The following is a 57671-nucleotide window of genomic DNA, read 5'->3' on the forward strand; positions in this document are numbered from 1 at the left end:
TACCTGCTGACGGCTCAGACGGTTCGCGGCAGCCGCACCATTCCGGCCGATGAGCTGGAAAGTCTGATTCCGCAAAAACCCAACCGGCGCATACTGGGACTTCCGGTTACCCCGCCCCTCTGGTTTTATCAGCTTGGCCAGCGCCGGTACAACCGCGAAGCCGCCGTACAGGCGTTTCAGGCCAAAACTAACGAATTTGAGCAGCAAAGCCAGCAGATCAACAGCGCCGGAACCGAATCGTCGGCCGAACTACGCCGACTCAACCGCCGGTATGACCGGCAGCTCAAGCGCCTTCGCGTACGAGCCGAAGAAGGCAACTGGCTGATGCGCAACCTGGGCGAGCCACCCAGCTATTTTGCCGAAGCCGACGCCCAGACCAACACCGCGAAGATGCAGGAATACCTGAAAAACAAAGGGTTTTTCAACGCAACGGCGGCTTATCGGCTCGACACCCTGCGCCGGCGACAGATCCGGGTTCGCTATAGCGTTACGGAGAACGAACCGTTTTACCTGCGTACCATCACCTACGAAATTGCCGACCCGCGCGTCGACTCGCTGGTGCGGCAATCCCTGTCGGCCTCTCCCCTGCAAACCGGCACCCGCTTCGACTTCGATAATCTCTCTGCCGAGCGGGTCCGGATCGAGTCGCAGCTGCGCGATCAGGGCTACTATGCCTTTTCGCGGCAGTTTGTGCGCGCGACCGATGTCGATACCACCCGCCGGTTTGTTCGGGTGCCGCAGGAAGATTCAGTACAACGGGCCATCGACCTCTATATTCAGGTGCTGAACCCGCCGGGGCAGTCGGCCCATCCGGTCTACCGCATCGGCGACGTTGACGTTCAGATCAGCCCGAACGCCGACTCACCCGGCGCATCGACCCCGGGTAGTGTGGCGCTCGACACGGTTCGGCGCAATGGCGTTCTGTATCTGCTCAACGGCCGGGGCATCTCGACCCGCCTGCTCGACAGTAAAATCAGGATGCGGCCCGGGGCGCTCTACAGCCAGACTAACTACCGCGAAACCCAGCGGCAGCTCTTCCTGCTGAACCAGTTCAAATTCGTCAATCTCAACTTCACCGATACCACTAACCGACGGCTGCGAACCCTGATTACGGCCTCCCCCCTCGATAAGTACGAATACACCTTCGAGGGCGGTTTGTTTGTGCTGTACCAGACCCAGACCACCACCCCGGGCCCGTTTGCCAACCTGACCTTTCGGGTGCGCAACCTCTTCGGCGGTCTCGAAACCTTCGAAACCAGCTTCCGCTACGGCCTCGAGGCACAAACCGGTTTCTCCAATGCAGCCACCGGTTCAACGCGCGATGTTTACCGGGCACAGGAGCTGGGCGTAACTACCTCGCTCACCTTTCCGCAAATCCTGTTTCCGGGTCGCCTTCGGTTTGGATTCAGCGCCTATAATCCGCGAACGCAGGTTAGTCTGGGCTTTACCAACACCATACGGCCCGATTTCAGGCGATCACTGCTGCGGGCTACCATGGCCTACAACTGGCAAACCAGCCCTGCCAAACAGTTTAGCTTCCTGATCGCTGATGTGAACCTGATCAACGCCGGCATCGGCACCGAAGCCGACATAAGCCGCCAGTTTCAGGCACAACTTGATACAAACGCCTTTCAGGGGGGCACGCTCTATCTGAGCTTCCGGCGCTCGTTTGCCTCAGGAATCAGCTTTGCCTACACCTACAATACGAACGTTGTCGGCCAGAACCGACGGGCAAACTTCCTGCGTACGGTTGTCGAGTCAGGGGGCACAACCCTGAACCTGTTTAAGCCCGAGCAGCTGGAACGATTTTTTAGCCCAACCGATTCCACTGGTTTGCAGTACTACAAATACCTGCGTTTCAACGTCGATTACCGGTATTATATACCACTTCGCCCCCGAACCACCCTGGCGTTCCGAATCAATACCGGGCTTGTATTAGGCTACGGACCGGGCCGTACGGCTCCCTATGAGAAGCTATTTTTTGCAGGAGGTAGCAACAGCGTGAGAGCCTGGTTACCCCGCCGGTTAGGGCCGGGCAGCGAGTATCCACTTTTCTCGGCGGCTAACTCCCTAAACCCTGACCCCAGCCGGGAAGGCCAGTTTTTATACACATTCGAAAAACCCGGCGATTTTCTGCTCGAAGGATCCGCTGAGCTCCGTGGTCGGTTGTTCAAACTGTTGGCCGATATTGACGGAGCCATCTTCATAGACGCCGGTAACGTCTGGCGACTGCCGGGCATAACCAGCGGCACCGAACGGGGTGAGTTTCGGCTCAACTCGTTCATTCCGCAAATTGCCGTCGGTACGGGCGTTGGGCTACGGCTGGATTTTTCGTTCTTCATCATCCGGCTCGATGGCGGTATCAAAGTGTGGGACCCGGCCCGACAGTATATCGACACCGACGGTCAGCCGGTTGACGATCGATTTATCCTGCCCAGATTCTCACTCCGCAAACTCTCCAAAGGGCCCAACCCGCTGGTCATCAACTTCGGCATTGGGTACCCCTTTTAACCAGCAGGCTGTCTTGGTTATTAGGAGTTTTTAACAGCTTTTTCTGCCAAAATGACAGCAAGCCGGGTGTTTTCTTCGTAAATTCGCGGCTTCAGCTGGCCAAAAACACAGCAGGCCCCGCCTAAAGACCGGGTGCAGCACGCAGGCTGCCAGTTAATTAACCGATTGACTTCACATGACGCTCATCCCCGAACTGACCATATTACAACCGGCTGATAAGGAAGGCATTGACCAGCCGCGCACCTCAGAAGACGAACTCGCCGTTGGTAAAAAACGGCTGTATATCGAAAGCTACGGGTGCCAGATGAATTTCGCCGATAGCGAGATTGTAGCGGCCGTCATGCGAAACGCCGGTTTTGCCACGACCTCAACCGCCGAAGATGCCGACCTCATCTTTCTTAACACCTGCGCCATTCGCGACAATGCCGAGCAGAAGGTACGCAACCGGCTCAAGCACCTGACCGGGCTGAAACGCCAGAAACCCGAACTGCTGGTCGGTATGCTGGGCTGCATGGCCGAGCGGCTGAAAACCAAACTGCTCGAAGAAGAAAAAGTCGTTGACATCGTGGCCGGTCCCGATGCCTATCGCGATATTCCGAAGCTGGTCGAAGAAGCCGAGTCGGGTCAGAAAGCCGTAAACGTTTTCCTGTCGCGCGAAGAAACCTACGCCGACATTGCTCCGATCCGGCTCAACTCCAACGGGGTTACAGCTTTCGTATCCATCATGCGCGGCTGCGACAATATGTGCAGCTTCTGCGTGGTTCCCTTTACCCGTGGTCGTGAGCGGAGTCGCGATCCGCATAGCATCGTCCGCGAATGCCAGGATCTGTTCGATCAGGGCTACCGCGAAGTTACCCTCCTGGGCCAGAACGTCGATAGCTACAAGTGGACCGAACCAGCGGAGGAGTCGGCTCCCCAGCCCGCGTCGGCCGTAACGTTTGCGAACCTGCTCGAACGGGTAGCGCAGATCCACCCCGACCTCCGGATTCGGTTCAGCACCTCGCACCCCAAAGACATTACCGATGAGGTTCTGTACACCATGGCCCGGTACGATAACATCTGCAAGTACATTCACCTGCCCGCCCAGAGCGGCAACAGCCGGGTGCTGAAGCTGATGAACCGGACGTACGACCGCCCCTGGTACATCGGCAAGATTGACCGGATCCGCGAAATTCTGGGGCCGGACTGCGGCATCTCTACCGACATGATCTCGGGCTTCTGCACCGAAACCGAAGAAGAACATCAGGAGTCGCTGTCGCTGATGGACTATGTCCGGTACGATTACGCCTACATGTTTGCCTACTCCGAGCGCCCCGGCACGCTGGCCGCCAAAAAATACGCCGACGACATTGCCGAAGACGTGAAAAAACGGCGGCTGAACGAAATCATTGCCCGGCAGCTGGAACACTCGGCCCAACGGAACCAGCGCCACATCGGCCAGGTACAGCGGGTGCTGATCGAAGGCCCCTCGAAACGGTCAGACGCCGAGCTCTGCGGTCGAAATGATCAGAACAAAATGGTCGTTTTTCCGCGCGGTCAGTACCAGAAAGGGCAGTATATCAACGTGCTGATTACCGAATGTACATCGGCTACGCTGCGGGGCGAAGTAAGTAGTGACTAATGGATGATGAAGACTGGACAGTGAGCGCGGTATCCATTTCAGCATCCAGTCTTCATGCTACAGTAGTCATTTTTCGATACAGTTATGAATCAACAGGAAATCCAGTCGGTCAAGCAACGCTTCGGCATCATTGGCAATGCACCGGCGCTCAACTACGCCATCAACGTGGCGATGCAGGTAGCGGCCACTGACCTGACCGTATTGATAACGGGCGAAAGCGGTAGCGGTAAAGAATCGTTCTCCAAGATCATTCATAGCCTGAGCGCCCGGAAACACGGCCAGTTCATAGCGATCAACTGCGGAGCCATACCCGAAGGAACGATCGACTCCGAGCTGTTTGGTCACGAAAAAGGATCGTTCACCGGCGCCGTCGATTCGCGCAAAGGCTACTTCGAAACAACGAACGGCGGTACCATCTTCCTCGACGAAATCGGTGAGATGCCGCTGGGCACCCAGGCTCGCCTGCTGCGTGTGCTGGAAAATGGCGAGTTTATCCGCGTTGGTTCGTCAAAGACGCAGAAGACCGACGTACGGGTTGTGGCGGCTACCAACGTCAACCTGATGGACGCCGTCGACAAAGGTAAGTTTCGCGAAGACCTCTATTACCGGCTCAACACGGTTCCGATCTACGTCCCCCCCCTGCGCGAACGGGGCAGCGATATAGAACTGCTGTTCCGGAAGTTCACGACCGACTTTGCCGAACGCTACCGCATCAAGCCCCTGCAGCTGACCGAAGGCGCCAAGCAGTTGCTGATGAGCTTTCCGTTTCCGGGTAATATCCGCCAGCTGAAAAATATTGCCGAGCAGGTATCGATTCTGGAGTCGGAGCAGAACAAGCCCATCGAGGCCGATGTCCTGGGCAAATACCTGCCCCAGTCGCAGCAACCCAGCCGCACGCTGGCCCTGTTTCCGCAGAGCAACGGCGGCCCCGCGGGCGATAACTTCTCGGAACGCGAACTGCTGTACAAAGTATTGTTCGATATGCGTCGGGATATGAACGACCTGAAACGGCTCGTGCGCGACGTACTGGGTAACGAACAGGACGGCCGTCAGATTCTGCATAACCACCGCGACCTGTTCGACTCCATTCCGTCCGATGCCGACCCAACTGCCGATGGTAACGCCCCGCGCTACCTGCCGGCCCTGAATGGAGCCGCTCAGTCGGGCCTGGGTCTGCCAGACGCGCCCCGCAACCGACCGGCCGTCGATTCGTCATTCCGGCCAACGCCCCCGCCCGCCGAAACCTATGGCAGCCATCCGCCCGTTCAGATTTTCGACAATGTAGACGGCGACGTCAACGATATAACCATAGAAGACGTCACCCACGAAACCGAAGACGACGAGTCGCTTTCTCTCGAACGGCAGGAGAAAGAAATGATCCTGAAAGCGCTCCGGCGAAATAACAACAAACGCAAATACGCGGCCCAGGCCCTGGGTATCTCCGAGCGGACCCTATACCGTAAAATCAAACAGTATGAAATTGATGAAGAGTAAGTCCATGATGACGGAGTCCGCCAGTGCCAGCGAATCGACAATCGATTCGTCGATCGATCTGGCCAGGTGGCTCAAGCGGGTCCTGTTGTCGTTCAGCCTGCTTCTTTCGTCGGTCGTCATGCAATCCTGCAGTATCTATTCTTTTACGGGAACAACCCTATCGCCGGATATCAAGACCGTCACGGTCAACAATTTCACCCTGGCTACGGCGGGCGGACCGGCCAACCTGCCCCTGACGTTCAACGAAAAGCTCAAAGAGTATTATCAGCGCTACACGAACCTGAAAGTGCTGCCCAGCAACGGTGACCTGGTGCTGGAAGGCAACATTACCGGATACGACCTGCTGGCCGTAGCACCGACGGCTTCTGACCAGGCCGGCGTTAACCGACTGCAGATTACGGTGCTGGCCCGATTCTACAACAACAAAGACGAGAGTAAAAACTTTGAGCAGTCGTTCTCGTTTTACCAGGATTTTCCGCAGAACCAGACGCTTAGTCAGAACGAAAGCCGGCTGGTACCCAAAATCCTCGACCAGATTGTACTCGATATATTCAATAAAACGGCAGCCGACTGGTAAGGATGAATGATGAATTGACCAATAAAATCATTCGTTATTCATCATTCATCCTTACTTTCGCCTAGCCCGACGCCCCCCATCCGTATGCAGCCTCTTGACAAAGAAACATTCTCCTACTGGGTCACCCATCCCGACGACCTGAGCCCCACCGACTACGTACAATTACAGGAAACCCTGCAACAGTATCCCTACTGCCAGTCGCTTCATACCCTGACCGCCAAGGCAGCTTCGGTACACCTGAAGCCTCAGACCGTACCGCTCATCCGGCAGGCAGCTGCCCATGCGCTCAGCCGGAATGCCCTGCGCAAACTGATCGACAACGAATTTCAGTGGTCCGAAAATCTGCTGACCAAGCTCAATGAGCTCTCGGCCAGACACGTTCCCATCCCCGACGATTACCAGCAGGAAAGCTACGCCCTGTTTAAATCCAAGGCGGGCCTGAGCGACAGCTTTCTTAAACTGCCTCTGCTGCGTTTGCCGGGTCAACCGGTTGAGGAACCAGCCGCCACTGTACCGACGCCCGAAGACCCTACGCTGGCCGAAACCAACCTGCAGAACGAGCTGGCCCAGATTGCAGAAGCCGCACCGGCCGAGCCGACCCTGTCGGCCGCAGACATCGAGCGCCAGCGTCAACTCGACCTGATCGAGAGTTTCATCCGCAACGAGCCGCGTATCTCGCCGATCCGCACCCGGCCCGGTGAGCAGATGGAGCAGGAAGATTTGACCAAACGCAACAAACCGGTTGGTGGCGCAGGCGGCCTGGTGACAGAAAGTTTTGCGAAAATTCTGGAGAAACAGGGGAAATATGCCAAGGCCCGCGAAATCTACGAGAAGCTGATGGCAAAAAATCCGGAGAAAAAAGCGTACTTTGCGGCAAAAATCGGTGAATTAGAGAGCGCGCAGAACGCAACAGGCAACTAAGTGGGTCGTCGTTCACCGAAAACCGCATTAAACCAATTAAGAAACTCTTTACATGATAACGGCACTTATTGTCTTCATTTGCATTCTCACCGTACTGCTGATCCTGGTGGTACTGATCCAGAACTCGAAAGGGGGCGGACTGACCAGCGAAATCGGTGGCTTAGGGTCTAACCAGTTGATGGGCGTCAAGAAAACGACGGACCTCCTCGAACAGATTACCTGGGGCCTTGGTATTGGCGTCATGGTTCTCTCGCTGGCTTCCTACATTGTTGTTGACCGCAACGCAGTAGCTGGTGTCAACAGCGTTAACGTTGACCGGGCGCAAACCCAAACGCTGCCGGGAGCCGCGGCTCCAGCGCCCGCTACCCAGGGCGCGGCCCCCAGCCAGGCAGTTCCGGGCGCTGCAACGCCCGGCGCGTCGACCTCGGCCCTGACGCCCCAGAAATAACAGAGCCGGTATCGGCCCCAAAAAAAGCCCTGACGTCGTGTCAGGGCTTTTTTTGATTGAGCAAATTGATTGCAAGTGTGTATGACGGCTCAGGCCCGTCCCACCTGGGAAGCCAGTAGCTGACGCGCAATGGGCAACAGCGTTTCCTGAATGGGGTAAGTCCGCTTACTTTCCAGCATGAAAGTGGCCGGGTTCGGCAGGTGCCGATGCCGCCGGATCAGGTCTAGCTTGATGCTTTCGAAGGTGGTAGCCAGGCTCTTCCGAATCGCTTCAACGAACCGGAACTGCACCAGTCGCCCCCCCGGCTCCTGCTGCGAATACAGCGTCACCGAAAAGTAGTAAACATGCGTTTCGGGCTGGTTAGTGGCGTGGAGCAGCAGGTATCCTTCTTCGGGCCGTAGCGGCATCAGTCCTATAGGCGCCAGGGTTAGCGTAGCCACGATGTCGGCCCATCGTTGTTGCCCCTCGGTGAGGGTAGATTGTAGGCGCGGCAGGGCGAAATTCAGGGTGGCATCGATCTCGGCCATGAATTCGTCGTCCGTTACCTCAGATTTGTATTCAATTCGGGGGGGCGGGCCGGTAATACCCGTTGCTCGTTTGGGAAAGGCGGCATTAAGCGTACCTTTGCCCCTCGAAAACCGAACACCGGCTTCGTAATGGTTACGTAAGTCGGGTAAGTCAGGACAGAGCTTATCGGCCATAAAATTCTGCTGGACCGCCTGCAGATATGCCAACAAGACATACTTCTGATACTCTGCGTCAAGCCAATTGTGCGTGAACCAATCCGGTTGTAATTTTTTCATAGACGTAAACAAATCGCTTTGTCAGCGCATGAGAAAGTTAAGATAATGAGTTGGACACAAACTGCCAAATTCTGTTTGCCCAATGAGATTCTCCTGCCAAAGAGAATAGAGGTAGATCGGCGAATGGCAGACTGTCAGACAAAACCCTGAAATTTTGACAGACTAGCGTCTTGGCACAGTAATTGGCGGGCCGGAAGCAGAGCCGCCTGAGCGGTTGTGTGATGCATTACACAAACAGTTAATAACCTTAATCAACTCATTACTATGGTAGCTGAACAGGAAAGCGTTAAAGTGAACGTGAAACCGCTGGCTGACCGGGTGCTGGTAGAAGCCGCACCGGCTGAAGAAAAAACCTCGTTCGGGATCATCATCCCTGACACGGCCAAGGAAAAACCCCAGCGTGGTACGGTCGTTGCCGTTGGCGCAGGCAAAAAAGATGAGCCGCTGACGGTACAAGTTGGCGATACGGTTCTGTACGGCAAATATGCCGGTACGGAAATCACCGTTGACGGTAAAGAATACCTCATCATGCGCGAATCGGACATTTTCGCAATCCTTTAAAAACAGAATGATGCGTGATAAGGCATGAGCGCGGAGTGGCTTGCCCTGGGCACCCTTTGCTGTTCATACCGTTGTTCATCATTGATCATTCATAATTTATCATTTTACAACAATGGCTAAGAAAATTTTCTTCGATACCGAAGCCCGCGAGCGTATCAAAAAAGGCGTCGATACGTTGGCAGATGCCGTAAAAGTTACCCTCGGACCTAAAGGCCGGAACGTAATCCTTGACAAGAAATTCGGCTCTCCTGCCATCACCAAAGATGGTGTGACGGTAGCCAAAGAAATTGAGCTGAAAGACGCCATGGAAAACATGGGCGCTCAGCTGGTTAAAGAAGTAGCATCGAAAACGGCCGATTCGGCTGGTGACGGGACTACCACGGCCACGGTACTGGCGCAGGCGATCTACTCGATCGGTGCCAAGAACGTAGCGGCTGGTGCGAACCCAATGGACCTTAAGCGCGGTATCGACAAGGCGGTTATGGCCGTAACGGCTAACCTGGCTCAGCAGGCCCAGACCGTCGGCGACGATTTCGGCAAAATTCAGCAGGTGGCTACCATCTCGGCCAACCACGACGAAGAGATCGGTACGATGATCGCTGAAGCGATGAAGAAAGTAGGTAAAGAAGGCGTTATCACGGTTGAAGAAGCGCGCGGTACCGAAACGGAAGTAAAAACCGTAGAAGGTATGCAGTTCGACCGCGGTTACCTGTCGCCCTACTTCGTTACCAACACCGAGAAAATGGAAGCAGAACTGGATCGTCCGTTCATCCTGATCTCGGAGAAAAAAGTATCGTCGATGAAAGAGCTGCTGCCCGTTCTGGAGCAGGTGGCTCAGACAGGTCGTCCGCTGCTGATCATCGCCGAAGATGTAGATGGTGAAGCACTGGCTACCCTCGTTGTCAATAAAATCCGCGGTGCCCTGAAAGTGGCTGCCGTTAAAGCGCCGGGCTTCGGCGACCGTCGGAAAGCTATGCTCGAAGACATCGCTATCCTGACCGGTGGCCAGGTTATTTCGGAAGAGCGCGGTTTCAAACTGGAGAACGCTTCGATCGACTACCTGGGTCAGTGCGAAAAAGTCCTGATCGACAAAGACAACACCACCATCGTAAACGGTGTTGGTCAGAAAGAAGATATCACTGGCCGCGTCAACCAGATCAAAGCGCAGATTGAAAACACGACTTCGGATTACGATCGTGAAAAGCTTCAGGAGCGTCTGGCCAAGCTGTCGGGTGGCGTAGCTATCCTTTACATCGGTGCGGCTACCGAAGTAGAGATGAAAGAAAAGAAAGACCGCGTTGACGATGCGCTGCATGCCACCCGCGCTGCAGTAGAAGAAGGTATCGTAACCGGTGGTGGTATTGCCTTGATCCGCGCTATTTCGGCTCTGGACGGTGTAAACACCATCAACGAAGACGAGAAAACCGGGGTGAACATCATCCGTGTAGCCCTCGAATCTCCGCTGCGTACCATCGTTGCCAACGCTGGTGGTGAAGGTTCGGTGGTAGTGAACAAGGTGAAAGAAGGGGATGGCGGTTTCGGCTACAACGCTAAAAACGACACCTTCGAAGATCTGTTTGCTGCCGGCATCATCGACCCGAAGAAAGTGACCCGTCTGGCACTGGAGAACGCGGCCTCGATTGCAGGTCTGCTGCTGACGACCGAATGCGTTATTGCCGATGAGCCTGATGAAGCACCAGCTGCTGGCGGTGGAGCCGGTATGCACGGTGGCGGCATGGGCGGCATGATGTAATCATCAGTCCCATTCGTAAAAAAACCTCCTGTCTTTAGACGGGAGGTTTTTTTATGAGCTATCAGTCGCTGTCGTACCTATACACTGACATGCCCGATCCGCATTTTAGCCTGTTGGTTCATCTGCCGAAGGTGTTCTGTATGCAGCACCAGTTTGCCGGGGTTCATAGCGGCATTTGATTGCTGGAGCGCGTCAGCCTGATCCATTTCCTGTACTAGTTTCTCCAATTCGCTCTGCATAGTAATGGCTAGTGAGGTCAGTTGACTGATATGCTGGCTGGTTTGCTTCTCCTCTTCTTTGTTTAAGTCTTGTTTCACACTTTTTGATGCAAGAAGAGTTGAAATCATGTTGTAATGGACATAGAACAGAGTAACTTCTTCAAGCCAACTCACTAATACGGAGTCCATTTCAGCAATATCTGGTATAGGCAATGGTCTTTTGGCAGACTGACCTCTCATAAAATTTCTTGTTTAACTTTTTTAGGTGTATCGTCGCCAAATATTAAACAAAAACCTTGCCTAATAGTACGCAAATAGTCAAATTGATTATTCGGTAGTTCCGAAAGGTGACTTTTAGTGATTAACATTTTTTATAAGTAGTTTATACACAGCCAGCAACACCGCCAAACAGATATTCGTAATCTATTCAACTGATGTGCTTTTATGCAGCTTATCAGCGGCAAAATGTACCGAGCCAGAAAGACAGTAAAGCCCGGAAAACAACCATACAAACAGGTCCGACAACAAGGTTTACAGCCATGATCTCTCTACAACCATTCTCCAGGGACTCCATCCCGTTCGCTATTGCCCTGGAAAACCATCCTGAAAACCGGCGATTCGTGGGTCAATGGGCACATGCTCAATACGATAACGCAGTAGCTGATCCAGACTATGGGTGTTTTATAGTCTTGACCGAAGGAACCCCGATAGGTCACTGCATTCTATCGGGTTTAAAGAGTCCAGATAAAGCCATACTTCTAAAACGGCTTGTTATACAGGCTAAAGGGCAGGGATATGGACGGGCTACACTTGCCCGGCTTATGGAGCTGGTATTTGATGGATATAAGGCCAACCGCCTGTGGCTAGACGTACGGGCGTTCAATATCCGCGCTGAGGCCCTGTATCAGTCGATGGGTTTTTGTCACGAAGGAACCCTGCGCCAGGGTACACACGTAGATGAGGCCTATTATGACCTAAAACTGTACGGATTATTAAGGGAAGAATACGAGCAGCAACAAAGACTGCCGGCGGGTCACTAGTGAAATCAGTGACGGTCTGGTAGTGGGGTAGTAAAAACAAAAAAGCCAAGCGAGACACTCTCTTGGCTTTCTGATTTACTCAACGTTATGAAAAACTTTTCTTTTCGACACAATTATAGAACAAAAATAAACAAGATTGATTCTTTTTCCCAAAATAATTTTTTGACTTTTTTATAAACATCTAATAATCAATCATTAAGTCCGTTTTGGTGCAGAAAATAGCTAATAAATTCGTAAGTATATTTACTTATTCAACCACGCCGTCCCGGATCGTAATGGTTCGGTCAGCCAGAGCAGCAAGGGCCTCGTTGTGGGTGACGATAATAAAGGTCTGGCCAAATTCATTGCGCAGGCGGAAGAAAAGCTGATGCAGATCTTCGGCATTTCGGGAATCCAGGTTACCGCTGGGTTCATCAGCAAAAACTATAGCTGGCTCATTAATGAGCGCCCGCGCCACCGCCACCCGCTGCTGCTCGCCCCCTGACAACTGCGACGGAAAATGATGCTGTCGATCCTTAAGCCCCAGGGTAGCCAGTAATGACGAAGCTCGTTCACGAACGCTGCGCTCGTCTTTGCCGGCAATGAAACCAGGCAGACAAACGTTTTCGAGGGCGCTAAACTCAGGCAGCAGATTGTTAAACTGAAAAACGAAACCGATTTTCTCGTTCCGAAAACGCGCCAGCTGCCGGTCGTTTAGCGAAAAGACGTTCTGGTCTGCCAGATGCAGCTCACCGGTGTCGGGCCGGTCGAGGGTGCCCAGAATTTGCAGCAGGGTGGTTTTACCAGCGCCCGACGCTCCTACGATAGAAACAACTTCGCCAGATTCGATACTCAGGTTGATTCCTTTCAGTACGGGCAGTTCGCCATAATTCCGGCGCAGATCAGAAGCTTGAAGCAGGGGCATTAGCGAGAAGGATGACAGATGAATACCGAACCATAAACGACAATAGCGATGCGTCAATTGACATCATTCATCATTCTGCGTTCATCATTCGGCATTTAGTCTTAATTTGCCGCCAAAATTACGATTTTCAACGCTCTTGTTGCAGTTGCTATGAACATCCACGAGTATCAGGGGAAAGAAATTCTCAAAAAATACGGCGTCCGCATTCAGGAAGGCATCGTAGCCGAATCGCCCGAAAAAGCCGTTGAGGCCGCCAAGCTTATCATGGCGCAGTATGGTTCAAAGTTCGTTGTCGTGAAATCTCAGATTCACGCAGGCGGACGGGGCAAAGGCAAAGTTGTTGGCAGCGAACAGCGGGGCGTGGCCCTGGCCAAATCGGTCGACGACGTGCGTGACATTACCAAAAACCTGATTGGCAACGTACTCGTGACGCACCAGACGGGCCCCGAAGGTAAAAAGGTAAACAAGGTGCTGGTTGCGCAGGACGTTTTCTACCCGGGCGTATCGGAACCGAAAGAAATGTATCTGAGTATCCTGCTCGATCGTACCAAAGCCTGTAACGTCATCATGGCCAGCACCGAAGGCGGTATGGACATTGAAGAGGTAGCCGAAAAAACCCCCGAGAAGATCGTGAAAGAATGGATCGATCCGTCGGTTGGGTTACAGCCTTTCCAGGCGCGCAAAATCGCTTTCGGACTGGGTCTGGAAGGCGACGCGTTCAAAGACATGGTTAAGTTTGTCACCTCGCTCTATAAGGCGTACGTGGATACGGACGCTTCGATGTTTGAGATCAACCCGGTGCTGAAAACGTCAGACAATAAAATTCTGGCCGTCGACGCCAAGGTAAACCTCGATGACAACGCGCTGTATCGCCACCCCGACCTGGCCAATCTGCGCGATATCACCGAAGAAGATCCACTCGAAGTAGAAGCATCGGCCAATGACCTCAACTACGTCAAACTCGACGGCAACGTTGGCTGTATGGTGAACGGGGCAGGACTGGCTATGGCAACTATGGATATCATCAAACTATCGGGTGGCGAACCGGCCAACTTCCTCGACGTGGGCGGTGGAGCCAATGCCAAGACGGTAGAAGCCGGTTTCCGCATCATCCTGAAAGACCCGAACGTAAAAGCCATTCTGATCAATATCTTCGGCGGTATTGTTCGCTGCGACCGGGTAGCCACGGGGGTAGTAGAAGCATACAAAGCCATTGGCGACATTCCGGTTCCTATTATCGTTCGTCTACAGGGTACGAACGCCGAAGAAGGCGCCCGGATCATCGACGAGTCGGGGCTGAAAGTGCAGTCGGCGGTGCTGCTCAAAGAGGCTGCGGCCAAAGTGAAAGCAGTAGTGGAAGCGTTATAACAGGACATGGCCCCGTAAGGTGGCCTGCTACAGACAAAAAAAGCCGGAGCTTGCGCTTCGGCTTTTTTTGTCTGTAAACACGAGCGTATTAGCCCCGGCGGTAGAATTTCATGGCCTCGGGCATCAGTGACTGCAGATCCCGGATACGACGCTGATCGGACGGGTGGGTCGACAGGAACTCCGGGGGTTTGTTGCCACCACCGGCCTTTGCCATGCGACCCCAGAAATCAACAGCCTCCTGCGGATTATAACCGGCCATAGCCATAAAAATGAGCCCCAGCCGATCGGCTTCCGACTCCTGCTTACGGCTATGGGGCAACGCCCGGAGGACTTGATACCCAGCTGGCAAAGCAGCACCCACCGACTGCAGCAGAATTGCGTTCACCTGGCCGTTGCTGTTCCGGGCAGCGGTACCCGCTACAATCTGCCCGCCCTGAATCAGCCCGTTCGCCAGCAGTCCTTCGCTCATGCGCTCGGCACTATGATCGGCCAGCGCGTGCGAGATTTCGTGGCCCATGACAACGGCAACACCGGCCTCATTCTGCGTATACGGCAAAATACCGGTGTAGAACGCGACTTTCCCCCCCGGCATACACCAGGCGTTGACCTGCGGGCTTTCGATCAGGTTGAACTCCCACTGGAAACCCTTGATCCGATCGCCGTAGTTATTCGCGTTCATGTAGCTTTCCATAGCCGTCCGGAGTCGGCTACCCACCCGTCTGATCATATCGGCCTGCGAACCGCTCCGAACCACCCGGCTTGTATCCAGTACCTCCCGGTAGTTCTGGGCACTCAGAGGCAGCAGCTGATCATTCGAAATTATCTTCAGCTGGTTTCGTCCGGTAATGGGAACCTTCTGGCAGCCAATGGCGAGACCCACGGCCAGCATAACAATTATTGCGTTTTTCATAGAATAATGGGGTATTGAGTGACAACTCTAACGTACTATGACCGACAACGTACTGGATTTGTTCAAATTTTTCAGGGTGAGTTCGGTCAGCCCCTCTTTACTCCTTAGATTTGTGCCATTCAGATTCGTTTACTGTCATTACAGCGGCTGCTGAGTGCCAGCTGACCGGAAAACGCTCGACCGGAGCTTTGCCACAGCAGCTGTTTATGCGCCTTACCTGACTACTATGAAAATTATCTGCGTTGGCCGTAATTACGCCGAACATATTCAGGAGCTCAACAACGAACAACCCGATGACCCCGTCATTTTCCTGAAGCCCGAAACGGCCATTCCGCTCAAAAACGAACCTTTTTTTTACCCTGACTTCTCGTCCGATGTCCACCATGAGGTCGAGATTCTGGTCAAAATCAACCGGGTCGGCAAAAATATCGACGAGAAGTTCGCCCATAAATATTACGACGAAATCGGAGTAGGCATTGACTTCACTGCGCGCGACGTACAGAGCAAGCTGAAAGCAAAAGGGTTGCCGTGGGAGCTGGCTAAAGGCTTTAACGGTTCAGCCCCCATGTCAGGCTTTGTACCGAAAACGGAGTTTGCCGACCTGCAGCAGCTGAACTTCAGACTGGACGTAAACGGCGAGACCCGGCAGCAGGGTAATACCAGCCTGATGCTCTTCAAAATAGATTACCTGATTGCCTTCGTATCGCGGTATTTCATGCTGCAGCAGGGTGACGTAATTTTCACCGGCACCCCGAAAGGGGTTAGCCCGGTACAGGTGGGCGATCGGCTTACGGCCTACCTCGAAGACCGGAAAATGCTGGAGATCGACGTAAAATAAGCAGGCTGTTTACAGGGAGCAGCAAGCCGGCTGGCCTTTGCTGATCAGGAACGTACCCTCACGGAATACAAGCGTATAGTGAAGATTCAACATCTATTGATTGCAGGGCTTTGGGCCATTGGCAGTCTGGCGCTGGCCCAAACACCACCGCCAGCTCCCAACCTGGCCATTGAACCCAATTATTTTCTTTTCCCGATACAGCCAGGCATGCAGAACTCGCTGTCGGGCGGTTTGGGCGATTTACGAGCCAATCATTTCCATGCGGGGCTGGACATCCGCACCGGTGGTCGCGAAGGGCTGGACGTTCACGCAGCGGCCGATGGCTACATCTCGCGCATAGCGGTATTTACGGGCGGGTATGGCAACGTTATCTTCATCCGGCATCCGAACGGTCTTACTACCGTATACGGCCACCTGCGCAACCTGAACGACACCCTAGGCACGTACCTGCGCCAGCAGCAGTATGCCCGTCGTACATTTGAAATAGACCTGCGCCCGGCCCCGAACCAGTTTCCGGTGCGCAAAGGCGATGTCATTGCCGCATCGGGCAATACCGGCGGCTCGGGCGGGCCGCATCTGCATTTTGAAGTGCGCGACGCCAACGACAACCTGATCAATCCACTACTTTACGGCTTTCAGGAGCTTCGCGATGAAGTGCCGCCCTATTTCGAGCGCGTTGCACTCAAGACCATGACGCCGACTTCGCGCATCAACGGCGAATACCAGCGCGTCAGCTACGCCCCTACCCGACGGCCCGACGGCTCCTACACCATTACCCAGCCCATTACAGCTTCGGGTCTGGTGGGCCTCGAGGTACTGGCCTATGACAAAACCAGCGGTTCGCCCTACCGGAATGGGATCAGCTGTCTGGAAATCCGGCTCGACGGCCGGGAGGTTTTTGCCTACAACATGAATAGCTTCCCGAACGAACAGACGCGGTTCATGAACGTTCACGAAAACTACGAAGTAGAGCAGATGACCGGGCAGCGGTATCACCGGGGCTACATTGCCGATGGTAATATACTAAACCTGTACAAGCTCCAGAGCAACGCCAGCTACCGGGGCCGGCTCCCCCTCCTCGACGGTAAGCCCCACGAGGTCATGCTAACCCTCTACGACGCTTACGACCACGCCACCCGACTGACGTTTACCCTCCTGCCAGAGACCCCCGCGGCCGGCGCAGGCAACGACTCGACGGAGATACCGGCCGCAGGCGCCAACATCAGCGAAGACGCCCCGCTGGGTCAGCCAACGGCCACGATTACGACCGACGAAAATGTGCTCAAGCTAACCGTCCGAAATGTATCAGCCACGGCCCCGCCTGTCGCTAAACTCTTCACCGGACGCTCATTTACGGAACAACCCGCCAGCTACGTCCGTAGCAATCAAGCCGTTTATCTCCTAGATTTGCGACAGCACATGCCAGACTCCGTTCAGTTTGGTCGGGGGGTTGTGCGAACCAATCTAAAAAAACGCATTTTCCCCGGTCGTTCAGAAGTGTTAGTTGATGGAACAACCCGGCTTGAGTTCAGTCCCAAAACTCTGTTCGACACCCTGCATCTGGCCATGCGCACGCTACCGGGTGGGGGTATCGAAATTAACCAGCCGACCATTCCATTAAACGACTTCCTGCTGGTACAGCACACGCCTACGTATCCGATAGCCATCGATACGGCGCGCACCCGAGCCTACTGGACCAGCGGGGGGCGGGCCAGTTTTCTGGGCGGTGTCTGGCGCAACGGCCGGATTGAGTTCAAAACCCGGTCACTGGGCCAGTTTCGGCTGATGACCGACGCGTTGCCGCCAACCGTCGAGATACTGGGCGCAACGCCCAAAGGTATTTCGGCCCGTATTCGCGATGATCTGTCCGGCATTGCCGAATTCCGGGCGCTGGTCGATGGCGAGTGGGTGCTGATGCAGTATGATTACAAACGGGCTTTGTTATGGTCCGACAAACTGGACCCCGACGAACTGTTTGAGGTGGGGGCCGAAGTGCTGGTACAGGTAAAAGACCGATGTGGCAATATAGGTTCTGACAGCACCACCATCAACGAGCCGCGCCCTGTTCGGAAGGCACCGGCAAAAAAGAGAAAAAAACGCTAGCGTGGGGTTTTCCCAGCCCACTGAATACGGTAACCCGAAAACTGACCTGATTATGCCTCTATCCGTCGGCGACCCCGCCCCCGATTTTTCCAGTACCGATCAGGCCGGCAATCCGATCCGGCTCTCCGACTACCGGGGTAAAAAAGTAGTGCTGTATTTTTATCCTAAAGATGATACGTCGGGCTGTACGGCTCAGGCCTGTAGCCTGCGCGACAATTATGCAGACCTGCGGGCAGCCGGCTACGAAGTACTGGGAGTCAGTATCGATAACCAGACCTCACATCAGAAATTCATCAGCAAATACGACCTGCCGTTTTCGCTCGTCTCGGATACGGACAGGCAGGTTGTTGATGCCTATGGGGTTTGGCAGGAGAAATCGATGTACGGCCGAAAATACATGGGTACCGTACGCACCACCTTCCTGATCGACGAAGCCGGTGTTATTACCGACATTATCGGCAAAGTCGATACCCGAAAGCACGCCGAACAAATTTTATCTTAATCCGGATGTCCACGTCCGGTTTTAACACACGTTTAAAGACAGATGCGGACGTGGACATCCGCGCTACGTATATGGAACTACAACAACTTGAAGGTATTGCTACCGCCGTACGGCGCGACATTCTCCGCATGGTAGCCGCAGTTAACTCAGGCCACCCGGGCGGCTCTCTGGGCTGCACCGACTTCATGGTTGCCCTCTATTTCGACATCATGCGTCGGAAGCAGGACGGAGATGGCAAACCGGTTTTCGACATGAACGGTCACGACGAAGACTTGTTCTTCCTGTCGAACGGTCACATTTCGCCCGTGTTTTACTCGGTACTGGCCCGGGCGGGCTACTTCCCCATTTCGGAACTGGCTACATTCCGCAAACTGGATAGCCGCCTGCAGGGTCACCCAGCTACGGCCGAACACATTCCGGGCGTTCGGATTGCTTCGGGCTCACTGGGTCAGGGCCTGTCGGTTGCCTGCGGGGCCGCCTATGCCAAAAAACTGAACGGCGACGACAAACATGTTTATGTTCTCATGGGCGATGGCGAACAGCAGGAAGGTCAGATCTGGGAAGCAGCTCAGTTTGCCCCAAACAAAAAACTGGGTAACCTGACGGCGATCATCGACCTCAACCACGCGCAGATTGACGGCACCACCCAGAACGTGAACGACAACCGGGATCTGGCGGCCAAGTACCGCGCGTTCGGCTGGTTTGTAGACGAGATGGAAGGTAACGACATCAGTGACGTGATCCGGACGCTTCGTAAATCGCAGGAGAACCCGGATGTGCCCACCATGATTCTGATGCACACCGAGATGGGCTTCGGCGTCGAGTACATGGTTGGTAATTACAAATGGCACGGTACGGCTCCCAACGCCGACCAGCTGCAGCAAGCCCTCAACGGCCTGCCGCTGTCCATTGGCGTTACCGATTATTGAGTCTTGACATAGCCGAACAGCTTGCCGGGAAGGCGTTCTGTTCGACTATCGATGCGATTCTATCCCGCTCATCACCCTGCCAACCCTCGCTTCGGCGAACTAACACAGACGCAACGCATTGTGTCTCTACAAAAACAATGAAAAAATACGACTATACCGACAAAAAAGACACCCGCTCGGGCTTCGGTGCGGGTATTGCTGAGCTGGGCCGCTCAAACCCGAACGTCATTGCCCTGACCGCCGACCTGGCCGGATCGCTCAAACTCGAAACGTTCATCAAAGAATATCCCGAGCGCTTCGTACAGTGTGGCATCGCCGAGGCTAACATGATCGGTGTATCGGCTGGTCTGACCATAGGCGGCAAAATTCCCTTCGCCACCACCTTCGCTAACTTCGCCACGGGCCGCGTATACGACCAGATCCGGCAGTCGGTAGCTTACTCGAACAAGAACGTAAAGATCTGCGCTTCCCACGCGGGCCTGACCCTGGGCGAAGACGGCGCTACCCACCAGATTCTGGAAGACCTGGGCATGATGAAAATGCTGCCCAACATGACCGTTATCAACCCCTGCGACTACAACCAGACCAAGGCCGCTACGATCGCTATTGCCGAGTATGAGGGTCCGGTCTATCTGCGCTTCGGCCGGCCGGTCATTCCGGTGTTCACCCCCGCTGACCAGAAGTTCGAAATTGGTAAAGCCTGGCATGTGAATGAAGGCGACGCGGTGTCGATTTTCTGCACAGGCCATCTGGTCTGGGAAGCCATTAAAGCGGGCGAAATCCTGAGCGAGCAGGGAATTGAAGCCGATATTGTCAATATTCACACCATCAAACCGTTAGACGAAGAGGCTATCCTGGCATCGGTACGGAAAACGGGCTGTGCGGTATCGGCCGAAGAGCATATGCTCAACGGCGGTCTGGGCGATAGCGTGGCGCAGGTACTGGCCCGCCACTTCCCGGCCCCGCTCGAATACGTGGGTGTACACGATACCTTCGGCGAAAGCGGCACGCCCGACCAGCTGATGCAGAAATACGGTCTTACTGCCGACAAAATTGTTGAGCAGGTGAAGAAAGTAATGGCAAGAAAATAAGATTTTCGGTGGTTGGTGTTCGGTTCACGGACAGGCCTTCAGACGCCAGTTTGCGGTAGTACCCGCCCAGACCGAACACCAGACACCGAAAAGTCAGCACAATGACAGACGAAGAACTCCTAGCCAAGTTTAAGGACCCGTCGAGCCGGAACTACGCCTTTAATCTGCTGATACGTAAGTACCAGCAGAAAATTTATTGGCACGTCCGGAAGATGGTTATTGACCATGACGATGCCGACGATCTGGTACAGGAGACATTTATTAAAGTCTGGAATAGCCTGGAACAGTTTCGGGGTGACAGTCAGTTATATACATGGATATATCGGATTGCCACCAACGAGTGCCTGAACTTCCTCAACAAGAAACGCCGGCGTTTTTTTCTGCCCATCGGTGATGTAGAGGGTGAGTTGATGGAGAAGCTGGAGAGTAATGCCGATTACGTGACGTCGGGCAACGAGCTGAGTGGCGAAGAAGTACAGCTCAAACTACAGAAAGCCCTGCTCAAACTCCCTGACAAGCAACGGTTGGTATTTAATATGAAGTACTTCGACGACATGAAGTACGAAGAAATTTCAGAAATTACCGGAACATCGGTTGGCGCACTGAAAGCGTCGTATCACCTCGCCGTCAAAAAAATCGAGGATTATCTGACGAAAACCGATACAACTGATTAAACCTGAACGCAAACCAGCTGTCCAACACCCGATACAACCTAAATTGTGTGCAACCTACACAAAGGCCATGAACGACAAGAATTTATACCGGCTCGACGAACTTCCACCGGAGCATCCGCTCCGGCAACCGCCTTTTACGGCTCCCGACGGCTATTTTGACGCGTTGCCCTCGCGGGTACAGGCCCGCCTGGCCCAGCGCTCAAAGCCAGCTTTTACCATCAGCTGGTCGTGGCAACGGACAGCCGCTACGCTGGCAGGCGCCAGCCTGATTGCTGTGCTGGTATGGCAAACGCTACCCGAACGGCAGGAATCGCTGGGCAGTGAAGCCCTGGCGGGTGTAGGCAAAGAAACCATTGCGGCTTACCTCGACGAACAGGGGATCGATCCGTATGAACTGGCCGACAGCGACCAGATTCATTCGTCGATGGGTAACGATACCACCGCCATCCAGTACCTGAATGTTCGGCCGGATGACATTCAGCAACTTATTGATGAACAGAATGTTCGGGAGTCGACCAAACTTGGCTCCTGATGACTATGGCTATTTCTACGACTATGAAATTGAAATGGATAAGCTGGATCATCGGCCTGATGCTTACGGCCCAGGTTGCTTCAGCACAAAATGACCCCAACGGGCGCCAGAAGATCGAAGCAGCCAAAATTGGTATGATCACGAATCGGCTGAACCTGACTACCGATCAGGCGCCACAGTTCTGGGCCGTATATAACGAGTACAACGCCAAAAAGCAGGAGCTGAACCGCCGGATCAGGCAGCTCCGCAACGAACCGGCCCGTAACAACCTGAGCGATGACCAGCTGAAAAATGGCCTGCGGGAGGTAAACGCAACCCGCCAGAAACTGGCCGATCTTGATCAGGAGTATATGGACCGGTTTCTGAAGGTGATCAGCGCGGCCCAGCTGAACGAACTGTACCGGACCGAGCAGGCATTTAACAAGATGCTGCTCAACCAGTTGAACAATCAGAATAACTAGACGCGCATCGGCCTCTTCAGGTGTATACATACAGCAAGGCCCGGTTTGCCAGTGAGCAGACCGGGCCTTGTTTATGAAGAAGCTCCCGTTTAGTAGCGCACCACCTTGAAGCTTGACACCCCGCCGTCGAAACGGATGAGCATTTTCTTCTTGGCGGCATCATAGCCAGGGCTGACGTATTCGCCATCGCCCACGCTGGTAAAATCGTCCAGCCGTTCGATGTTTAAGGCACCATCCTTTTTGATCCGGCAGCCCACCCCTTTCGGTACGTGAACGGTTACCGAAGCAGCGCCTACATCGAGTTTCACATCGGCCTGATCGGCTTTGTCGCCCAGTTTCAGGTCAAGGTCGGCAGCTCCAACGCCTACTTTCAGGCTCTTGACGGCATACGCACTCAGATCAAGATCTCCCTGCCCGGCGCCCAGCGCTACGTCCATCGACCAGACGGGTTTCGCGTTGAGGTGAATATCGACGCGATTGTCGAATTCGCCATCTTTCAGGTTTATGTGCTGATCCTCGTCTGTGGGCTTCAGTTCAATGGTTGGAATCCGGGTCGTGGCGTCCCGGTCAACCGTCATCGAGTAGGTACCCTGGTGTTGCTTCGTATCGGCTTTGATCAGTTCGGCGGTCGGGTCACCGATGGTGAACCGACCCGCCCCACCCGCTAGTTTCAGTACGGCCTCCCGCGTGTCGGCATCCATCGACTCCGTAAATGTATTCGACTGAACCGAGTTCCCGTCCGACTGCCGGCGATCCCGCTCCGAGCGGTAATCGTCTTCGTTATCGTCATCGGCCGAGCGGTTGTCGTCGTCATCGTCGTCGTTATCGCGGTGCCAGCGGAAGTTATACTCATCCCGATCGCGATCGTGGGCAAAGAATCCGAAGAGCGTTGTGGGCACGGCGACGCCCAGCATGACGGTCGTTACAAACGCAGCCGAACTGCCACGCCGTTCGAGAATCAGGTTGACACCGGCCAGAATAAGCAGCACTGGCCATAGGTCGACCAGCGAATGCCAGTCTACATCGAGCCATCCTGCGTTTCGGGCCAGGAACAGCACCCCCAGCGTGAGCAGAAAAATGCCCCAGAACAATCCATTATGGCGTCGCATGGTTATAAATCGGTATTCGGGTGGTTCGGATTATTGGTATTGTTAGAATCGAACGGTGTTTTGATCCGATCCTTGAAAATCAGCCACAAACCGATTGCGATCAGGATAAACGGCCACAGATCGCCAAAGTCGATGTTGAAATAGCGGTCAAGCAGAAACAAGACGCCCAGAATAATCAGGACGGCCCCGCCAATAAGACTCCGGTCGGGCGATGCAGGCTGGTTCGGGTTGTAAGGGTTCATGGAGAAAACAGGATTTGAATACACGGTTAATTGATTGACTGACGCACCCAGTGGCTGCTTTGGCATCGCAATCCACAGGATAATGTAAATCAGGAATGCCGGAAAGGCCGGCCAGGGAATACCGATCAGGAAAATCAGCCGCACTACGGTTCGGTTAATGCCGAAATAATGGGCTATGCCCGCACATACGCCCCCTACTATGGCTTCGTCGGCGATGCGTTCGAATCGTTTGTTCATGGCTTCTAGTGTCTAAAACCACTGTAAACGTAGCAGGTTGGCAGGATGTGTGGAAACGGAACTGGACAGATGGACGCGGCTATTGATGGAAGTATGTTTTCAATGATAGTAGGTTATGCATAGTAGCTAATCGACCTCAATCGTTTCCAGAATATCCATCAGCTCCCCAAACTCCCGGTTGCCCGGCCGCTCTTCATCACCACCACGCAGGGCTATACCTTTCACCGGCAGCTCCGCCAGCAGCTGATGAACATTATCCGCCGAAATGCCGGTGCCCAGCAGTAGCGGATACCGAACGGCCAGTTGTTGAATGGCTTTTTTCAGATCCTCATCGAAATGAACATGGTCGGGACTTTCGAGCAGGACATATTCGGCACCGGCCGCGCCCGATTGAACCAGCGCATCGAGCTGATCGAGGGTTAACTGCGACAGGTCGGCCCGCAGGATCAGCGGTTTGTCGAACGTGCTCAGGTAAGGCAGTATGGCGGCTTCGTCGATCTGAAGCAGATCGGGCTGGTAGGCCTCCAGCAGCTGTTCAATTATGTCGGGATCGCTGGAGCGGGTCTCACCAACGATCTGTACACCGGCCACCCACGACCGTATTTCCGCAAATTTTTTGGGGTCGATATAGTCGGGAGAGTCGGCATCCATGGAGAAGCCCAGGAAATCGACACCCATGCCGGCGCAGTAGCGGGCATCGCTCAGGTTGGTAACGTTAGAAATCTTTACGAGTGTTTGCAGAGCCATATGACCGGTTTTCGGTTTACACGTTGACAGTTGGGGCGCTAAGTTAGGGCGAGTCGGTCTTGATCCTGCGTTTCTGACCGCTGGAAATGTTCGCTGGCGGACGTTATCTGTACGATTCCGGACAGTAATCCAAAAGCTTTTCGTCGTTTCAGCGCGCTCAGTCCCCTTCGCCTTGCCTGGCATCACATTTGATCAACAAAGCCTATAGCAACACTAACTACTTGAACAGGCTGTTCCGGAGGGGTTCGACAACGCGGGTTTGCCTGTCGTAACCAAAGTCCCCCTCTCGTTCGCCAGGCTGCCGGACCCGTTTTACCCACGTCCTCTTATGCTTCGTAATTATCTAAAAATAGCCCTCAGAAACCTGGTCAGGAACAAAGGATATGCCTTCATCAACATTGCCGGACTGACCGTCGGGATGGCCGTGGCCTTACTGATCGGACTCTGGATATTCGATGAACTATCGGTCAATACGTACCATCAGAACTATGAGCGCATTGCCCAGGTAATGCGAACCCGGACCATTAACGGGCAGACCGAAACCAAATCGGGCCTGCCGATACCGGCCGTAAACACCCTGCGGACAACCTACGGCGATAATTTCAGGCACGTCGTTCTGGCGTGGTGGACGAGCTGGCATACCCTGAAAGCTGGCAATCAGGTTTTCTCCAGGAGCGGCAAATTCATGACCCCCGAAGCCCCCGACATGTTCTCTCTGGTGATGCGGCAAGGCAGTCGGGATGGGTTAAAAGAACCCGGTTCCATATTGCTGTCGGAGTCGGCAGCGAAGGCTGTATTCGGAAACGGCAATCCGCTGCACAGGACGCTGACCATCGACAACACCATGACGGTGAAAGTTACGGGGGTTTACGAGGACATACCCGCCGGCAATAGCCTGTCTGACGTACAATTTATTGCCCCCTGGGACCTCTACTCCGCATCGACGGATTGGGTAAACGAGGCCAAAGATGACTGGACTAATACCTCGTTCGAAATTTTTGTTCAGCTCAATCCGCAGGTTACCGCCGAGGCTGTTTCGGCCAGGATCAAACCATTGCTCGTCGGCAAAAGCGAGAGCGGCCAGGCGCTGAAGCCCGAGGTTACCCTCTTCCCCATGTCCCGCTGGCATTTGCATTCAGAATGGAAAAATGGGATCAATGAAGGCGGGCGTATTCAGTTTGTCTGGCTGTTTGGCATTATCGGGCTGTTTGTGCTGGTACTGGCCTGCATCAACTTCATGAACCTGAGTACGGCCCGCTCCATGAACCGCGCCAAAGAAGTAGGCATTCGAAAAACCATCGGGTCAGGTCGGCATGAGTTGATAGCCCAGTTTTTTGGCGAGTCGCTGCTGGTTGTCACGCTGGCCTACATAGCGGCTTTGGGAGCTGTTTCGCTCACCATTCCGTTCTTCAACCAGATTGCCGACAAATCCATTCAGATACCCTGGCAGTCGCCCGTGTTCTGGCTGCTGGGTTTGGGATTCACGTTGGTAACCGGGTTACTGGCGGGCAGTTACCCGGCGCTTTACCTGTCTTCGTTCCGGCCCGTGGCCGTGCTGAAGGGTACGTTTCGGGCAGGAACTGGCGTAGCTACGCCCCGGCGGGTACTGGTCGTGCTCCAGTTTACGGTGTCAATTACCCTGATTATGGGTACACTGGTCGTTCATCACCAGATTCAACACGCCAAAAACCGCCCCATTGGCTACAGCCGCAACGGGCTGATTTCGCTCCTGCTGAACGTGCCTGATTATGAGGACCACCGCGAAACCGTTCGAAACGAATTGATCAAATCGGGGGCGGTACTCGACGTTGCCGAATCGGCCAGTCCACTTACTGAAGTACGATCGACAAATGGCGGTTTTGACTGGCCGGGAAAGGACCCGTCGCTTCAGGTCAATTTCGCGACCGTAGGCATATCGGCTGAGTTTGGCAAAACGGTAGGGTGGCAATTTCTGCAGGGGCATGATTTTTCCCGGCAGCTGGCTTCCGATTCGCTGGGACTGGTCCTCAACGAATCGGCAGTAGCGTTTATGGGTCTCCGCGATGTGATCGGCCAGCCCATAAGCTGGGAGGGCGAGGGTTTTGACGTTCGGTTTCACGTCATTGGGGTCATCAAAGACATGGTCATGGACTCGCCCTATGACCCCGTAAAGCCGTCGGTTTTTTTCATCGCCCGGCAGCCCGGTAAGTTCCTGACCATGCGGTTGAACCCGGAACGGCCGGCTCAGGCGTCGCTGAGTGCCATCGGTGCTGTGTTGAAAGAGCATCTGCCCGAGGCCCCGTTCAACTACACGTTTGTCAACGACGAATATGACCAGAAATTTCGACGGGAGGAGCGCATCGGTCAGCTGGCCAGCCTCTTTGCCGGCCTTGCCATTTTTATTTCCTGCCTCGGCCTGTTCGGTCTGGCGTCGTTCATGGCCGAGCAGCGAACCAAAGAGATTGGCGTTCGGAAAGTACTGGGGGCGTCGGTGTTCACTGTGTGGCGGTTGTTGTCAAAGGACTTTGTATGGCTGGTGCTTATCGCGTTTGGCGTGGCTACCCCCATTGCGTATTACGTGCTCAGCAACTGGCTCCAGACGTACGAGTACCGCACGGAGCTAAGTTGGTGGGTTTTCGCCCTGTCAGGAACGGGCGCCCTGGTGGTTACGCTACTTACGGTCAGTTTCCAAAGCGTCAAAGCAGCCCTGATGGACCCGGTAAAGAGCTTACGGAGCGAATGAGTAAACTAGTCAGGAAGCGAAGCCCCATTGAACTAACTACAGGGCTGATGCCAGCAGTGTAAAACAGATCAGGAGCCATTCCGCCCCGGAATGGCTCTTTTTTTTACTGTCCGACAGTGTCCGCTCTCTGTCCAGAAACGGACAGCCTAACCCAGTTGTATACTACAAAAACAGTCTGTTTAGCCTGGAATGCCGGTTTTCACTCTTTGGCAAGACATTTGACATACAGAAATAGATGAAATAAGTTGAATCCCATATTTCTACTTTTTATCGCATGAGACGGAGCGATTTGGGCGAGTTTGAAGAGGTGGTTTTATTAGCCGTAGCTGTACTGTCTCCAAAAGCCTATTCGGTCGTTATTGCCGAGGTGCTCGAGCAGGAAACGGGCCAGCTGGTAAGTACCGGAGCGGTTCATGCGGCCCTGCAGCGGCTGGAACAGAAAGGATATCTCTCCTCTCATTTGGGCGAAGCAACCCCCGAACGCGGTGGGCGCCGGAAGCGGCTCTTCACCGTTACTCCCCTGGGCGGACGCATCCTGAGTGAGGTACAGTCGGTCCGCAGCCGGCTCTGGGAACGAATCGTACCTCAAACGATCCTGACATGGAGTTAATCCCAGAGCCGTATGGAACCTAACCCAGGCAAAACCCCGCCCCGCTGGCCCGACAAACTGCTCAGCTGGCTGGTAGCACCGCACCTGCGCGAAGAAGTGCTGGGCGACCTCCATGAGCGGTACCACCGGCGTTTGCTGCGGCAGGGTGAAGCCAGGGCCCGCCAAACGTACTGGCGGGAGGTGCTGGCCTATATGCGCCCCTCCTTTATTCGACGTCAAACAACTGGCCAACAGGCCGGGCTCTTTTCATCACCTCATTTACTCAATCCTGATATGTTACGCAACTATTTCAAAACCGCCTGGCGCAGTCTGCTCAACAACAAATTCTATTCCCTGATCAATATAACGGGACTGACCGTCGGACTGGCGGTGGGTATCTTGATTCTGCTGTGGGTTCAGGACGAATTAAGTTTTGACCGCTTCCATCGGCAGGCCACGTCAATTTACCGGCTCGAGAATCGGGTCGGTACCGGCACCAGCCAGCAAATCTGGACAACGACTGTAGCCCCCATAGCCAGCTTTGCCAAACGCGAGGTTCCCGACGTAAAAGATGCTGTTCGGCTGGTCTATAACAACAGCTATACGCTGTTCACCTACCGGAACAAGAGCATTCAGGAGCAGCGGTCGCACTTTACGGACCCGGCTTTTTTCTCAGTATTCGACTTTCCGCTCATTCAGGGCGATCCGGCTAATCCATTTCCCGACGACCAGTCTGTCGTGATGACCCAGACTACGGCTAAACGCTATTTTGGCGCCGAAAACCCCATTGGTAAAGTATTGAGGTCGACCAACAAAACGTATTTTACCGTTACGGGGGTTATTCGTGATATACCCAAAAACTCATCCATAACCGGGGATCTGTTCCTGCCCGTTTCCCGCTTGTTCAACGACATGTATACCACCCGTAAAGATGGTAAAACCAAGGACAATGATTTCTCACAGTTCATGTATGACACCTATCTGTTGCTACAACCCGGCGCTGCGGTGGCGGGCCTGACCGATAAACTGCGTACCATCCACCTCCGCAACAAACCCGATGATACGGACCTCACCTATCTGCTGCTGCCCCTTCCCGACATGCACCTGTACAGAGCCGACGGCGGTAGCGGCAGTATAGAAACGGTTCGGATGTTCGGGATCGTTGCCTTGTTGATTCTGGTCATTGCCTGCATCAACTATGTGAACCTCTCCACGGCTCGCTCCATGCTTCGATCGAAGGAGGTGAGCATGCGGAAAATCGTTGGCGCGGCCCGAACCCAACTCTTCCTTCAGTTCCTGATTGAAACGGCGTTGCTGTTCGTGATTGCCGCCGGACTGGCCGTTGGGCTGGTGCTGGCTCTGACTCCCGCCTACAACCAGCTTTCGGGCAAAGACCTGAGATTGAGCCTTGGCAACGTCTCAATCTGGCTGGTCATTGGGCTTACTATTGCGGGTACGCTGGCTCTCTCGAGCCTTTACCCCGCTATATTGCTGTCCTCGTTTGAGCCGCTAAAAGCCCTGAAAGGAAAGGTATCGTCTCGACTCAGCGAAGCCTCGTTCCGCAAAGTGCTGGTCGTGGTGCAGTTCGCGGTTTCCGTCATGCTGATTGCCGGTACGTTTATTATCGGCCATCAGTTGAAGTACATCCGCTCCAAAGAACTGGGCTACGATAAATCGCATGTATTTGGCTTTTTCATGCGCGATATGCGGACTCATTACGAGGCTGTAAAGGCTGAACTGCTAGGGCAGCCCGGCGTTTCAGGCGTTACCAGAGCCAGCGACAATATCGTTCAGATAAACTATCAGACCGGCGACAATGCCTGGGATGGGAAACAGACCGGCGAAACCATGATGATGCGGCCGGTAGCCATTGATAAAGACTTCATTCCTTTTTTTAACATGAAGTTGCAGGCAGGGTCAAACTTCACGGGGGCCGTTGCCGATTCGTTGCATTTTATCCTGAACGAAACCGCAGTCAAAGCCGCCCGGCTCCAGAATCCGATCGGCAAACGGTTCCGGCTCTGGACGCATACCGGTACCATTATCGGCGTTGTCAAAGACTTCCACTTTGCATCGATGAAGCAGAAGATCGAGCCCGCCGTATTTTATTATGCGCCCGACCAGATGGGTACGATTTACGTCAAAACAACTGGCAAAAACGCCGATCAGGTCATTGCTTCAGCCCAGCGTTCCTGGAAACAATATAATTCCGGGTACCCGTTCGAGTTTTCGTTTCTGGACGATGTATTCGACAATCTCTACAAGTCTGAGCAGCAAACCGGCCTTCTGTTTACGCTTTTCTCATCCATCGCCATTCTAATCAGTTGCCTGGGCCTGTTTGGGCTGGCCGCCTACACAGCCCAGGTACGCACCCGCGAAATTGGGGTTCGGAAGGTGTTGGGAGCTAGTATAAGCAGCGTTATTCAACTGCTGGCCAAAGACTTTATCAAGCTGGTCCTTATTGCCATAGTCATCGCTATCCCTGTAGCCTGGTGGACCATGAATCAGTGGTTACAGGCCTTTGCGTACCGGATTGACCTGGCCTGGTGGATGTTCGGGCTGGCCGGTCTACTGGCTCTGGGCGTTGCCTTGCTGACGGTCAGTTTCCAAAGTATCAAGGCAGCCCTGATGGACCCGGTAAAGAGTTTACGGAGCGAATGAATGGAGAGTGACGCCCGGCCGGTTTTTCTCAGCACTGCGTTACGACGTCATTAATTGCCTATTTTTAACGGTTCATTAACAAACCCGTGTACCCCTCTCCACTCAGTCTGATGAAATTTGGATTAACACTTTTAGCCCTGACGACCCTTATGACCGCCTTCACGTCTGGCGTCGTAGTCGATCCGCCGACGTCGAACCCGTTTTTCAGCACGTACAATACACCCTTTGGTGTGCCACCCTTTGACCAGATCAAGCCCGAGCACTTTGAGCCGGCGATCGAAGAAGGCATCCGGCAACAAACGACCGAGATCACGGCCATTACGCAACAGACCGCAGCGCCCACCTTTGCCAACACCATTGAGGCTGTCGAAACCAGTGGCGACCTGCTGCGCCGGGTCAATACGGTACTGGGAAACCTGAACGGGGCCAACACCAACGATCAGCTGCAGAAAATTGCCCAGACGGTGGCCCCGAAACTGGCTAAGCACAGCGACGACATCATGCTCAACCCGGTATTGTTCAGCCGGGTGAAGGCTGTTTACGAAAGCCGTACCAAACTTAAACTGTCGGGCGATCAGCAGCGGCTGCTCGAGAAGATGTATAAAAATTTCGTGCGCAACGGGGCGGCTCTGACTACCGACAAACAGGACCGGCTGCGGCAGATCAACGGCGAGCTATCGGTGCTGACGCTGAAGTTCGGCCAGAACCTGCTCGCCGAAAACAACGCCTACGCGCTGGTCATCGACAAAACCGACGACCTCAGCGGGTTACCGGCCTCGGTTGTAGCCGGTGCGGCCGACGAAGCGAAGAAGCGAAAACTGGGCGATGGCAAATGGGTCTTCACGCTGCAGAATCCGAGTATCATGCCGTTTCTGCAATACGCCGACAACCGGGCTCTCCGCGAAAAACTGTTCCGGGCCTACCTGGAACGGGGCAACCACAACGACGAACACGATAACAAGGCCATCATGGCCAAGATGGTAGCGCTCCGGGCCGAAAAAGCGCAGTTGCTGGGCTACGACAGCCACGCAGCCTACGGACTCGAAGAAAGCATGGCCCAGACGCCCGAGAAAGTAGCTCAGTTGCTGAACCAGCTCTGGTCGGCCACGGTGCCCGTTGCGAAACAGGAGGCCGCCGATCTGCAGGCCATGATGGACCGAACGGGTAAAGGCGAGAAACTGGCCAGTTGGGACTGGCGCTACTACGCCGAGAAACTGCGCAAGGAAAAATACGCGCTCGATGAACAGGAGCTACGGCCTTACTTCTCGCTGGAGAATGTGCGCGAGGGAATTTTCACCCTGACCAACCGGCTCTACGGCCTTCGGTTCGAGCGCCGTACCGATGTGCCGACCTATCACAAAGAAGCAGTTGCCTACGAAGTAAAAGAAGCCGACGGGCGGCACCTCGGGTTGATGTATATGGATTTTCACCCACGGGCCAGCAAACGCGGTGGCGCCTGGATGACCAGCTACCGGCGGCAGGAAGTGGAAAACGGCAGGAAAATTACGCCGGTCGTTTCCATCGTCTGTAACTTCTCCAAACCCACCGGCAACGCACCGGCCCTGCTGACGCTGGACGAGACCACCACGTTTTTCCATGAGTTCGGTCATGCCCTGCACGGACTGTTATCCAACGTTCATTACGGGAGTCAGTCCGGTACGTCGGTACCCCGCGATTTTGTGGAGCTGCCGTCGCAGATTATGGAGAATTGGGCCGTTGAACCCGATATGCTCAGGTTGTTTGCCAAACATTACCAGACCGGCGCGGTAATTCCCGATGCGCTGATCGACAAGATCAAAAAGAGCAGTCTGTTCAACCAGGGGTTCGAAACTAGTGAATACCTGGCCGCGTCGCTGCTCGACATGGCTTACCATACCCTGAAGCCGGGCCAGACGCCTACCGATGTGCTCGCCTTCGAGAAACAGGCCATGGACAAAATCGGGCTGATCGATCAGATTCCCCCGCGTTACCGGAGTACCTACTTCCAGCACATCTTCGCCGGTGGCTACTCGGCCGGGTATTACAGCTATATCTGGTCGGCGGTACTCGATGCCGATGCCTTTGAGGTATTTAAGCAAAAAGGGCTGTTCGACCCCAAGTCGGCGCAGTCGTTCCGTAAAAACGTTCTCGAGAAAGGCGGCACCGAAGATCCGATGACGCTGTACCGCAACTTCCGGGGAGCCGAACCCGACATCAAACCCCTGCTTCGCCGGCGCGGGTTGATGAAGGATGTATAGCCATTTAACTGGCGAACATCCAGGAAAAGGAGATCCGGGCGGGTCTCCTTTTTTATTGTTTACGGGCCAGCTCGTTGATCGAACCGGCGCTGTGGAGGCCGGCAAACAGGGCCTCTCCAAACGGTATCGCCACCGCAACGATCACCGCCAGTACCCATCCCGCCGAAAGCAAAAGTGGATGTACCGGCCTTTCAGACACAGGAATATTTTCCTGAAAATCAGCTTTATCGGCTCGCATATTTCGGTTCAGTTAAGGCATATCAGATCAGCATACACGTGGTAATATAGGATAATCCGCAGCTTTTTGCCTGACGTTCACCCGATTCCTGGCGAAAAGTTACTAACGAACAGATTGACGGCTCATGTGGCCGTTCAGCGGGTCTGTTTTGGATGAAACTCCGTTTATGAACAACTTGCGGCCTTACTTCCTACGCTGACTCAGTATGAAACTTGGTTTCTTTGCCCTCCTGCCCCTGGTGCTCGGTAGTTTACCCGCCCTACATCCGGCGGCTGTTCTCCCACCGGTAACGTCTACAACGAACACAGCAAGAGCCCGTCAGCCCCTGATGACCGGGGCCGATCAGGTGTCGGCCTACCTGCCGTACCTGAAAGGAAAACGGATTGGAATGGTCGTGAACCAAACCTCGATTATCGGCCGCAAACCCAGCGTCGATAGCCTGGTGAGCCTTGGCGTGAACGTAGTAAGCATATTCGGTCCCGAACACGGCTTTCGGGGCAATGCCAGCAACGGGGCTAAGGTCGACGACAGTGTCGATCCCAAAACCGGCATCCCCATTATTTCGCTGTACGGCAAGAACAAGAAACCCTCGAAAGAACAGCTGGCCAATATCGACCTGCTGATCTACGACATTCAGGACGTTGGGTGCCGGTTTTACACCTACATCAATACGCTTGACCACGTGATGGAGGCCTGCGCTGAACATAACAAAGAGCTGCTGATCCTGGACCGTCCCAACCCGAACGGCTTTATTGTCGATGGCCCGATTCTGGAAGACCACCTGCACTCGGGGATCGGCATGCACCGCATTCCGATTACGCACGGCATGACCATGGGCGAGTTTGCCCAGCTGATCAACGGCGAAGGCTGGCTCCCGAACAGGCAGCGCTGCCCGCTGCGTATCATCAAGGTAGCCAACTATACCCACGACACGCCCTACGTACTGCCGGTAGCCCCGTCGCCTAACCTCAACACCCCGCAATCCATCCTGCTCTATCCGAGTATCTGTCTGTTCGAAGGAACGATCATCAGCCAGGGCCGGGGCACCTATATTCCGTTTACCGTGCTGGGCGCACCGGCGCTGAAAGGAACCTACGACTTCTCGTTCCGGCCCATCAGCATCAAAGGCATGAAAGAAGCTCCGCTGCATCAGGACACCGACTGCTACGGCATCGATCTGCGCACCTACGATACGAACCTGCTCCGAAAAACCAGGCAGCTGAACCTGCAGTGGTTAATGGAACTCTACAAGGCCTATCCAGATAAGGCCCGCTTCTTCGACATGAGCCAGAGCAAAGAGATCGGCAACTTCGACAAACTGGCCGGCACCGAGAAGCTGAAGCAGCAAATCATTGCCGGCAAGAGCGAGAAAGAGATTCGCCAGAGCTGGGAACCCGGCCTGTCGGCTTACAAGCAAACGCGGAAGAAATATCTGATTTATCCGTAAGTAATGCCGACCGAAAGATCGGTGACACAGACAAATTAATAAATCGTAAACCATCACTAGTATACTAGGAAGGGTATCATCCTTGCAAATCGAACACGTCGTGTTAGATTTGCAAGGATGATACCTAGAATAGCCCAAACGGAACTAGCGCAGCTTCTGGACGAATTTCCGGCAGTAGGTGTATTAGGTCCCCGGCAGGTTGGCAAAACAACACTGGCTGAAGCCATTGCAGCCACCTTCGATCCGGAACCTGTTTATCTGGATTTAGAAAGTTCAGCCGATCTGTCTAAACTGAGGGAAGCGGAGAGCTATTTTGACCTTAATAAAGGTCGATTGATCATCCTGGATGAAATACAGCGCGTTCCTGAACTGTTTCCAATCCTGAGAGGAGTAATCGATCGCCGGCGCCGACAGGGCTTACGAACAGGTCAGTTTCTGATCTTGGGGTCTGCTTCGCTCGATTTATTAAAGCAGTCTTCCGAAACGCTGGCTGGCCGTATTGCTTATAAAGAGTTACCAGGCCTCACCGTTCCGGAGTTGCCAATCCCTACGCCAGCAGAACAAGACAAGCTCTGGCTCAGAGGTGGATTTCCGGATAGTTTTCTGGCTCAGCAGGATGCTTCCAGCCTTCGTTGGCGATTAAATTTCATCAGTACCTATCTGGAGCGGGATATTCCGCAACTGGGTCCTCGTATACCCGCCGTAACCCTGCGCCGACTCTGGACAATGCTGGCCCACAGCCAGGGCGGACAACTGAACAGCACTCAGCTAGGTGCCAACCTTGACATAAGCGGACCAACCGCGAAGCGGTATATTGAGTTACTGGAAGATCTATTGCTTATCCGTACCCTGCGACCATGGTCGGGCAATGTGGGTAAACGACTGGTTAAATCGCCCAAAGTGTACATTCGGGACAGCGGCCTCACCCACGCCTTACTGAACCTAACTTCGCTGGATGATTTGTTGGGACATCCGGTTGTTGGAGCCAGTTGGGAAGGGTTCGTCATCGAAAATCTATTATCCTGCCTGCCCATCGGTACAACACCCTGGTTTTATCGCACCTCGGCCGGAGCCGAGATTGATTTAGTACTGGAACAAGGCCCGGCGCAACGATACGCTGTGGAGATCAAACGTTCGTTAGCTCCGTCACTGTCAAAGGGGTTTTACCTGGGTTGCGAAGACATCGGTGCTACCAAACGCTTTCTTGTCTACCCCGGTAGCGAGCGTTATCCCATCGCCAACGATGTGACGGTCATTCCGCTGGTCGACATGATGAAAGAAGTGGCAAGCCGAAACTAAGACCCCTTCTGTTTGCGTTCGTACCTTTGTGTGCTGTTCCCAAACCGGGACGGCCTATTCAGAAACACAATAATCGCGGGGCTTTGAACCCCGGCAGATATGAGCAAACACGGACGAATTCTGGTCGCCATGAGTGGCGGCATCGATTCTTCGCTGGCAGCCGTCATGCTGCACGAACAAGGGTACGAGGTCATCGGTATGACCATGAAAACCTGGGATTATGCCTCATCAGGAGGCACCAAAAAAGAAACGGGCTGCTGCAGCCTGGACAGCATCAACGACGCCCGCAACATTGCGGTCAACCTGGGCTTTCCGCACTACATCCTCGACATCCGCGAAGAATTCGGTGATGCGGTCATCAATCACTTCACGGGCGAATACCTGGAAGGGCGCACCCCCAACCCCTGCGTCATGTGCAACACCCACATCAAATGGGATGCGCTGCTCCGCCGGGCCGACCGGCTCGACTGCGAGTCGATCGCTACGGGTCACTATGCCCACATACGCACCGAAAACGGGCGGCATATCATCTCGAAAGGGGTCGATACGCTGAAAGACCAGTCGTATGTGCTTTGGGGCGTGTCGCAGGAAAGCCTGAGCCGGACAAAATTACCCCTGGGCCACCTGCGCAAGTCGGAGATCCGCGACATGGCTACCGACCGCGGCTTTATGGAACTCGTCACCAAGTCAGAATCGTACGAAATCTGCTTCGTGCCCGACAACGATTACCGCGGATTCCTGAAACGGCGGGTTCCGGGGCTGGAAACCGAAGTAGCTGGTGGTAATTTTATTCAGGAAGGAACCGGCAAGGTTCTTGGCAAACACGACGGGTACCCGTTCTACACCATTGGCCAGCGCAAAGGGCTGGGTATGGCGTTTGGCCAACCCATGTTCGTAACCGAAATCCGTAAGGACACCAACGAGGTCGTTCTCGGCGTCGATACCGACCTGTACCGCGACGGCATGATCGTGAGTAAACTGAATCTGCAAAAATACGATCGCATCAACGGCCCTCTCGAAACGGTTACCAAAGTGCGCTACAAACACGACGGTACTCCCGCCACCATCAGCCAGACCGCCGACGACCGCATCGAGGTTCGGTTCCACGAAGGTGTATCGGCCATTGCGCCGGGGCAGGCGGCTGTTTTCTACGAGGGTAACGACGTCATTGGCGGGGGCTGGATCATGAAGAGCTTTCGGCAGGAGGCTGATGCCACTCCCTCAGAAATAGCCTCCGCTTTCGCCTGACAGTCCTGCTGCCAGGTATCATCAAACGCCCCCGCCCGGCTCCTGGCGGGGGCGTTTGTGTTTGCCAGGGACCAGCCTGAAGCCGGGCGGGCTGGCGGCTGGCTTCAGGCTGGTCTTGCGAATGAGGAAATACCCTGCTTTCTTTACTTTCTTTTGTAAATCCATCTGTTGAATGAAAAAACTGCTTGTTCTAACGGTCATCCTACTCGGTGTTGCTACCCGGCTCCTGGCCCAAACGCCCCCCAAAGGCCATCCAAACCCAAGCGGAGCTGGCTGGAAACCCCTCTTTGCCACCGACCTTTCTGATGCCAGCTACCCAAAGGGAATATGGACCTACGAAGAGGGTGTTTTGACCGCCAGCGCCGACAAAGCCATCTGGACGGCCCAGCCCTACGGCGACTTTGTCCTCGACCTGTTCTTCAAAACAGCCGATGGCACCAACAGCGGGGTTGTTGTTCATTGTAGCGATACGACCAACTGGATTCCGAATTCGGTTGAGATTCAGATTGCCGACGACTACGCCAAGCAGTGGTCCGAAGCCCCCAAAAACTGGCAGTGTGGCGCTTTTTTTGGCCATCAGGCGCCCACCAAAAGCAACGTAAAACGTCCCGGCGAATGGAACCGGTATACCGTTACCTGCCAGGGCAAAATGATTTATATCGTGCTGAACAACGAGCTGGTCAATACCATCGATCTTACCAAGTTCACCTCCGCCAAGACCAACCCCGACGGCTCTGAAGTACCGGCCTGGCTCAACAAACCGGCCGCCGACCTGCCGCTGAGGGGCTACATTGGGTTGCAGGGCAAACATGCCGGGGCGCCCATCTACTTTCGAAATATGAAGATCAAAGAGCTGTAGGACATCCCCCTTTATACGGAAGCCCGGCCTGGGAGAGACAGTATATTGTTTCTCCCAGGCCGGGCTTCGGCACTACATAGGCCCAGGCGGTGTTATACGCATATGCAGACCGAACCGCACACCCGCCACAGCCACTCGTTACCCGAACTCCGCTTCTCGCTCAACCTGTTGTACATAGGCCGGTTTCTGCTGGGTATGCAATCGGCTGGTGCATCGGACCGGCTCGATGAGTTCGACGAAAAAATTGAAGATGTCACGGATGAGCTGGTCGCCACTGAATTACTTCACGAAGCAGCCGTACTGGCAGGCGACGTCTTGCTTACTGACCCACAAACGCCCGTATGACGGGGTAGATACGCGGCAGTACAGCTTCGATCTCCGTTTTTTCGGTTTCGGTCCAGTGCCGGGGCTGGCCAAACTGACAGGGCTGCAGAATACCCCACAACTCGCCATCCTGCTGAATATGAGCATGCACCAGCGCCCGGTGACCAAACGTTTCGTGCTCGAACGAGCGGTTCAGTATCTCAGGCCCTGCCGTTTCTACATCGTCTACGTATACCGACGGCTGCAGGCTGAGAGCCGCCCGAAACAGTGGATCTTCGTCGGGTAAGTCGGTCGTGTCGGGTTGCCAGTCGGGCTGGATCACATCCGGGATGCCAGCCTCCTTCCGCCAGCAGAACGCAATCCGCCCCCGCTGCTGATCGGGTTGACGAACGTACAGAAAACAGCGGTCGGCCTCCAGGGCCAGCCCAACCGTTTCGACAACCCGGTTCAGGGTTTCCTCGGGCGAATGTCCTTTCGACAGCAGCGCATCAATGGCTGCGGGCAGTGTACTTATTGTTTGCATAGCCACTAAACCCGCCAGATCAGGCATGGTTTATTTAGGCAGCTGGCTGCTTACCGAACAAACTCGTTTCTTTGCCCTAGAATACAACCAACCCGCGTATGACCCACGCTTCTGACGCTACCCATTCCTGGGCAGCCCTCTTCGACATGGACGGCGTCCTGATCGACAACACCGACTTTCATATCAATGCGTGGCTGCACTTTTCGCAGCAACACCATCGCCCGATTACCAGAGACCAGTACCTGGAACACATCAACGGTCGGGTTTCGGCCGATGCCATGGCCTACGTGTTTCAACGACCCGTATCGCCGGGCGAGCTGATTGTGCTGACCGAAGAAAAGGAGGCCATCTACCGGAATCTGTACCGGCCGCACCTGCAACCGGCGGCCGGCCTGCTGTCGTTTCTGAACGCCCTGAAGGCGGCTCATGTCGGGCTGGCCGTGGGCACTTCGGCGCCAATGAGTAACGTTACATTTACCCTCGATGGGTTGCCACTCCGACCCTATTTTAACGCGGTGGTCGATGCCAGTATGGTTCAGCGCGGCAAGCCCGATCCGGAAATTTATCTCAAAGCCGCCGAACGGGTGGGTGTTCCGCCCGCCCGGTGCGTGGTGTTCGAGGATGCCTTTGCCGGCATCGAGGCTGGCCTGCGGGCAGGCATGGCGGTCGTTGCCGTTGCCACCACCCACACCCGGGCCGAGCTGGAAACAACGGGCGCTTCGCTCATTATCCCGGACTTCACCGACCTCTCCGTCGAGACCGTCCGCACGCTGGTTCTGCCAGCCTGAGTCGGTTACCGAACCCTTCCGGTCGACCCTATGCCCGGCTTTCCAAACCGGGGCCGGGCTGGTCATGGCCGGGCCGAATGGCAGAAAGTAACGACAGACCTGTATCAATTTCGTAAATTTGTGGGCGTTTATCGAACCCGCACAACGTTCCTGTCTGTGAACACTACATCCGACATGACCAGTACACCCGCCCGCGAGGGCTTTTTCTTTCCGGCCGAATGGCATCCGCACGTGGCTACCTGGCTCAGCTGGCCCCATACCGAAGCCTCCTGGACCCGCGACCGGCAGGAGCTGATGTTTCCGGCTTATATCGACTTCATCAAAGCCATTGCCCGGAGCGAACAGGTCTGTATCAACGCGCATAACGAACAGGTCATGCAGGCTGCCGAAGACCGGCTGCGGGCCGCTGGCGTCGATATGAGCCGGGTTACCCTCCTGCCCCATCCCACCAACGATTCCTGGTGCCGCGATCACGGGCCGGCCTTTCTGATCAACCCAGCCAAGCAGCAGCGACTGATCGTAAACTGGGGTTACAACGCCTGGGGCAACAAATACCCGCCGTTCGACCTCGACAATATGATTCCGATCCGGATTGCTCAGTACCGTGGTCTGGACTACGTTACCCCCACAGCACCTACCGGGAGTATTATCATGGAAGGCGGATCGGTTGAGTTCAACGGAGCGGGCACGGTGCTGACCAGCCGGGCCTGCCTGCTTAACCAAAACCGCAACAGCCACCTCACCCAGGCCGACATCGAGCAATACCTGTACGACTACTACGGCGTTCGGCAGGTATTGTGGGTCGAAGAAGGAATCGTGGGCGACGATACCGACGGGCATATCGACGATACGGTCCGATTCGTCAACGAAGACACGGTCGTTGCCGCCTACGAGGCCAACCCCAGCGACGATAACTACCCGTTTCTTCAGGACATTCATCACGAGTTGCGCAGCATGCGGCTCCTGAACGGCAAGCAGCTGAACATTGTTGAGCTACCCATGCCCGATCCGGTGGTCAGCGATGGACTTCGCCTGCCGGCCTCCTATGCCAATTTCCTCATCACCAACGGCTCGGTCATCGTACCTACCTTCCGGTGCAACAACGACCAGCCTGCGCTGGACATCCTTGGCCAGTGTTTTCCGGATCGGCAGGTTATCGGCATCGACTCGACCGACATTGTCTGGGGACTGGGGAGTTTTCATTGCCTGAGCCAGCAGGAGCCTGCTCTTTAGTGTCGATTTACCCTTTTGGTTTACAGGTTATGCTATCTATCCCCCGTTCGTTCGTTGCCCGGCTTTCCGGCCCGCTTGCGCTATCCGTTGTGCTGCTGTCATGCGCTCCGCAAAAGCCGCTGACGGCTGAGTTGCAGCCGCATTCGTTACACGCCCTCAACCTCGAAGAGACCGTGAGCCAGCGCGATGAACTGATGCTGGCCTACTCGCTCGCCAGTTACGATGCGCAGGGCAAACCCGTGGGTGTTGTCAACGGGGGCTGGGGCGTAGAAACGGTCCGGCGCGGGCAGCGGCTCGATCTGGCCGCAACGGGCAGCGCGGGCAGCGGGGCACCTGGAAAAGGACCCGCCCAGCCCATCCGGCTGGCCTTACCCCGCAACGGCCGGCTGGTAGCGTCGCTGGTGCTGATCGAAGTGGACGACTACAACCGGGCGAACCAGTTTCTCGATCAGATTCGGCGGGTCCACAATGTAGTCGCGGGTCCGGCCGCTTTTCTGTTGACGGCTACGGAAGTGCTAACACCGCTGAAATACGTGGCCGCCGGGCTGGCTGCTTCCGGCATAGGCCTGAAACTGGTCGATCAGTTCGACGACGATGATCTGCTGGGCCAGAGCAGTGCCGACCTGCGCGAAGCTGATCTACGAGCCAAAAAACAGCGGTTTGTCCGGATTCCGGCCACCTTCAAAGGGCAAAACCTCCGCGACGTATTCGACTACCAGCTGGAGTACGACATCCTGCTCCGGACCGCACAAATCAGACCGGCCCGCCAATAAGCCCACCGCTCAAATCGTTCTATCAGACGAATGTTTTCCAACACGCGCTTGTTTACTAAGTACCCCCGAATCAATTATCCCGACGCTATGCGCCACCTTACCGGCGGTCTTGTACTGGCCCTTTTCGTGGCAGCCTGCAAAACGACAACCCCGGTTGTTCAGCAGGCGGCTCCTCCCAAACCGGTTATTCTGACCCTGGGAACGAAAGCCTTTACGACCGATGATTTTTTTCAGTCATTCACCAAGAATCAGTTATCGGCCGACTCGGCCCAGCGGACTGACGTGAAAGACTATTTTGATCTGTACACGAATCTAAAACTGAAAGTAGTAGCCGCCGAAGCCGAAGGTCGCGACACAACCGAAGCCTTTCGGGAAGAAATGGCTACCTACCGCAAGCAACTGGCGCAATCGTACCTGATTGATAAAGTGCTGGTAGAGTCGCTGGCGGCCGAAGCATACCAACGGATGCGGGAAGAAGTTAACGCGTCGCACATCCTGATTGCCGCCCCCGAAGACGCAGCGCCCGCCGATACCCTGGCCGCCTACCAGAAAGCCGTAGCCCTGCAAAAGCGGGTGCAGGCGGGTGAAGATTTCGCTGCGCTGGCGCGGGAAAACTCGCAGGATGCCACTACCGCCGACAATGGCGGCTCGCTGGGCTATTTTACAACCTTCTCGGTCGTCTACCCCCTCGAAACGGTCATTTACAATACGGCCGCCGGACAGGTGTCAGGCCCGGTCCGGACCCGCTCGGGCTACCACCTGGTTCGGGTTAACGACCGTCGGCCCAGCCGGGGTAAAATCCGGGTGGCGCACATCCTGGTTCGGTTAAGCCCCGGTGCCGACGAGTCGGGCCAGAAAGCGGCCAAAGACCGGATCGATGCAGCCTATGCCCGGCTCCAGCAGGGCGAACCGTTCGAAACCGTATGCCGCGAGGTGTCGGACGACCTGACGTCGAAAGGCAACGGGGGTATACTGCCGTTGTTCGAGACGGGTCGGCAGGTGTTGTCGTTTGAGGATGCCGCCTTCGGGCTCTCGCAGCCCGGGCAGCTTTCGCAGCCAGTACGGACCAATTACGGCTGGCATATTATCAAACTGATCGAACGCAAAGGTCTGGAACCCTACGAAACCCTGGCCCCTACGCTCCGGCAGCGCGTCATGACCGACACCCGGGCCGAAGTGCTACGGCAGGCTACGATCCAACAGCTTCGCAAACAGTATTCGGTCAATGAAAATAAAGACGTCCTGAATCTGGCATTCGCCAAAGCCGACAGCAGTCTGCTGCGCGGTCAATGGCGGTACACAACTCCGCTCGACGAAGCCCTGCGGAACAAGCCAATTGTCAATATTGCCGACATGCCCTACACGGTCGATACCTTCTTCGAGTATGTCCGGCAGCGGCAGCAACCGGCCCGCAACCCAGCCATGGCCGCCGTGACCCCGGTCAGTACGCCCGTTGCCGGATCGCCCCAGGTGGTGATGCGCCGGTTGCTCGACCGATTCATCGGCGATCAGCTCATCGCTACCGAAGAGGGGAACCTGGATAAAAAGTCGCCGGAGTTCCGGTCGCTGATGAGCGAAATACGCGACGGGGTCCTGCTCTCGCAGGTCATGGAGCAGCACGTCTGGGAGCGGTCCATGACCGACTCAACCGGCCAGCAGCGCTATTACGAGCAGAACAAAGCCCGCTACCAGTTTCCCGAACGCGCTGCCGCTACGGTTATCATCGCGCCCAACGACGAGCTGTTGAAACAGGCCCAGACCCTGCTGGCCCGTAACGCGCCCTACCAGCTGAAGCGCGCGACCCCCGACCTTGCCTACAGCCGCAACCAGACAGCGCTGAATGCCGACCTGCGCGAGCGGCTCTTCGACGTGCTGGTCGTAATGACCCGCAATCCGGACTACCTGGTCGAAGTTGCCGGATCGCACGATCCCACCGAGCGGGACTCGGTATCGGCCGGGCGGGTTCGGGCGGTTGTCAGTTACCTGCAGCAGAACGGCGTACCGCTAAACCGGATCATGGAGAAAGACTACCAGGGTGAACAACGCCCCGGCCTGGCAGATCCGGCGGCTCAGCGTAAGGTATCATTTCAGTACTTCTCAAACGCGAAAGCCGATGTTGCTAACGTGCTCAGCAGCGCCGGCGCCCCGGTAGAGATTGTAGAAGGCGTCTTTGCCAAAGGCGCGAACGCGTATGTAGACAGCGTCAACCCATGGAAAGCCGGCACCACCGTTTTACGCCCCTCCGGAAAAGCAGTAGCCGTTACGATCAGTCGGGTTGAACCACCCCGCCCCAAAACGTTTGCCGAAGCACGGGGAGCCGTAATCAACGATTATCAGGCTCAGCTGGAAAAGCAGTGGCTTGCTCAGTTGCGCCAGCAGTATCCGGTCAATGTGAACGAAGAAGAAGTGCGAAAACTGGTTAAATAAGCGCCGGGAAAGGCCGGTTGTGACTGCCGGTAACCAGTTGTTCGGATTATGCCTCGTTCAGAGGCCTTAAATTTTCTTAAAACGCAGAACCTCACCGGTTCTGTCTGTATCTTTAAAACATGAAAAAAGTAAGCTGTAGTGCTCTGTTTATCCTGATGGGCTGGTTGCTGACCGCACCGGTCTTCGGCCAGGGCCAGGGCGTAAGCCTCAATAAAATCATTGCCAAGGTCGACAACTACTACGTCCTCCGTTCTGATCTGGAAGAGGCCTACCAATCGTACGTAGGTCAGAACCAGACCCCTCCGCAGAAATGCCAGCTGCTCGAAAGCCTGGTCATCAACAAAATGATGCTGGCCAAAGCCGAAATCGACTCCGTCGTGGTTGAAGAAAAACTGGTCGACAGTGAACTTGATACCCGTATGCAGTACATGGTTGGGCAGTTCGGCTCCGAGAAGAATATTGTAGAAGCCTACGGCAAGAGCCTAGAGATGCTGAAGAGTGAATTGCGTCAGCAGGTGAAAGATCAGAAGATCGTGCAGAAAATGCAGCAGAAGATCACGACCGACGTGAAGGTTACCCCACGCGATGTACGCCGGTTCTACGAGTCGATCCCGAAAGATAGTTTACCCTACATGCCTGCCGACGTTGAAGTAGGCCAGATTGTTCGGTTTGCCAAGCCAACCAAAGAGCAGAAGGAAGCCCTCCGGCAGCGGCTGCTCGACTTTAAAAAGCGGGTTCAGGACGGCGAAGACTTCGCCAAGCTGGCCAAAGAGAACTCCGAAGACGTAGGATCGGCCCAGAACGGGGGCGACCTTGGGTTTGCTAAACGGGGCGCGATGGTGGCACCTTTTGAAGGAGCCGCGCTGAAGCTAAAGCCGAACGAGATGTCAGACGTAGTGGAGTCGGATTTTGGTCTTCACCTGATTCAGCTGCTGGAAACCCGCGGGGCCGAATACCACGCCCGCCACATCCTGCTCCGCCCCGATTATAACCGCCTGGACCTGACGGGCCCGACCCAATACCTCGACAGTCTGCGTACGCTGATCGCAGCCGACTCGCTGAAGTTCGATAAGGCCGCTCACGATTATTCAGAAGACAAAACTACGGCCGACGCCGGTGGCCTACTTCGCGATCCGCAGTCGGGCAGCAGCCGTCTGGCCATGGATGGGTCTATGGAATACGCCCTGTTCCAGATGCTCGACACCATGCAGGTAGGCAGTGTATCGAAACCGTTGCCGTACCGGACCGAAGATGGAAAGAGCGCGGTACGATTGTTGTATTTCAAAAGTAAAGTAGCCCCTCATACGGCCGATTTCAAGATCGACTTTGAGAAGCTGCAAAACATTGTGCTGACCAACAAAAAGAACCGGGCCATCGATGATTGGTTCCGTAAGTCGGTCAGTGATGTGTATATTACGGTCGATCCCGAATTTCAGGGCTGTCGTATTTTTGGAACGACCCAAAACAGCGCAGCTCAGCTAGGCGGTGGCGGAAATTAGCGACGAGGGGTTGGTTGAACGATGCGCGGCTTTCGTTTATCAGTAACCCTTCTTAACTCATCACTCATAACTTTTTCATTGTGCCTTACTCATCTGACGTGGCGGCTGCCGAAGCTCTGACTCAATCGTATCAGAAGTTAAAAACCGAAATTTCGAAGGTAGTGATCGGCCAGGACGACACCGTCCGGTTGTTATTAACGGCTATTTTCTGTCAGGGCCACTGCCTGCTGGTGGGTGTGCCGGGTCTGGCCAAGACACTGCTTATTCAGACCATCGCCAGCGCACTCGATCTGGATTTTAACCGCATCCAGTTCACGCCTGACCTGATGCCGTCCGACATTCTGGGCTCCGAAACCCTGGATCAGGACCGCAACTTCAAATTCATCAAAGGTCCCGTTTTTGCCAACATCATCCTGGCTGACGAAATCAACCGAACGCCCCCCAAGACCCAGTCGGCCCTGCTGGAGGCCATGCAGGAATATGCCGTTACCATTGCCGGTCAGAAATACAACCTGGGTCGGCCTTTCTTCGTACTGGCTACGCAGAACCCCATCGAACAGGAAGGCACCTATCCGCTGCCCGAAGCCCAGTTAGACCGCTTCATGTTCAATATCTATCTGGATTACCCGTCGTACCAGTCAGAACTGGATATCGTGAAGAATACCACGTCTGACAAACGGCAGGAGGTAAACCGGGTCATCACCGGCGAGGAAATTCGCGAGTTTCAACACCTGGTTCGTCGCGTTCCTGTGGTCGACAATGTCATAGAATACGCTGTAAAACTGGTACACAAAACGCGGCCCAATACCGATCTGGCCGCTCAGGATGCCAACCAGTACCTCGAATGGGGAGCAGGCCCACGCGCGTCGCAGGCGCTGATTCTGGCCGCCAAATGCAATGCCCTGTTAACCGGCAAATACTCGCCCGATATTGAAGACGTACGGGCCGTAGCGCTGCCCATTCTGCGCCATCGCGTGGTTCGTAACTTCAAAGCCGAAGCCGAAAATATCTCCGTCGAGCAGCTGATCAAGCGAATGCTCTAACGAGGAACCCAATAAACAGCGAAGGGGTAGCAGGAGGATTATCGATCCCCTGCTACCCCTTCGCTGTTTACCAGCCTACGCTAGTTGTCTTCTTTGTTCGACTTGCCCAGGTAGTCGTCGTTATGCATACCTGTCGAATCATCATCGACGCCCGACGCATCGACATCTTCCGTTTCTACACTGACCAGACGGGGCTCTCCCTCCTGTTCACGATTCTGGTGGTACTTTTCTTCGGTTGGCGACTCCATATCGTTGAGCGGTTTGTAGTTTAGATTTCGGCCTTCCTAAAACGGGGGCGTTCTATACTAACTAACCTATCCGCCTTTCAGCCACCAAAGCGATTCAGCGGCCACGTCGACACTCACCGACTGCCCAGCCCGCAGATCCGTACGGGTAGTGAGGAGCCGCAAACAGACGTATCGCGACACCTCAACATCCACTTCCGAGTAGCTCCCCCGAAAAAATACCGCCCGAACGGTACCGCCTACGCCAGCCTCGCTGAGTTTGATCTGCTCGGGCCGCAGGCAGACCAGCGCTTCCGGATTATCGCCCCCGGGCAGGTTGAGAACGGGCAGGTGTTTAGCCTTCAGAATAGTAGCCGCCCCCGTCATTCGGGCCGCATAGGCCGTAGTGGGGTACCGGTATACATTGGCAGGCGTATCCAGCTGGATGAGCTTCCCCTGCCGTAGCACCCCCAGGCTGTCGGCTATCGACAGGGCGTCCGTAGCATCGTGGGTCACCAGCAGGCAGGCCATTTTGTCGTGCTGAACCAGATCGAACAACAGGTCGCGGACAATGAGCCGGTTCGGTAAATCGAGGTGACTGAACGGCTCATCGAGCAGGAGTACCGTCGACTGGCCATCGTCAGGTTTGTTGGCCACGGCCCTTGCGATAGCCGTTCGCTGCTTTTCGCCCCCCGACACCTGACGGGGCAGTCGGCCCTGCACGTCGGTCAGCCGGCAGAGTCGTAACAGCTCATTGACCCGGAAATCGCGGTATCCTTTTTCGAAGTAGCGCAGCGCATAGGCGATATTCTCGCGTACCGATATGTTCGGCATGAGCTGGTACTCCTGCGGCACCAGCCGAATCTGCGGATGCCCCGCCACCAGCACCTCCGACGGACCCGGCACCCGCACGCCATCAAGTCTGATGTTGCCGGTGTCGGCATCGGCTTGCCCCGCCAGCAGCGCCAGTAGCGTGCTTTTCCCCGACCCGCTCTCGCCCACCAGCGCCATAATCCGACCCGGATCGAGGGTGAACGACACGTCCCGAACGGCCCTGACATCGCCGGCAAATACTTTGGTAAGATGGGTAGCTGTGAGCATTTGTAGTGACCGGAAAGACCTGACATACGGTCTTTCCGGTTCAGAAAACCAATCCGTTCGGATCAGAATATAAAGTTGGTACTGAGAAACTCGGACTTGTGTCCACCTACTATTTCATTCAGGATATGCTTGTTGGAGCCGGTATCTTTGGTTGCCACGGCCGACCGGATCGAGAACGAGCGCAGGGCATCCTCAACGGACAGGGTTCCCTCGGCCGAATCTTTCCGCCCGGTGAACGGGAAGGTGTCGGGGCCGCGCTGGCACTGGGCGTTTATGTTGACACGGCTTACGAGGTTGACCAGCGGGTCGATCAGGCGGGCAATAGCTTCGGGGTCGGTCCCGAAAATGCTGGCCTGCATACCGTGATCGTCCGTGATCAGGTACTGGATAAACTCTTCCTCATCGTCGTAGACAACGACCGGAATAACGGGGCCGAACTGCTCCTCGCGGTACAGGCGCATACCCTCACGAACGGGATAGACTACCGCCGGCCGAAACAGCGATGCTTCCGTTTCTCCTCCTCCTTCGTTTACAATCGAAGCTCCACCCGCTTCGGCATCGGCTATGATATCGGCCAGATAGCGGGTTTTGTTGGGCTCGGGCAGGGGCGTAATCTGCACCCCGCTGGCCCAGGGCATACCGGGCTGTAGATTACTCACTTCCGGGTTGAAGCGTTTCAGGAATTCGTCGGCAACCGACCGATGCGCCCAGATGATCTTGATGGCTGTACAGCGCTGCCCGTTAAAAGACAGGGTGCCAAGCAGACATTCTTTCACGGCCACATCGAGATCGGCATCGGGCAGAATAATAGCGGCATTTTTGGCGTCCAGACTCATGATTGACCGAAGGCGGTTCAGCTTGGGGTGCTGCCGCTGCAATTCGTCGGCAACGCGGCTGGAACCGATCAACGTGAGTACGTTCACCTTCCCCGACTGCATAACGGGCGGCACCACATCGGCTCCGCGGCCGTAGAGCGAGTTAACGACTCCTTTGGGGAAACTGGTCCGGAAGGCTTCCAGCAGCGGGTAGTGCAGCAACGAGCCATGTTTCGGCGTTTTGAACAGGATCGTATTGCCCATCAGAATAGCCGGAATGAGCGTGGTATAGGTCTCGTTCAGGGGGTAATTGAACGGGCCCATAGCCAGCACAACCCCGAGGGGCGACCGCCGGATCTGCCCGATTATTCCTTCTTCGATACGGAATCGCGATGAGTTGCGGTCCATATTTTTCAGCGTGTCGATGGTGTCGTAGATGTACTTCACCGTCCGGTCGAATTCTTTGGTGGCGTCGGCTAGGTTTTTACCGATCTCCCACATAATCAGGTTGATCACCAGGCTGCGCTGCTCCAGCATTTTCCCGATAAAGGTTTCCATACAGGCAATGCGCTGGGCTACTGCCATCTGCGGCCACTCGCCCCGGCCGTTATCGTAGGCAGCTACAGCGGCCTCCAGCGCTTCCAGAGCTTCTTTGGGGCCAGCCACGGGAAAGCTGCCTAGAAGCTGACGTTGCAGCGTGCCGTTTTCGTCGGGAATACAAACCGGCGAATACACCTCTGACACGTTGCCCGTCCAGGGGCGCATTTCTCCGTTCAGCAGGTACTCACGCTGGTGGATGGGTTCGATGTGGAAGTCGGCCGGAATCTGTGAAGAATCAGCGGGAAACAGGGTACGCAAGGAAGAGGATGCCATGTTACGTTTTACGGTTAAACAGGTTGCACAGAACTACAAAAGGAAGAACGGGCGCAAACTTCACCATTCGACCATCGAATTACAACCCTTATCCGCTAAACCTATTTGTTGACTCTATTTCCGTTAACCCTGGCTTGTTTACATCAATACCTTATGTGCGTTATTTACGTTGATGGCTGGTGCCGCCCCTGCAGATTTAGTGTAATTAAACCAATACATGGGTCAGGCCCGTCAGGAGACTGTCTCCTGACGGGCCTGACCGTTACTGAATGGCAGCCGCTTTCGGCCTGCTGAATGCGAGTCGCCTGTCTTTGGCATAGGCCCCCGCGTACATCAGTAATCCACCCACAACGATGGTGTTACGAAACACGTTGAGCAGGTCGTTTTCGCTGGTGGCGGCTCGCGGAACATGGACCAGAATAATCATCAGAAACACGTACAGCGCCATCAGTAACGAGGCAAGTTTATCATACCGACCCCATACGCAACTGATGATGAACAGCAGTACACAAACTCCGGTGGCGTAGTTCCAGAAAACAGGAAACGGCAGCCAGACCGGAACGAAAGACGCACCAACATCCGCTTTCCCAAAATGAAGCAGAACGTACATACTAAACGGCAGCACAAATAGCCACCGCCCAAGGCCAATTAGTTTGTTCATAATTATGGTTGTTTGGAGAGTAAAGCGAACAGAGCATACCGGGCTGGATAGTCGGAGCCAACCGTCCGGCCCGCTAGGTACGTGGGCCTGGGGTAACTCCGGTTCAATCGTACAAGATCGTGGAGTTCACGGCTGTCGACCGGGTGTGGCGTGCTGCCGATCGGTGAGCACGCACTGTGGTACAGGCCCTGGCCCCTATTGTGGTGGTATAAACGTAGATCCTGGTTCATGGCAGTGGCGGTTTCTGGTCCTGTTGCCCCTGCAAAGGTGCTGGCCAGCCACCGCCCCACTCTTGACTTTTGTCAACGTTTCAGAGCCTGGCTTTAAGTCGGCTGAGGGTTTCGGGCGAGATGCCGAGGTACGACGCCACCAGTTTATTGGAAAGCCGGGATAGGATGCGGGGCTGGTGCTGCATCAGCCACCGAACGCGATCCAGCGCATCGAGTGCCATGAATGTATTGACCCGATAGACGGTAGTGGCGTAGGACTGCTCCAGAATTTGCCGGTAGATCTGCTCGAACTGGGGCACCTGCTGCTGCATTCGCCCGAATTGATCGCGGTGAATAGCCCTGACCACCGTTGGCTCAACGGCCCGGAAAAATTCCTGGGAGGCTTGCTGATTGGCAAAACCGTAGATATCGGTCAGCCAGTTGTTCTCGAAGACAAAGTCACGGCTTGTTTCGGTGCCGCCGTTGGTGCTGACAAACACCTGGATACAGCCTTTGGCTACAAAATAGCAGTACTGACACACCTCACCGGCCTGTAATAACATCTCCCCCCGCCGTACTTTTCGGGTTACGAAAGCCGACAGCACATCGGTCAGCTGCGTGTCGTTGGGGCTGATGCGGGCGCGGATGTAGGCTTCGAGCGGGTCGACCATGGCTGGGTGGCAGGTATGAAGGTGGCGAACTAAAGATACGAGTTGTGCGCTTACCAGCTAGTCAGCCTGACAACCGCAGCGAATAGCGACCTGGCCTAATTTCATGCATCAACCTGTTGACGCCACGCAAACCGATTACTGAGCCACCTCTATGTTATCCTCGCTCATTCACTATATTCAGGAGCGATCGTCCAGTACGCTCTCCGAACAGGATATTTGCCTGATCGACGAAGCGTTCATTCCTAAAAAGTTGCGAAAAAGGCAATTTCTGCTTCAGGAGGGTGAAGTCTGCCAATACATCGCCTTTATCGTTAAGGGAGCCACCCGTCAATACACGGTTGACGACAAAGGAAACGAACACGTACTGAACCTGTGCGTTGAAGGCTGGTGGACCGACTTAGCTTACCGCCGGACGAGCCCACCCTCAGCCCGGCCACGATGATCATCCATCAACGGAGCCACGAACATGGGCAACCGGAATTTGTCGGCGTGGGCTGTCCATTGCGGGTCCAGTTACCGTACCGACTGGAATCAGCCATCCATTCGCAGAGGGCAGGGGAAAAGCAGAGACCGGCTATACCCCGGAGAGCAAAAAATAAGGTCATAACCTGCTGAAGTGAGCAAATTATGACCTTTTACATGTACCGGGAGCCGGACTCGAACCGGCATGTCCTTGCAGACAATGGTGTTTGAGACCATCGCGTCTACCGATTCCGCCATCCCGGCGTCTGGAATCGTTCCTGCCGGGGCAGGATGCGTTTGTCAAACGTGGGCACAAAAGTAGGGGGCTACGTTCATCTTTGCAAATAAATCCCTGATTCTGCCCGGGAGACTCCAGAAATGGCTGCGTACCTATAGATTATATGATGCTGATTTGATTAGCTTTACAGCCCTTAGTCAGTACGTTACCATGTATACCTCCTCCTCAACGTCTATCAGCTTCCCTTCCCCCCCGCTGCTGGCCGAACTATTCGCCGGATTGCCTCATGGTGTCATAGCTTACGAAGCCGTTCGGGATGCCGACGGACTGATTCTGGATTACCAAACCCTCTTTTATAATCCGCAGGCACTGGCCATCAAAGGGCATACGCCCGAGCAGATGACCCAGCAGCTGCTCTTTCAGCGGTCTCCTTATCTCCGCATCCAGGCCGATTCATTGAGGCAGGTGGTCGAGAACCAAACGGCCTATGATTACGAAGAACTGATTCCGATCAGCAATCGCTGGTTTGCCTTCGAGAACAGGCCGCTGGGAAACGGCTTTTTTACCATCATCCGCGATATCGACGCCCTCAAGCAGGCCGAGCAGCAACTGGCCGAACAGAACGAGTCACTCCGGCGCGGGGCCGACCAGGCGCTTCAGCAACAGCGGCTGATCCGGTCGGTACTGGATACATCCCCAATTGGGATTACCGTTGAACAGGCCATCCGAGACGAAACCGGCGATATCATCGATTTTCAGGCTATTTTGATCAACCCCACCGCCCTGGCTATGGGCGGCCATACCGAAGAGCTGGCGCTGAGCCGACGCATCAGCGAACTGAACCCCACCTTCAGGACCTCAGGGCTCATGGCTGCCTATCAGGCTGTTATAAGCACTGGCGAGCCATTCCATGTGGAGTTTTACCACCCTCCTCTGGCCCGAACCCTTGAGATTACGGCTACCCGGATGGACCAGGAGCATCTGATCGTCCTGTTCAACGACGTAACCCAGGCCCGGCAGGATGCCCTGGCGCTGCAACAGAAAAACGAGCTGCTGAATGGTGTACTGCGCACCTCCGAAAGCGGCATTATCGTATTTGAGGCCGTTCATGATCAGCCCCATCAGCCTGCCGATTTCCGACTGTTGCTTACCAACCAGAGTGCCAGGCGGATGTTTGGTCTGGAGGTGGCCGGCGCCGTTGGCCAATTACTGACCGAGATCAGGCCCGCCACCCGCGAGACCGGCCTCTGGAAACGCTACAACCGGGTTTACCAGACGGGCCAGACCTACCAGGGACAGTATTTTGATATACCCACCCAGCAGTGGTTCGATGTAACGATCAATAAGCTTGGCGATGGGCTGGTAGCTACCTTCAACGACATCACCCAGGCGCAGCTCGCCCGGCAGCAAATCGATGAGCAGGCCCGGCTTTTCAACGGGGTACTCTGTAGCATCACCAACGGACTGTCTATCCTCGACCTGGTTCGTGATGAGACGGGTGCTATGGTTGACCTGCGCTATGTACACGTCAGCCAGACCATTCTGCACGACACGGGCCGTACGAAGCAGGAAATGATCGGCAACACTATTCTTTCGCTGTTTCCGGGCGTTCGGGAAACCAAATACTGGACCGCTTATCAGGAGGTAGCCCGCACCGGAAAGCCCCAGCGATTTGAGGTACACTACACCGCCGAAGGGTTCGATAACTACATGGATAACTGGGTAACGCGGCTCGATGAAAATCGGATCATTTCGATCTACGCGATTACCAACGATCAGAAGCGCGTCGAGATTCAGGCCAAACAGCATGCGGCCACGCTTCAGAGTGTGTTGGACAGCTGCCAGTTGCCCATTGTCCTGCTGGAACCCATCCGAAGCGATCAGGGCGCTATTATTGATTTCCGGTACGTCATCCAGAACGAAGCCAGCGCCCGCATTCTGGGCCACCCCGTTGCCGAAACCACGTCCCGAACGGTGCTCGAAGTCATTCCCGGCCTCCAGTCGGCGGGTATTTTCGACCGGTATGTAGCGGTTTATGAGACGGGCTTACCCCAGCAGTTCGAGCAGCATCTGTCCGAAGCGCCTATGGTGGGCTGGTTCGATTTTTCGGTCGTCAGGCAGGACGATGGTATTGTGGTCGCTATCAATGATCAAACCCTGCTCCGGCAAACCTTGCAACGCGCCGAACAGCTGGTTATCGATCTGCGCCGGTCCAACAGCAACCTGGAACAGTTTGCCTACGTGGCCAGCCATGACCTGCAGGAGCCCCTTCGCAAAATTCAGTCGTTTGGCGATGTGCTGATGAACCAGTTCAGCCGGTCGCTTTCTGACGAAGCCCAGGATTTACTGCTTCGGATGCAGTCGGCAGCCAGCCGTATGAGTCTGCTGATTCGTGACCTGCTTACCTACTCGCGGCTAGCGACCCAGCAGGAGCCGTTCAAACGGGTTGATCTGACTGCGCTGATTGCCGAGGTGATCAGTGATTTCGAGCTAACGATTGCCGAAAAGAATGCCCAGGTCATTAGTAACAACGGCAGCGGACAACCCCTCCCGGTCCTCAACGGCAACGCCATTCAGCTTCGCCAGCTCTTTCAGAATCTGATCGGCAATGCGCTGAAATTTGCCCGGCCCGGCCTTGGCCCCGTTATTTCGATCACCGCCCAGCCGGTCGGGCCCGACGACGTTCCGGTTGCGGTTCAGAACCGTACGCAGCACAGCTGGATAGCCATAGTGGTCAGCGATAACGGCATCGGCTTCGACGAGCAGTATCAGGAACGTATTTTTCAGTTGTTCGAGCGCCTGCACGGCCGGAGCGAATACGCCGGTACGGGTATTGGCCTGGCCGTTTGCCGGAAGGTAGCCGAAAATCATCAGGGTACAATCGCTGCGCACAGTCAGCCCGGACAGGGAGCCACGTTTACCGTTTACCTGCCGGTTGATCTGTAGGGAATTCCCGTTTCTGTAACGACGTGATTATTCGTAGCGCAACGCTTCGATCGGGTCCAGCTTCGAGGCCCGCACGGCCGGGTAAATACCGGCAAAAAGCCCAACGCCTATGCAAACGACCAGGCCCAGCACCATCCAGGCCCAGGGCACAACGAAGCCACCTTCGCCACCTTCACCCTGGCTGATGACCAGGGCAATAAGGTTGCCAATGCCGAGGCCTAGCACAACGCCACCCAGTCCGCCCAGAATACAGATAACAATGGCTTCGATCAGGAACTGCTCGCGAATTCGTTTGGGGGTGGCTCCCAGCGACTTGCGAATCCCGATTTCGCGGGTGCGTTCGGTTACGGAGACGAGCATGATGTTCAGCAGCGCTATCGACGCGCCCAGCAGGGTGATGAAGCCAATGCCGAAGCCGCCAATACGCAGATACCCGGTGATGTTCTCGGTTTCTTTAGCCAGGTCGTCGGCCCGCTGAATTTCGAAGGAATCCGGTTTTCCGAGCTGGTCATGCCGCACGAGCCGCATAACCCCCTGCGCTTCGCCGATGGCCTCATCCTGGTCGGCCACGCTCGGCGCCGAAGCGGTAATATCGAACGATAGCTTCTGGCTACCGGCCAAAGCTCGGGCGTTGTCGAGCGGAATCAGAATGATCCGATCGTCGCCCCCGCCCGTAAAACCGCCTTTCTTGGCCAGTACGCCAACCACCTTATACTGGCTACCCGATACCCGAATGGCCTGATTGAGCGGGTTTATTTTTTTCTCGAACAGCGTGGCGGCTACCTCGCTGCCGATTACGGCTACGTTGAGTCCGTATTCGAGGTCGTTCTGCGTGAGGTTACGGCCGCTCAGCAGGGAGAAGCCTTTAACGGCCAGATAGGCCTCATCGCCCCCCGTCAACTGAACGTTAGGGTTCGTTTTTCGTGAGCCGAACTTAGCCTGAGCCGCTCCGTTCACGACTGTCGACACAGCAATGGTTGTTCCCAGCGAAAACCGGCGTTTGAACTGGATGGCATCGAAATAATCGATAGGTTCGTCCTGTTTCTGCACCCGGCCACCCCGCCGGAAGGCGTCCTGCCGGGCCACGATGCTGAACGTATTGGCACCCAGCCCCTCGAAACTACTGTTGACCGAATTCTGAATACCGTCAATAGCGGTCAGGATACCTACCAGCGATGTAATACCGATGGCAATGATGAGCGACGTCAGGATGGTGCGAAGGCGGTTTCCCGCAATCGACCGCAGTCCTTCACGAATGTTTTCGATTAAGTTCATAGCCAGAAACAAGGGGTGACAAGCCTGACGGGCAAACGTAGTACCAGACTATCTATGCCCGGCGCACGGCGCTTTTTTCGCACAATAATTGCTTATCTTTCGTTATTACAAAACTACGTCGTACAATCTGAACGGGGAAACCAATGAAACGGCTGCTGTTACCGCTTATCCTAATTCTGTCACTAACGGGTCGGGCCTGGGCTTCCCGCATTCTGATTCCCATGGATGAGGGCCAGAAGAATCACTTGAAAGCCTATGGGATTGCATACTGGGTACTGAAAACGCACGATACCGAGATCGACTGGCTGCTGAATTATCGGGGTGGCTCGTTCATGATGCCCCAAAGCCAGGCGTTCATCAATGAAATGGTTATCCGGGGGGTTAGCTATGATATTATTTCCGAAGCCCAGGCGGGTCAGATCCTGGCCGAGGTAGCCGCTCCGGATGCGAATATGGACGCGGTCAAGCTCCAGAAACCACCCAAAGTGGCGGTGTATTCTCCCAAAACGAAACAACCCTGGGACGATGCCGTAACGATGGTGATGACCTATGCCGAAATTCCGTACGACGTGGTGTTCGACGAAGAGGTCATGAACGAGAAACTACCCGAGTACGACTGGCTTCACCTGCACCACGAAGACTTTACGGGCCAGTTCGGCAAATTTTTCCACTTCAAAGACCAGCCGTGGTACATTGCCCAGAAACAGGAAGCGGAAGCCATTACCCGCAAATACGGCTTTACTAAAGTACCTCAGCTGAAACGGGCCGTTACGCAGAAAATCCGTGATTTCGTGCTGGGTGGCGGCTATGTGTTCGCCATGTGTAACGCTACCGACACCTACGATATCGCGCTGGCGTCGCAGAATACAGATATCGTTGAGAGTTTCTACGACGGTGACCCCGCCGACCCGAACGCCAACAACAAGCTTGACTTTTCGCAGACGTTTGCCTTCCGCAACTTTCAGGTTTACACCAACCCGTACCTGATCGAGTTCTCGAATATCGACAACCAGCCCGAAGAGCGCGGCCTGAGCGAGCACAACGACTACTTCACCTTGTTCCAGTTTTCGGCCAAGTACGACCCAATCCCAACTATGTTGACGCAGAATCACCTGAACGTCATCAAAGGATTTATGGGACAGACGACGGCCTTCAAGAAAAACCTGATCAAGCCCGAGGTCATCATCATGGCCGAGAACCGCTCGGCCGGTGAAGCCCGCTACATTCACAGCCCCTACGGCCGAGGGTTCTTTACCTTCTATGGTGGCCACGACCCCGAAGATTACCGCCACGAGATCGGCGAAGAGCCCACCGACCTGAACCTGCACCCCAACTCGGCCGGCTACCGGCTCATCCTGAACAATATTCTTTTCCCGGCGGCCAAGAAAAAGAAGCAAAAGACCTAGATCGGCTAATAGCTGAACCAGGCCGCCGTTGTCTCGTCGCGCCCCTGGCTCTCCAGCCGACGCTCCAGGTCATCGGGTAGTTTCGGGAAAAAATCGATGCCGGTAATGCGCTCGATCTGATCGACGGGTACAACAAACGACCGTAGCGACTGGTCGGATGGCTCGTTGCGTAACAAAAAGCCAATCATCCGAATATCGGGCTTGTTGCAGTACAGAAGCACCTTATAATACTGCTCCGGTACGCTGACTTCGTTTTGCCGGCCAATGGTGGGCAATCCGGATTTGA

53 protein-coding genes and 1 tRNA gene (2 of these 54 cut by a window edge) are annotated in these 57671 nt (G+C 55.1%); 36 read left to right on the forward strand and 18 right to left on the reverse strand.

Annotated elements, in window-relative coordinates:
* The 6 genes from tamL to secG form a co-directional block, all read left to right on the forward strand.
* Positions 1-2511, forward strand: the 3' portion of a protein-coding gene (gene tamL / locus EQG79_RS02575) for a translocation and assembly module lipoprotein TamL (RefSeq protein ID WP_077920136.1). The gene continues 165 nt to the left of window position 1, outside the view; 2511 of the gene's 2676 nt are visible here — the last part of the coding sequence; its start codon lies beyond the left edge, outside the window; its stop codon occupies positions 2509-2511.
* A 175-nt stretch (positions 2512-2686) separates the two neighbouring features.
* The gene (gene miaB / locus EQG79_RS02580) at positions 2687-4132 is read left to right on the forward strand and encodes a tRNA (N6-isopentenyl adenosine(37)-C2)-methylthiotransferase MiaB (RefSeq protein WP_077920137.1); all 1446 of its coding nucleotides are present in this window, start codon (positions 2687-2689) and stop codon (positions 4130-4132) included.
* Between the two features lie 84 nt (positions 4133-4216).
* Positions 4217-5626: a sigma-54 interaction domain-containing protein gene (locus EQG79_RS02585; protein ID WP_077920138.1), complete on the forward strand. Its 1410-nt coding sequence runs from the start codon at positions 4217-4219 to the stop codon at positions 5624-5626.
* The gene (gene lptE / locus EQG79_RS02590; RefSeq protein WP_077920139.1) at positions 5616-6203 is read left to right on the forward strand and encodes an LPS assembly lipoprotein LptE; all 588 of its coding nucleotides are present in this window, start codon (positions 5616-5618) and stop codon (positions 6201-6203) included. The genes EQG79_RS02585 and lptE overlap by 11 nt, the downstream gene beginning before the upstream one ends.
* Before the next feature lie 84 nt (positions 6204-6287).
* Entirely contained in the window at positions 6288-7124 is an 837-nt protein-coding gene (locus tag EQG79_RS02595; protein WP_077920140.1) for a hypothetical protein, read from the forward strand.
* 52 nt (positions 7125-7176) lie between these two features.
* Complete coding sequence (secG, locus tag EQG79_RS02600; RefSeq protein ID WP_077920141.1) at positions 7177-7572, forward strand: preprotein translocase subunit SecG; 396 nt, start codon at positions 7177-7179, stop codon at positions 7570-7572.
* A gap of 89 nt (positions 7573-7661) precedes the next feature.
* On the opposite strand, the gene EQG79_RS02605 is transcribed toward secG, so the two are convergent.
* Complete coding sequence (locus EQG79_RS02605; RefSeq protein ID WP_077920142.1) at positions 7662-8375, reverse strand: hypothetical protein; 714 nt, start codon at positions 8373-8375, stop codon at positions 7662-7664.
* Positions 8376-8639: 264 nt separating this feature from the next.
* Between EQG79_RS02605 and EQG79_RS02610 the strand changes: the two genes are divergently transcribed.
* Together EQG79_RS02610 and groL are read left to right on the forward strand one after the other, a co-directional pair.
* Positions 8640-8936, forward strand: a complete 297-nt coding sequence (locus tag EQG79_RS02610) for a co-chaperone GroES (RefSeq protein ID WP_077920143.1) — start codon at positions 8640-8642, stop codon at positions 8934-8936.
* Between the two features lie 112 nt (positions 8937-9048).
* Complete coding sequence (groL, locus tag EQG79_RS02615) at positions 9049-10689, forward strand: chaperonin GroEL (RefSeq protein WP_077920144.1); 1641 nt, start codon at positions 9049-9051, stop codon at positions 10687-10689.
* Positions 10690-10766: 77 nt separating this feature from the next.
* Here the strand turns inward: groL and EQG79_RS02620 are convergent, their stop codons facing one another.
* Complete coding sequence (locus EQG79_RS02620) at positions 10767-11147, reverse strand: hypothetical protein (RefSeq protein ID WP_077920145.1); 381 nt, start codon at positions 11145-11147, stop codon at positions 10767-10769.
* 194 nt (positions 11148-11341) lie between these two features.
* On the opposite strand from EQG79_RS02620, the gene EQG79_RS02625 reads away from it, so the two are divergent.
* The gene (locus EQG79_RS02625) at positions 11342-11947 is read left to right on the forward strand and encodes a GNAT family N-acetyltransferase (protein WP_129599739.1); all 606 of its coding nucleotides are present in this window, start codon (positions 11342-11344) and stop codon (positions 11945-11947) included.
* 247 nt (positions 11948-12194) lie between these two features.
* Here EQG79_RS02625 and EQG79_RS02630 read toward each other — a convergent pair whose 3' ends face one another.
* On the reverse strand, positions 12195-12851 hold the full coding sequence (locus EQG79_RS02630; protein ID WP_077920147.1) for an ABC transporter ATP-binding protein: 657 nt from the start codon (positions 12849-12851) through the stop codon (positions 12195-12197).
* Between the two features lie 150 nt (positions 12852-13001).
* Here EQG79_RS02630 and sucC point away from each other — a divergent pair, with 150 nt between their 5' ends.
* Positions 13002-14219, forward strand: a complete 1218-nt coding sequence (gene sucC, locus EQG79_RS02635; RefSeq protein WP_077920148.1) for an ADP-forming succinate--CoA ligase subunit beta — start codon at positions 13002-13004, stop codon at positions 14217-14219.
* Between the two features lie 88 nt (positions 14220-14307).
* Here the strand turns inward: sucC and EQG79_RS02640 are convergent, their stop codons facing one another.
* Positions 14308-15129 (reverse strand): M48 family metallopeptidase, encoded by an 822-nt coding sequence (locus tag EQG79_RS02640; RefSeq protein WP_129599741.1) that lies wholly within the window; start codon positions 15127-15129, stop codon positions 14308-14310.
* Positions 15130-15355: 226 nt separating this feature from the next.
* Between EQG79_RS02640 and EQG79_RS02645 the strand changes: the two genes are divergently transcribed.
* The 8 genes from EQG79_RS02645 to EQG79_RS02680 all read left to right on the forward strand — a co-directional run bounded on the left by EQG79_RS02645 (position 15356) and on the right by EQG79_RS02680 (position 22259).
* Complete coding sequence (locus tag EQG79_RS02645; protein ID WP_077920150.1) at positions 15356-15967, forward strand: fumarylacetoacetate hydrolase family protein; 612 nt, start codon at positions 15356-15358, stop codon at positions 15965-15967.
* A 207-nt stretch (positions 15968-16174) separates the two neighbouring features.
* Positions 16175-18070, forward strand: a complete 1896-nt coding sequence (locus EQG79_RS02650) for a M23 family metallopeptidase (RefSeq protein ID WP_129601124.1) — start codon at positions 16175-16177, stop codon at positions 18068-18070.
* A gap of 52 nt (positions 18071-18122) precedes the next feature.
* Complete coding sequence (bcp, locus tag EQG79_RS02655; RefSeq protein ID WP_077920498.1) at positions 18123-18572, forward strand: thioredoxin-dependent thiol peroxidase; 450 nt, start codon at positions 18123-18125, stop codon at positions 18570-18572.
* Between the two features lie 71 nt (positions 18573-18643).
* Positions 18644-19501, forward strand: a complete 858-nt coding sequence (locus EQG79_RS02660; RefSeq protein WP_077920151.1) for a transketolase — start codon at positions 18644-18646, stop codon at positions 19499-19501.
* A gap of 137 nt (positions 19502-19638) precedes the next feature.
* Complete coding sequence (locus tag EQG79_RS02665) at positions 19639-20592, forward strand: transketolase family protein (RefSeq protein WP_129599743.1); 954 nt, start codon at positions 19639-19641, stop codon at positions 20590-20592.
* Between the two features lie 101 nt (positions 20593-20693).
* A complete protein-coding gene (locus tag EQG79_RS02670; RefSeq protein ID WP_129599745.1) occupies positions 20694-21266 on the forward strand; it encodes an RNA polymerase sigma factor in 573 nt (190 codons plus the stop codon).
* Between the two features lie 67 nt (positions 21267-21333).
* Entirely contained in the window at positions 21334-21798 is a 465-nt protein-coding gene (locus tag EQG79_RS02675) for a hypothetical protein (RefSeq protein WP_077920154.1), read from the forward strand.
* A gap of 5 nt (positions 21799-21803) precedes the next feature.
* Complete coding sequence (locus EQG79_RS02680; protein WP_077920499.1) at positions 21804-22259, forward strand: Spy/CpxP family protein refolding chaperone; 456 nt, start codon at positions 21804-21806, stop codon at positions 22257-22259.
* A gap of 89 nt (positions 22260-22348) precedes the next feature.
* On the opposite strand, the gene EQG79_RS02685 is transcribed toward EQG79_RS02680, so the two are convergent.
* From EQG79_RS02685 to trpF, 3 genes are all read right to left on the reverse strand, one after another.
* Positions 22349-23368 (reverse strand): LiaI-LiaF-like domain-containing protein, encoded by a 1020-nt coding sequence (locus EQG79_RS02685; RefSeq protein WP_129599748.1) that lies wholly within the window; start codon positions 23366-23368, stop codon positions 22349-22351.
* 2 nt (positions 23369-23370) lie between these two features.
* Entirely contained in the window at positions 23371-23847 is a 477-nt protein-coding gene (locus EQG79_RS02690; RefSeq protein ID WP_129599751.1) for a PspC domain-containing protein, read from the reverse strand.
* Positions 23848-23973: 126 nt separating this feature from the next.
* Entirely contained in the window at positions 23974-24594 is a 621-nt protein-coding gene (trpF, locus tag EQG79_RS02695; protein WP_077920157.1) for a phosphoribosylanthranilate isomerase, read from the reverse strand.
* 328 nt (positions 24595-24922) lie between these two features.
* On the opposite strand from trpF, the gene EQG79_RS02700 reads away from it, so the two are divergent.
* The 4 genes from EQG79_RS02700 (at position 24923) to EQG79_RS02715 (ending at position 32803) form a co-directional block, all read left to right on the forward strand.
* Positions 24923-27316, forward strand: coding sequence for an ABC transporter permease (locus EQG79_RS02700; protein ID WP_129599755.1), 2394 nt, complete (start codon positions 24923-24925; stop codon positions 27314-27316).
* A 274-nt stretch (positions 27317-27590) separates the two neighbouring features.
* Entirely contained in the window at positions 27591-27926 is a 336-nt protein-coding gene (locus EQG79_RS02705) for a PadR family transcriptional regulator (RefSeq protein ID WP_077920159.1), read from the forward strand.
* Between the two features lie 12 nt (positions 27927-27938).
* Positions 27939-30566, forward strand: coding sequence for an ABC transporter permease (locus EQG79_RS02710; RefSeq protein ID WP_129599758.1), 2628 nt, complete (start codon positions 27939-27941; stop codon positions 30564-30566).
* Positions 30567-30676: 110 nt separating this feature from the next.
* Complete coding sequence (locus tag EQG79_RS02715; protein WP_129599762.1) at positions 30677-32803, forward strand: M3 family metallopeptidase; 2127 nt, start codon at positions 30677-30679, stop codon at positions 32801-32803.
* 52 nt (positions 32804-32855) lie between these two features.
* Here the strand turns inward: EQG79_RS02715 and EQG79_RS02720 are convergent, their stop codons facing one another.
* A complete protein-coding gene (locus tag EQG79_RS02720) occupies positions 32856-33041 on the reverse strand; it encodes a hypothetical protein (RefSeq protein ID WP_077920162.1) in 186 nt (61 codons plus the stop codon).
* 205 nt (positions 33042-33246) lie between these two features.
* On the opposite strand from EQG79_RS02720, the gene EQG79_RS02725 reads away from it, so the two are divergent.
* The 3 genes from EQG79_RS02725 (at position 33247) to mnmA (ending at position 37035) form a co-directional block, all read left to right on the forward strand.
* Positions 33247-34488: an exo-beta-N-acetylmuramidase NamZ family protein gene (locus EQG79_RS02725; protein ID WP_129599765.1), complete on the forward strand. Its 1242-nt coding sequence runs from the start codon at positions 33247-33249 to the stop codon at positions 34486-34488.
* Between the two features lie 117 nt (positions 34489-34605).
* Positions 34606-35787 (forward strand): ATP-binding protein, encoded by a 1182-nt coding sequence (locus tag EQG79_RS02730; RefSeq protein ID WP_129599769.1) that lies wholly within the window; start codon positions 34606-34608, stop codon positions 35785-35787.
* A gap of 99 nt (positions 35788-35886) precedes the next feature.
* The gene (mnmA, locus tag EQG79_RS02735) at positions 35887-37035 is read left to right on the forward strand and encodes a tRNA 2-thiouridine(34) synthase MnmA (RefSeq protein WP_077920164.1); all 1149 of its coding nucleotides are present in this window, start codon (positions 35887-35889) and stop codon (positions 37033-37035) included.
* 21 nt (positions 37036-37056) lie between these two features.
* Here mnmA and EQG79_RS30910 read toward each other — a convergent pair whose 3' ends face one another.
* Positions 37057-37200, reverse strand: a complete 144-nt coding sequence (locus tag EQG79_RS30910; RefSeq protein WP_161492719.1) for a hypothetical protein — start codon at positions 37198-37200, stop codon at positions 37057-37059.
* Positions 37201-37207: 7 nt separating this feature from the next.
* Between EQG79_RS30910 and EQG79_RS02740 the strand changes: the two genes are divergently transcribed.
* Positions 37208-37894, forward strand: coding sequence for a 3-keto-disaccharide hydrolase (locus tag EQG79_RS02740; RefSeq protein WP_129599771.1), 687 nt, complete (start codon positions 37208-37210; stop codon positions 37892-37894).
* A gap of 102 nt (positions 37895-37996) precedes the next feature.
* A complete protein-coding gene (locus EQG79_RS02745) occupies positions 37997-38239 on the forward strand; it encodes a hypothetical protein (protein WP_077920166.1) in 243 nt (80 codons plus the stop codon).
* On the opposite strand, the gene EQG79_RS02750 is transcribed toward EQG79_RS02745, so the two are convergent.
* Positions 38214-38741 carry a GAF domain-containing protein gene (locus tag EQG79_RS02750; RefSeq protein WP_077920167.1) on the reverse strand — a complete coding sequence of 176 codons (528 nt, stop codon included), beginning with the start codon at positions 38739-38741 and terminating at the stop codon, positions 38214-38216. The genes EQG79_RS02745 and EQG79_RS02750 overlap by 26 nt on opposite strands.
* A gap of 98 nt (positions 38742-38839) precedes the next feature.
* On the opposite strand from EQG79_RS02750, the gene EQG79_RS02755 reads away from it, so the two are divergent.
* From EQG79_RS02755 to EQG79_RS02780, 6 genes are all read left to right on the forward strand, one after another.
* A complete protein-coding gene (locus EQG79_RS02755; RefSeq protein WP_077920168.1) occupies positions 38840-39529 on the forward strand; it encodes an HAD family hydrolase in 690 nt (229 codons plus the stop codon).
* Between the two features lie 174 nt (positions 39530-39703).
* Complete coding sequence (locus EQG79_RS02760) at positions 39704-40762, forward strand: agmatine deiminase family protein (protein WP_129601125.1); 1059 nt, start codon at positions 39704-39706, stop codon at positions 40760-40762.
* 29 nt (positions 40763-40791) lie between these two features.
* On the forward strand, positions 40792-41535 hold the full coding sequence (locus EQG79_RS02765; protein WP_129599774.1) for a hypothetical protein: 744 nt from the start codon (positions 40792-40794) through the stop codon (positions 41533-41535).
* 87 nt (positions 41536-41622) lie between these two features.
* Positions 41623-43962, forward strand: coding sequence for a peptidylprolyl isomerase (locus EQG79_RS02770; protein WP_129599776.1), 2340 nt, complete (start codon positions 41623-41625; stop codon positions 43960-43962).
* A gap of 119 nt (positions 43963-44081) precedes the next feature.
* Positions 44082-45461, forward strand: coding sequence for a peptidylprolyl isomerase (locus EQG79_RS02775; protein WP_077920170.1), 1380 nt, complete (start codon positions 44082-44084; stop codon positions 45459-45461).
* An 80-nt stretch (positions 45462-45541) separates the two neighbouring features.
* A complete protein-coding gene (locus EQG79_RS02780) occupies positions 45542-46504 on the forward strand; it encodes an AAA family ATPase (protein ID WP_129599778.1) in 963 nt (320 codons plus the stop codon).
* A gap of 80 nt (positions 46505-46584) precedes the next feature.
* Here the strand turns inward: EQG79_RS02780 and EQG79_RS30915 are convergent, their stop codons facing one another.
* The 5 genes from EQG79_RS30915 to EQG79_RS02800 all read right to left on the reverse strand — a co-directional run bounded on the left by EQG79_RS30915 (position 46585) and on the right by EQG79_RS02800 (position 51058).
* Positions 46585-46752 carry a hypothetical protein gene (locus EQG79_RS30915; protein WP_165358829.1) on the reverse strand — a complete coding sequence of 56 codons (168 nt, stop codon included), beginning with the start codon at positions 46750-46752 and terminating at the stop codon, positions 46585-46587.
* A 66-nt stretch (positions 46753-46818) separates the two neighbouring features.
* Positions 46819-47829: an ABC transporter ATP-binding protein gene (locus EQG79_RS02785; protein WP_077920172.1), complete on the reverse strand. Its 1011-nt coding sequence runs from the start codon at positions 47827-47829 to the stop codon at positions 46819-46821.
* 62 nt (positions 47830-47891) lie between these two features.
* Positions 47892-49517 carry an NADP-dependent glyceraldehyde-3-phosphate dehydrogenase gene (locus EQG79_RS02790; RefSeq protein WP_129599780.1) on the reverse strand — a complete coding sequence of 542 codons (1626 nt, stop codon included), beginning with the start codon at positions 49515-49517 and terminating at the stop codon, positions 47892-47894.
* Between the two features lie 262 nt (positions 49518-49779).
* The gene (locus EQG79_RS02795) at positions 49780-50178 is read right to left on the reverse strand and encodes a DoxX family protein (protein ID WP_129599782.1); all 399 of its coding nucleotides are present in this window, start codon (positions 50176-50178) and stop codon (positions 49780-49782) included.
* A gap of 310 nt (positions 50179-50488) precedes the next feature.
* Positions 50489-51058 carry a Crp/Fnr family transcriptional regulator gene (locus tag EQG79_RS02800; RefSeq protein WP_077920175.1) on the reverse strand — a complete coding sequence of 190 codons (570 nt, stop codon included), beginning with the start codon at positions 51056-51058 and terminating at the stop codon, positions 50489-50491.
* 151 nt (positions 51059-51209) lie between these two features.
* On the opposite strand from EQG79_RS02800, the gene EQG79_RS02805 reads away from it, so the two are divergent.
* The gene (locus tag EQG79_RS02805) at positions 51210-51500 is read left to right on the forward strand and encodes a Crp/Fnr family transcriptional regulator (protein WP_240699254.1); all 291 of its coding nucleotides are present in this window, start codon (positions 51210-51212) and stop codon (positions 51498-51500) included.
* Positions 51501-51700: 200 nt separating this feature from the next.
* On the opposite strand, the gene EQG79_RS02810 is transcribed toward EQG79_RS02805, so the two are convergent.
* Positions 51701-51784: transfer RNA gene (locus EQG79_RS02810), tRNA-Leu, on the reverse strand.
* A gap of 148 nt (positions 51785-51932) precedes the next feature.
* Between EQG79_RS02810 and EQG79_RS02815 the strand changes: the two genes are divergently transcribed.
* Positions 51933-54704: an ATP-binding protein gene (locus tag EQG79_RS02815; RefSeq protein WP_240699255.1), complete on the forward strand. Its 2772-nt coding sequence runs from the start codon at positions 51933-51935 to the stop codon at positions 54702-54704.
* Between the two features lie 27 nt (positions 54705-54731).
* Here the strand turns inward: EQG79_RS02815 and EQG79_RS02820 are convergent, their stop codons facing one another.
* On the reverse strand, positions 54732-55979 hold the full coding sequence (locus tag EQG79_RS02820) for an ABC transporter permease (protein WP_077920502.1): 1248 nt from the start codon (positions 55977-55979) through the stop codon (positions 54732-54734).
* A 143-nt stretch (positions 55980-56122) separates the two neighbouring features.
* Here EQG79_RS02820 and EQG79_RS02825 point away from each other — a divergent pair, with 143 nt between their 5' ends.
* The gene (locus EQG79_RS02825) at positions 56123-57385 is read left to right on the forward strand and encodes an asparagine synthetase B (protein ID WP_129599787.1); all 1263 of its coding nucleotides are present in this window, start codon (positions 56123-56125) and stop codon (positions 57383-57385) included.
* Positions 57386-57390: 5 nt separating this feature from the next.
* On the opposite strand, the gene EQG79_RS02830 is transcribed toward EQG79_RS02825, so the two are convergent.
* Positions 57391-57671: the 3' portion of a DNA/RNA non-specific endonuclease gene (locus EQG79_RS02830; protein ID WP_077920178.1), read on the reverse strand. The gene runs 754 nt beyond the window's last position; only the last 281 of its 1035 coding nucleotides appear in the window; its start codon lies beyond the right edge, outside the window; its stop codon occupies positions 57391-57393.

Source organism: Spirosoma sordidisoli, assembly GCF_004138325.1.
GTDB classification, from domain to species: domain Bacteria; phylum Bacteroidota; class Bacteroidia; order Cytophagales; family Spirosomataceae; genus Spirosoma; species Spirosoma sordidisoli.

Coding starts and splice junctions, on each gene's coding strand:
- EQG79_RS02660 (WP_077920151.1), top strand. CDS start 18,644: ATGGAACTACAACAACTTGAAGGTATTGCTACCGCCGTACGGCGCGAC.
- lptE (WP_077920139.1), top strand. CDS start 5,616: ATGAAGAGTAAGTCCATGATGACGGAGTCCGCCAGTGCCAGCGAATCG.
- EQG79_RS02725 (WP_129599765.1), top strand. CDS start 33,247: ATGAAACTTGGTTTCTTTGCCCTCCTGCCCCTGGTGCTCGGTAGTTTA.
- EQG79_RS02640 (WP_129599741.1), bottom strand. CDS start 15,129: ATGAAAAACGCAATAATTGTTATGCTGGCCGTGGGTCTCGCCATTGGC.
- EQG79_RS02720 (WP_077920162.1), bottom strand. CDS start 33,041: ATGCGAGCCGATAAAGCTGATTTTCAGGAAAATATTCCTGTGTCTGAA.
- EQG79_RS02740 (WP_129599771.1), top strand. CDS start 37,208: ATGAAAAAACTGCTTGTTCTAACGGTCATCCTACTCGGTGTTGCTACC.
- bcp (WP_077920498.1), top strand. CDS start 18,123: ATGCCTCTATCCGTCGGCGACCCCGCCCCCGATTTTTCCAGTACCGAT.
- EQG79_RS02805 (WP_240699254.1), top strand. CDS start 51,210: ATGTTATCCTCGCTCATTCACTATATTCAGGAGCGATCGTCCAGTACG.
- EQG79_RS02690 (WP_129599751.1), bottom strand. CDS start 23,847: ATGAACAAACGATTCGAACGCATCGCCGACGAAGCCATAGTAGGGGGC.
- EQG79_RS02790 (WP_129599780.1), bottom strand. CDS start 49,517: ATGGCATCCTCTTCCTTGCGTACCCTGTTTCCCGCTGATTCTTCACAG.
- EQG79_RS02715 (WP_129599762.1), top strand. CDS start 30,677: ATGAAATTTGGATTAACACTTTTAGCCCTGACGACCCTTATGACCGCC.
- EQG79_RS02595 (WP_077920140.1), top strand. CDS start 6,288: ATGCAGCCTCTTGACAAAGAAACATTCTCCTACTGGGTCACCCATCCC.
- EQG79_RS02685 (WP_129599748.1), bottom strand. CDS start 23,368: ATGCGACGCCATAATGGATTGTTCTGGGGCATTTTTCTGCTCACGCTG.
- EQG79_RS02670 (WP_129599745.1), top strand. CDS start 20,694: ATGACAGACGAAGAACTCCTAGCCAAGTTTAAGGACCCGTCGAGCCGG.
- mnmA (WP_077920164.1), top strand. CDS start 35,887: ATGAGCAAACACGGACGAATTCTGGTCGCCATGAGTGGCGGCATCGAT.
- EQG79_RS02795 (WP_129599782.1), bottom strand. CDS start 50,178: ATGAACAAACTAATTGGCCTTGGGCGGTGGCTATTTGTGCTGCCGTTT.
- EQG79_RS02800 (WP_077920175.1), bottom strand. CDS start 51,058: ATGGTCGACCCGCTCGAAGCCTACATCCGCGCCCGCATCAGCCCCAAC.
- groL (WP_077920144.1), top strand. CDS start 9,049: ATGGCTAAGAAAATTTTCTTCGATACCGAAGCCCGCGAGCGTATCAAA.
- EQG79_RS30915 (WP_165358829.1), bottom strand. CDS start 46,752: ATGGAGTCGCCAACCGAAGAAAAGTACCACCAGAATCGTGAACAGGAG.
- secG (WP_077920141.1), top strand. CDS start 7,177: ATGATAACGGCACTTATTGTCTTCATTTGCATTCTCACCGTACTGCTG.
- EQG79_RS02625 (WP_129599739.1), top strand. CDS start 11,342: ATGTGCTTTTATGCAGCTTATCAGCGGCAAAATGTACCGAGCCAGAAA.
- EQG79_RS02785 (WP_077920172.1), bottom strand. CDS start 47,829: ATGCTCACAGCTACCCATCTTACCAAAGTATTTGCCGGCGATGTCAGG.
- EQG79_RS02705 (WP_077920159.1), top strand. CDS start 27,591: ATGAGACGGAGCGATTTGGGCGAGTTTGAAGAGGTGGTTTTATTAGCC.
- EQG79_RS30910 (WP_161492719.1), bottom strand. CDS start 37,200: ATGGATTTACAAAAGAAAGTAAAGAAAGCAGGGTATTTCCTCATTCGC.
- trpF (WP_077920157.1), bottom strand. CDS start 24,594: ATGGCTCTGCAAACACTCGTAAAGATTTCTAACGTTACCAACCTGAGC.
- EQG79_RS02825 (WP_129599787.1), top strand. CDS start 56,123: ATGAAACGGCTGCTGTTACCGCTTATCCTAATTCTGTCACTAACGGGT.
- EQG79_RS02610 (WP_077920143.1), top strand. CDS start 8,640: ATGGTAGCTGAACAGGAAAGCGTTAAAGTGAACGTGAAACCGCTGGCT.
- EQG79_RS02730 (WP_129599769.1), top strand. CDS start 34,606: ATGATACCTAGAATAGCCCAAACGGAACTAGCGCAGCTTCTGGACGAA.
- EQG79_RS02770 (WP_129599776.1), top strand. CDS start 41,623: ATGCGCCACCTTACCGGCGGTCTTGTACTGGCCCTTTTCGTGGCAGCC.
- EQG79_RS02760 (WP_129601125.1), top strand. CDS start 39,704: ATGACCAGTACACCCGCCCGCGAGGGCTTTTTCTTTCCGGCCGAATGG.
- EQG79_RS02775 (WP_077920170.1), top strand. CDS start 44,082: ATGAAAAAAGTAAGCTGTAGTGCTCTGTTTATCCTGATGGGCTGGTTG.
- EQG79_RS02645 (WP_077920150.1), top strand. CDS start 15,356: ATGAAAATTATCTGCGTTGGCCGTAATTACGCCGAACATATTCAGGAG.
- EQG79_RS02675 (WP_077920154.1), top strand. CDS start 21,334: ATGAACGACAAGAATTTATACCGGCTCGACGAACTTCCACCGGAGCAT.
- EQG79_RS02765 (WP_129599774.1), top strand. CDS start 40,792: ATGCTATCTATCCCCCGTTCGTTCGTTGCCCGGCTTTCCGGCCCGCTT.
- EQG79_RS02585 (WP_077920138.1), top strand. CDS start 4,217: ATGAATCAACAGGAAATCCAGTCGGTCAAGCAACGCTTCGGCATCATT.
- EQG79_RS02700 (WP_129599755.1), top strand. CDS start 24,923: ATGCTTCGTAATTATCTAAAAATAGCCCTCAGAAACCTGGTCAGGAAC.
- EQG79_RS02820 (WP_077920502.1), bottom strand. CDS start 55,979: ATGAACTTAATCGAAAACATTCGTGAAGGACTGCGGTCGATTGCGGGA.
- EQG79_RS02680 (WP_077920499.1), top strand. CDS start 21,804: ATGGCTATTTCTACGACTATGAAATTGAAATGGATAAGCTGGATCATC.
- EQG79_RS02650 (WP_129601124.1), top strand. CDS start 16,175: ATGCAGAACTCGCTGTCGGGCGGTTTGGGCGATTTACGAGCCAATCAT.
- EQG79_RS02620 (WP_077920145.1), bottom strand. CDS start 11,147: ATGAGAGGTCAGTCTGCCAAAAGACCATTGCCTATACCAGATATTGCT.
- sucC (WP_077920148.1), top strand. CDS start 13,002: ATGAACATCCACGAGTATCAGGGGAAAGAAATTCTCAAAAAATACGGC.
- EQG79_RS02630 (WP_077920147.1), bottom strand. CDS start 12,851: ATGCCCCTGCTTCAAGCTTCTGATCTGCGCCGGAATTATGGCGAACTG.
- miaB (WP_077920137.1), top strand. CDS start 2,687: ATGACGCTCATCCCCGAACTGACCATATTACAACCGGCTGATAAGGAA.
- EQG79_RS02605 (WP_077920142.1), bottom strand. CDS start 8,375: ATGAAAAAATTACAACCGGATTGGTTCACGCACAATTGGCTTGACGCA.
- EQG79_RS02665 (WP_129599743.1), top strand. CDS start 19,639: ATGAAAAAATACGACTATACCGACAAAAAAGACACCCGCTCGGGCTTC.
- EQG79_RS02745 (WP_077920166.1), top strand. CDS start 37,997: ATGCAGACCGAACCGCACACCCGCCACAGCCACTCGTTACCCGAACTC.
- EQG79_RS02710 (WP_129599758.1), top strand. CDS start 27,939: ATGGAACCTAACCCAGGCAAAACCCCGCCCCGCTGGCCCGACAAACTG.
- EQG79_RS02750 (WP_077920167.1), bottom strand. CDS start 38,741: ATGCAAACAATAAGTACACTGCCCGCAGCCATTGATGCGCTGCTGTCG.
- EQG79_RS02755 (WP_077920168.1), top strand. CDS start 38,840: ATGACCCACGCTTCTGACGCTACCCATTCCTGGGCAGCCCTCTTCGAC.